Origin of the sequence: Legionella cardiaca (genome assembly GCF_029026145.1) — a bacterium.
Lineage (GTDB): Bacteria > Pseudomonadota > Gammaproteobacteria > Legionellales > Legionellaceae > Tatlockia > Tatlockia cardiaca.
Genome location: NZ_CP119078.1, coordinates 2785001 through 2842671, shown reverse-complemented (window position 1 = coordinate 2842671; position 57671 = coordinate 2785001). Strand labels below are relative to the sequence as shown.

Below are 57671 nucleotides of genomic sequence, written 5' to 3'. Positions count from 1 at the left end.
TTTATCATCAACATAATACTTTACAAACGATTTAAAATCTTCAGTCCGAGTTAAGCTGTACACTCTATTACTAAATAAAGCTATTTCAAGTGATTCAGATTCCCTAAAGGCCTGCCTAATGGCTTGAACTAAATTAGGATTATTAACTTTGGCAAGAGCGCGTTCCATCCTTGCTCCAACAAATTCTTTTTTATTAGCTCCCAACAGTTCGGCAATGACTGGTGTCAATGAAAAAACATCCATTTGTGAGTTGGCTGCCGCACCGTTCATGTATTCAGGTGGAATTTCAAATGCAAAAATTGCTGTATCGAAACTTTTGTACTTAAGCATTGTCCCAGCGTTTTCTGCGCAGCCAAAATCAATAATATGCATTTCTTTTGCAACAGGATCATAAAGAATATTCTTTGGTTTTAAATCATTATGAGTGATGCCTGCACTATGTATTTTTTGTAAATCCTGAAGGAGGGAGCAGGCCATTTCTCTGCGTGTTTCCTTACTCAATTCTACATGCTCATACAAATAACTATCAAGTGGAACACCAGAAAATAAGGGCATTGCCAAACAAGCTTGCCCATTTTGAACAAACTGTTCGAAGTGCTCGTGAGGATATACCGCTTTAAACATTTGCATTTCTTTATTCATTACCATTTTACCCGAAGCAGGCATCATTTTTATGGCAAGGGGGGAGCTAATATGCAATCCTTCTTGATCTTGTGAATAGTGTCTAGCGGTATAAACACTACCCCACCCCCCCTTTCCTAAAGGAGTAGAATGGGTTTTATATATACCCGATGAGCCAGTAAGCACATTTTCCCCTCTTTTTTTTGGTTCGGTTTGTAATAAATTTAGAGCTTCACTTTTACTAAGCAGAGGAGGAACTTTGGGGAGATCAATATTGGCTTCTTTACTTAAAGACTGAAGGATATATTCATTTGCTATTAAGTTGGGATTATTTTCTATAACTCGAGCTAGCGCAGTATGATAGCGTTGTTTCTCTTGAGGAGTAATCGTTTTTAAATTTACCCCAAGCTCTTTTAGAGTATCTTCTAAATTGGAGTAAAACTGACTGCCAAAGAACCATCCTTTTCTTGGGGACAGGAAAGAGTATTCCCTGGATATATTTTTCGTTGTTAGTAACATCAGACCAATTAAGGCATCTTCATCATGTTGTCCTAATGCAGAAAAGGTAGAAATTAGCTCTTTATAAGCATTAAACATCGTTTCACGAGTACTACCTGGTTGTGGTTTGTATTTCTCTATATTAAATCTGGCAACGAGATAGCTTGCTTGACTGGTTTCTGCTGCTTCGGGTTTGGCAGTGCGTAGCGCACTTAGTAGTGTATTCCCTTCATGATTTTTACGAGTGAATGTTTCACAAAATTCTCGACGATCATCATTGTTTGAGGTGTGGTGTTCAATTACATAACTAACCGCATCAAAATTGCCTGCCCTTAACGTGTTTTCAAAAGGAGAAAGCAAATCAGTATCGCTAGAGTAAGGCGGAATAGTGCCTCTTGCAATTTGTTGACTTAGCAGCTCAGTTGGCAGCGCTGCAATAGCAGAAAATTTTGCAAGTTCAACAGTATTTCTGAATGAGCTACTTAAGTGTTTTAATTTGGATTTCATAGCTGGCGTTAATAATAATTCCAACCGCCGGTAATCAGATTCAGTTTCAGCATTTTTAAGCAAATCAAGCGCTTGTGCACATTCCGGGTCAAGGTTTTTTAATTGTTGGTAGTATTGATTTCTTAGCAACTGTTTATGACTTAGGCATTCGTAAACTAATATTTTGTCTCCACTCACAGCCTCACCAAACGATTGATCGCCCGTTGCGCCGAGCAAATCTCCGGAAAGGGCCTGGGCAGCAATCATTGAACTATGTGACATCCCAGCAGTATAGACAACGCGATAGTGTCTCCCCTTGGAGTCAGGATTACCATGCAAATATTCTTCTTCTTTAGTATCGGCATTATAAAAACTAATCTTGGTAAAACCATCATCGATAAGCTGTTCCTTAACTTTTTCTAAAGCCTGACGTTTGCTAAGTATTGATTTCCCTACCATCAAAACATCTTGATTTTTATCACTGTCTTTGGCATAGATCCGCTGCATTTTTAAAAAACGCTCTGCTGGTGAAGTTTTGGGAGTGGTTGGAAAAGTATCATGACTATACTGAAAATACATGTCAGTACTCGCTTGATAAGCTTCAATACCTTGTTCACCAGGAAGAGCAGCTTTTATTTTTTCTTCTAGTCTCGTTGCTAATATTGACGGTTCATCAGGATTTATTAGATTATCACTTAGGATAATGCCCTTTTCCTTAGTGCTAGTATTAAATCCAGTATAAACGATGCCTCGATAAGCGATTTTGCTAAGATTTTGACGAAATTGTTGATGAGGAATCATGTTTTCACGGTGAAGGGCGTCGCTGAAGGCATATTCAGGCATCATGACTAAAGGAACCGGATGCTGTTGTTTTTGAATTGCGAGGTTTATATCGTTGATTAAGCGGGACCTAAAAACAGGACCTTCTATTATTGATTCAACTTCTAACTCATCAGCATCAACTTTTTGTTTGAGCTCCCGCGGTGTTAAAACCTCGACACTAAATTCTTCATCTCCCTTTAAATTTCTTATTTTCTGTTGACCACTTGCTTGGGTAACTAATTTAATTTCGGGAGGATTATCAATACCCAAATTGTCTTTATAATATTTTTTTATTTGCTCCGCGAGTTTAAGAGCAAATAAAAAATCCCCATACCCACCAAAACCATCACTAACTGCGATAAGAATAACCTTTGACATAATATTTCTCTGTTAAGGTTCTTATTCATAAAATAGCAAAACAATGTTAAGTAAAGATTAATTAACACTAATGCGCGTTTGAACCTGAAGGATGTCTATCTGCCAATTTCTTGTCTAAACTCACTTGTAGTCAGCCACTTAAAATCATGGCATTAGTAATTTTAATAGCCGGACTTGCTGCTTTAACTATCTGAAGCCAGGGATTGCTGGAATAATTACTGCGTTAACCGGTACTGCAGCGATTACTGTTATAGCAATCGGCGGCGGATGCTCTTTAGGTGCTGGTTTCGCTTTTTTACTTCTGGACCCAAATGAATGAAATCGAGATGGAAAATGATTTTTTGTTAGTGCTAATGTCTCAATGTAACTGCACTGAGCAAGCGAACTGCCAATGGGATTACGCTTGCTGTTAAGCTAAAGAGTCTCCTTATGCACAAGCTGCTGCTCTAATTAACTTTTTTGACTAATTGAATTAGGAAAGTAAAATTTGTGCCATCTCTACAATAGAATTTGCTTCCTTATGGCCTCTTTATCCTGAACATTTTGATTGAATTTCGCGCAAATCCCCTCGTTCTCGTTATAGTCAAGGATTGTTGGATGTTTGATTTGTCTTGACAGTGCTAATTTGCTGATGAAACTCAATTAATTTATCTAATTTATTCTGTGTAAGTCTATTCTCTTGGATGGCTTGACGGGTTTGCGCTAATGCCTGCAAAGATTGTTTATAAAAAATTGCTATATTTTCATCATCAAGATCGCCAGCGTACAATTCATCGAGGAGAGAAGTTGTTTCGCTAATAAGTTCATTTACATAACGGGGAAGTGTGACATTAGCAAAGAATTTTGCATTATAATGACCTGATACAGGGCGTACCTCTAAATCATCTTTTGTTGTCCATCTAACCGGATCCCGTCTAAATGATGGCTTGAACATTTTTAGTGTTTCCCAATCATGATCATCTTTTGTTGCATGAATTATTGGATAATGAATCTGAGTAGGGCTGACCGTCGTTGATTTTGTGTCATAGTTATTACGCCTTATCAAGTGAATGTAGGCTTGCAGAGAAAACTCTTGCAATTGTTTCATCAACTCTGTTGGTTTAGTTAGCAGTAATTTAATATTTTCCAAGTTAAAAATAGCTATTTGGTGGTCTATAAAACCTACCAAGTCTTTTTGTTCACAAAAATTTGCTGCAACATTGTTTTCTTTATACCCGGGAAATTTGTTAAATCCGTTCATCAAGATAGTAAGCATTTCCTCATAAGTAAAAATAAAGCGTTGACTTGATTCGCTTGCTGCTAAAAAAAGGGAACTACCTGTTTCATCCAAACCTAGAAAAATGACATTCCAACCCTGCGCCGCGCCACGTGGATGTTTGTGAAGATATTGCTGATGACCACGAATATAAAAATGTGAGCCAACATATTTATTGGGATGTGTCTCGAGGTCGTTTAAAGTTAGCTTTTCTGTACCAGGATTCATAAAAAAATAAAGAGGATTGAAATCAAACCATTCACCAGACCAAATATTTCCCATGGTACCGATGCATAATCGATTTAAATTATGAATTTCATTAGATTTAGCGCCCAATAATTTATTAAATAACAAGGTGCCTTTTTGTGAGCCATGAAGTAAATTTAACAAATCCAATAGGGTTAGATAATTCGCAATTTGTATCGAGGCGGTGCACTCTAAGCTGGTCCGTGAAAATAACAAATCATATAAAACATTTGCTGCATTGTGTTCCTTATCGTTAATAATGTAGGAGTCTCCCATATGAAACAAGCGATAAGTATGGGAATTAACTTGACCATAATAATCAACAGGGGCAAAGGAAGCTATTGTCGTCATGGTTCGCAATTTGTTTTGTATCGACGTGATAAAATGATGATCATCTAAGCGATAAAAAGCACCTCCCCGATAGTATGAACTACAGGTGTAATACATATTTATTGCATTACGCAGGCGTAACCATTTGTCCAGTGTTGCATCAACGATGGTAGAGCGCTCAGTAAAATCTGCAAACAAGCGTTTACCGAGTTTATCGGCCTCATTTTTGGCGCGTTGCAGAAGATCTTTTATTTTTCCCTGATATTCAATTCGCATATTTCGTTTTGGATAGTGATTATTTGTTTTTACAGATAGATTGAATAATTGACTTTGTGATTTAATTTTACAAAAATAGTATTTTATATCTGCAATTATAAAATGAATATGGGTAAATTTACCTAGTCAGTTGGGGGAGCAGAAGACGATTATTTACTGATAGGCAAAAAAATCCCTTCAATAAATGAGAAACCGAGTAATAGCTCTGATATCATTTAGGATTCAGAGCATGGTTTGTCTAGATGAGTAATAAGGATAGTTGACCAGCTTTATTGATAAGTAAGGTTACTTGTTTGCTGCTGGGGGCAATCCAATAATGAAGGCGATTTCATGAGCCCAGATTTACGAATTAATTGGCTGCAAAAGAGATGATAACCAGCCGATTGCTGAAGTTCTTTTTGAAAATCGGTTAAATCCTCGAGCTTTATATCAACACCCGTTTCAACAAAATCCGTAAATGCTTTATCCTCAGGCTCTGAATATAACCCACCTATTTCCTCCCACAGCATTTTCGCAACCAAAGGTTTAATGGCAGGCCAAATTGGTTTTAGATTGAATTTTAGAGATGAAAATAGCTGAGCCGTCGTAAGATAGTCATCTGCTGTTTTAGGCTGAGTGAGGGGGGAGAGGTAGTCCATGGTAACTTTTTTAATAACAGAGATTTTCCTCTCTTCAACGGAAATATTCAGAGCCTGTTCCAGGTTAACAAATTCTTTCAAACGCTCTTGATAAATAAAAATTTCGCCTGACTTTATATTATAGAACCATCCGTGAAGCGTTAGTTTACCAGAGGCAAGTCTCTCTGCGACTAGTGGATAAGTTTTTAAATGATCAAGCTGTACAAGGATATTTTGTTTAATGACATTCTCTAATGTCGGTTCTGTTTCTTTTGTCGCTAGAGTTTCCAGTACTGAAGAAGAATAGTTTAACCACGTCGCCATTGTAGGTGACTTTTCTGTTGGCTCAAGTAATTTTTCCATTGCTCCGCAGCAAGAATGTCCACAAAGAATAATATTTTTTACACCAAGTCCATTGAGTGCGAATTCTATTGCAACGGCTTCACTGGAAGTGGCTGAGGTAAAGGGAGGAATAATGTTACCAACATTACGATGCACGAACATTTCGCCAGGATTTGAATTAGTTAATAAGCTGGGAACCACCCGTGAATCTGAGCAACTAATAAAAAAAATGTCAGGGTGTTGTCCACCACTGAGCATCTCAAAAATGGGTTGCATTTCTTTAAATTTTTCCTGGTGAAACTTACGGGCTCCAAGGATCAGTTTGATTAGCATTTCGTTTCTCTACATTGAGGAGAAAGAAAAAATATCTTATTATTTCAAAATCATCAAGTAATTTAACAAAAGTGTTAAGTAAAAGGCGACCCTGCACTGTGTATCTGAGTTTTTGGTGAGTTGGCTTGCAATTATGTTTTTCAGTAGCCATAACAATAATAATTTCACTTAGATGATTGTTAATTACGTGATAACTCGTTTAAAATTTAGTCATCAAATACCACCTTCAAGTGATGATATGAAAACTATTCACTATCTAATCTCTTCTCTACTCTTCGGGGTAATGTTTAGCTTAAGTTTTACCTGTCAGGCTAATTGGGGACATCGGCATTATCATGGCCATGGTTATTATGGTTATGGGCCGGGTTATTACGATAGAGGATGGTATCCTGGCTGGGGCGGACCTAATGTGATTATCAATATTCCAGTTCCGCCACCCGTGTATGTTCCGCCGCCAGTTTATGCACCACAATATATCCCTCAATGTGAAGTGGTAGAAGTGTGCAATCCTGATGAGTGTTGGTTACAGCAAGAGTGTCGTTAAAACATTAGTAAGCAAGCCTGCACATAAATAAAAGTACTTTGGCTAATCATTGACAGCCAAGGTACTTGTTTCAACGTTTAGACTGATTGTGTAAGATGTAAAGCTTCTACGGTACCGCTATTACTTGAGCAAATCTCTACAATCTCTGAATAAAGTTGCGCTGTAGATAAATCTCTGCCGCCTAAATTAAAACAAGAGCCTGCCGTTGCTTTTGTTTTTCCCGATAATTCCTTAGCGATATCCTGGAAAAGCTCGTGTATTTCTGCTTTTAAACTTTCAACCGCAGTAGCATCGTTATAATTAATGCGCTTAGCGAATAAATTTTCAATTTTTTCGACGACATTCCCGGCGCTTGTTGTATATTTTTTACCAAAAACGGTTTTACCAAAACCATTGATAACATAGTGGTGATTTTGTAATTTTGAGAGAATTGTTCTTAAGGGAATCTCCTCTAGGATAGAGGGCATAACCTGCTCGGTTATATTTAAAATTTCTTCATAGAGATTAATGGTTGTTTTATCCCTTTGTCCCCACCAGCCAAAAGACCGACCAGTTTGAGATGTTCTTTTATGTTTTAGTTCCTCTCTAATATCCTGAGCTAATGCTTGTGCCTGCCGTTTAAAATCTTCGATGGCACTACTTTCATGTAAATCAATTTTAGTAGCGAGTAATGTTTCAAGCTTTTTCACCAGATTAGCAGCACTCGTTGAGTATTGCTTGCCATTTATGATTTTACCGCCACCATGAACGACATAATCATGTGACTTTAGTTTCCAAAGCATTTCACTTAAGAAAATTTGTTCGGGTATTAAATAAGATTTTGCATCTGCCTTAAGCGCCTCAAATAGTTGAGAAACATGATCTCCGGGGCACTGAATTTGATAGCGAATGGGGAGCACGAATACCTGAGTAAATCGTTTATCCCCTTCGTGGTGATTATAGGAAAACTGCGGAATCTTATAATGCTTCATCCAATTACAAATGCTGATGTTGTTCGCTTGAGATAATTTGTCCAGATAGTTCATGAATCTTGAAAATCTCTCATCATTCAAGTTGAAATTTTCGCGTTCAAGTGGGGTTAGTTCAAATCGTTTATTAGCATTCGCAGCTTCTTCATCAGAAAGTGCATCAATAAATAAATCTCCCACTGAGTAGGCGATAATAGCAGCAGAAAGACGCGCTAAAATATTCTGGATGTTTTCCATGGGGAGAAGAGCTTCACCGGGTTTACTTATAAATCGAGCTCGCAATTTTTCTTCGTCAATAAACTCTGGCACGCCTATTTTTACCTGATTTCCTTCTGTAGTAAATTGCAATCCATTAACAAATTGATGAAGGCGCGCATTCAGTTTTTTCATACGCTCCTCGGCAAGTTTCTCATCATAATTTTTCAATTCCTCCTCTGTTAATAATAAAATTTCCAGAGGTTTACCAAGCTGCATATTTTTTAGTGAATGAATGATTAAATTATCAATTTGGATGAGATCATCACTAGATAATTCTACAGGTGCGAAAGGATTAAATTGTTCAAAAGAAAAAGGCATAGTCATCTCTATTTGGTATTTATTAAAGAATTGCTGCGGAGAAAGTGGAGCAACATTCTGGTTGCCAATTGTACACAAAGTGGTCTAATTTGGCAATTTTGGTGATGCGCCAGTTGGTTTTTTAAAGATGTCCTTGAATAATATAGTTCCCTCGTACCGCAAGGTATTATAAATGGTGTTTAGGATTAAATATTGAGCATTAAAGATAATTGTGAGACAATTTTGCCATTTTTAGATTTAATATCGAGGTAATTGTGTTGTTGCTCCCGATTCATTTTGAAGAAGCAAAAGATGTTATCACTTTTTTGGAAACGCTGGAAAAATCTGGTGCGATTGAAATAAGAAAGCAGGACCTTAAACCGCAAATTATTGTAAAAGAAAAACATCATCTTCTAAAGGGAAATGACGGTAATATCTATTTTTTAAAAGATATCCTGAATTATCTTGAACAAGCCTCTAGTGAGGATCTTGCAACGTCAAAAATTACCTTTCCATCAGCGAAAGGTCCTATTAGTTTGAAGCAACTTAAAGATGATTTTAGCATTGCCGAGCATTTAATGGGTTTCCAGGAGGGCTGGAGTTATATAGAAAAATGGAATCTTAATATATATTCCGAACTACAATTACCTTCTTTAACCACAACTGAAGAAATTAAACGTGCGAGAAGTATTTATGATAACAGCAAATTATATGCACTCATCAATACGACCATGTTTGGTTTAACCGTCCAGGAAACCATTCTTTCTTCCGCACAAGCATTGCTATTGTTAGTTAACCAAACGCCATTACAAGTCCCCTTGCCCAACAGTGCGGCTGATTTTATTAGCACCCTGAGCAAGGATTTTTTAAAAGCGACTGCAATACAAGAAAATAAAATCAAACACCATCTATTAAACGAAATTAAGAAAACTACAAATCAGGATGATGTAGAAGAGTTAACCAAATGGGTAAAAGCCATTGATGATAATAACGCAAAAATCCAGGAGGTATTGAAAAAATTAAAACAATTACTCAAAAATCACCGCGATGTAATTGATAAAGCTAAGGCGCATTACACGCAGTTGATGGAAGAGGGTGTGACCGTAGAGGAAAGAACAAAAAAATTAGAAATGTTGAATACAGAAAGCGCAGCCCTTCGTGAGTCAATTATCCAACAAGAAAATATGCTTAACTGGCTAAAACCTGTTGCTGTATATGGTATATTTACCCTCGTTCCTTTCTTGGTTGCTTTCATTATCACTTTTGTCACGATCTCACTTGCAACACCCTTTGTTGCACTTTTTATATTGAGTACTGTTCTTTTTAGTATGACCGCAGCTAGTTTACTTCTGCTGACACCTTGGGGTGACAAAATAGCAGATGGTATTGTCTCGGTAAAAAGAAGCATTGAAGATAAAGTTGACTCCTTTGCGGATGGAAAAAGAGCAGAACTTAGAGCAGTAGCGACCCAAATAGCTGAGGTTGGTGCAGACCTCTACTTTTTACAAACCTATGTAGATGAAAATTTTAGAGGGGTAGATAGAGGGCATAATGCGTTGATTAATGCACTTGAAGCGGATCTCCAGGAAATGGACACATTTGAGAAATCCCTAAAGAAAATGAGGCAAGAGCCAGTATTGTCTTCTCATCCAGTTTCTCCCATTAGTATGTTCAATCGCACAAGAGAACAACCTGCATCGTCACCAGTATCTACTGCGCCTGAATATTCGCCAATGTAGTTCTGCGTGATTTTATACCCCGCATTAAAATGATACATAGAGAATAGAAGCATGCCCTCATAAAATGAAGTCAGTTGTGGGCATACTTGCTAAAGCCTGGATGCGTCAATAAGATATGGTTTAAAAAGGGAAGTTTAATGAAACTGAAATCCTATAATCTCTTAACGTGGGTACCTCATCTTTTTTTATTCTATAAGGACAAGGTATTTCGCAAGCTATTACCTATAACAGTGGTTATTGTTCTTTATGCATTATTAATTGCCTATTTTTTTGAAAATACGCACGGCTATCATTTAGGACAATTTCATTTGATATTTAGTTTTATTTTAACTGTGATTATTAGTTTCAGAGTAAACAGTAGTTACTCACGATGGTGGGAGGGGCGTATTCTATGGGGCTCGATTGTTAATAATTGCCGTAATCTTGGTCAAAAATTTGATATCTTTGTTGGCTTAAAACAATACCCTGAATTTTATAACCTCTTAATTAAACTTCCTGTACTCATTACCGCTCATCTACGAAAAAATAGTCAACAACTAGAAAGAGAATTGCATTCTTTGGGTATTCATGAATTCAATTCACAGAACCCTGTGCTGTTAGTTACAAAGCGCATGTATTTTATAATTAATGAATTACGTCAAAAGGGTGTCTTGCAGCTAGAACAATATTTGGCATTGGATACTCATTTAGTCAATTTGATTGATGTAGTCGGCGGCTGTGAAAGAATTGCCAATACACCAGTTCCTCCCGCCTTTTCTTATTTCGTTAAACAAGCCTTGTTATTTTATATAATAATGTTTCCTTTCGGTTGGGCGGATACCTTTGGTTATTTAGTCATCGTTGTAATGATTATGATTGTTTATATTTGGTTAGGGCTGGAAATTTTAGCGGAAGAGTTGGAGCAGCCATTTGGCAAGGGAGAAAATAATCTGCCGTTGAATCTTATCACCAAAAATATTATACGAAATATTGAACAAATCGCTGAGTTCCCCTAACGATGAAACAAATATAGACAGCCAGCTAAGGAAAATGTATTAAACTACATTTCCTTAAATCCAAGCTATATCCAGCTCGCACTGAGCATCAATAAAAACAGGTGAGTAAAAATGATAACTTAACCATTAGGAGTCAATGTGGACGGTGGTATCTTTTTATCTTTATCTGATTCTTGTATCTTGGGTTGCTCACCAATTGGAAAAAAGCCATTATCAAAAAGTAAAGCCTGCCCTATTATACCACTCATAGATGTTAGCTTGCTCCCCGGGTTTTTCTCATCCTTACGCGTTTTTTCTACTTTTGTAAACATAACACACTCCTTTGCATCATAAAGGCACTTAATATTTACTTAAGGTTATTTCCTTATCATGCGTACCAAATATTCACGTAGTTTTATTAATATGCATGAGAAAAAAGAGATAGTAACATCTGAGTCCAAGTCATTCAATGTGGCAGAGTTTATTGATAATGTCAAAAAAGGTGCAGTAATAGGTGGTGTTAGTACAGCCGCAACTTTTATGCTGATAGACAAGCCTTTAGGTTATGCCACTAAAGCAGTGGTACAAAAGACGCAAACCTCAACATTCGGATTCTTTCAACATATGATGCATGGAAATTTGTCTGTATGGTGGAAAAATAGTCCATATGTGCAAGCGTATTATACTACATTGAAGCACCCTGTCTCGGGGTTTCCTGTCGCTCTTCTAAATTCCGGCGCTAAAAATGCCGTATTTTTTCCCATGAAATATTTCACTGAAGAAATGCTGAGAGTGGTTTGGCCTAATGATGAAATGGCACGATACTCTGGATTTTTTACTGGTGTTGAAACGGTTTATCTCACAGCACCAATTTCCGTATTGAAAGCAAGAATGATGACGAATGTTCCACTTGATACTCTTACTCCAAAGCGCTTGATGTCGGGAGTGAACGCCATTGCTTTGCGCGATGGAATTCAATTCGGAATTTATTTTAATACAGTCAAGTATCTTCAAGAGCAATATGGTGATAGTTTTTTTTCAGCGGGTATTGCTGGAATCCTAGGATATATCTTTAGTAATCCTTTCAGTGTGATTGGTATGAATCAAAAAATATCGGAAAAGCCTGTTAATCTATTGAAAATGGCCAAAACTATTTACAAATCAAGTGGTCCAAAAGGTTTTTATCCATTGTTAGGCTTATCGGCTTTCGGAATGTTTGCTCGTGGTGTGGCAATTGACCAGGGCATCAAATTATATAAATTGTTAACTAACGATCAAAAAATTGAAGTCAAAGAGCCTTCTGAAAATGATGAAGCTGAGCAATCGTCTTTGCCAAACCCATAATCTTATTCTTGCGTAACTTGGATTAGACAAATGTCATAATCCAGGTTACGTCTTATCAAGGCTAGATTTAAAATTTAATCACTGCTCGTCCAACAATGTCTCCAGTTCTTAACAGATCAAGATACTCATTGATTTGTTCTAGTTGAATAATGTTGATTGTATGTAGAATTTTTCCTTGCGAAGCAAGAGCCATAATTTCACTTAGGTCGTTATAATTCCCCCAGAAGGAACCATGGTAGGTGTATTCACGAGCGACAAAGGGGAAAAGTGGAATATTAATCGAGTCACCTACTAAACCTACAGATGCATAGTGACCACCGACTGCAAGCAGCCCAAACCCCATCTGCAGTACTTCCTCAGCTCCAGCACAGTCAATGACCGCATCAAGATCGCTTTGACCAGTGGCTTTTTGGAGTTCTTTACGAATGTCCTCTAATGATTTTCCTCTGGTGTTAATAACATGATCAGCCCCATATTTTTGGGCAATAGCTATTTTGTCAGGGTGTCGAGCAAAAGCTACGATTGTTGCCCCTCCTCCCAATAGTTTCGCATACTGCACGGCATAAGTTCCCAGACCTCCAACTCCCAATACTCCAAGTACACGGTTGGGTCCTAAAGCACCAGCATCTCGAAGCTTTTTGATACCCCGATAGGGCGTTAAACCAGCGTCGGTAAGTGGTGCAATTTCTTCGGCTTTGAGAGATTTATTAACTTTAATTAGATACTGAGCTGGAACTGGCACAAACTCGGAGTAGCCACCATAAGGTCCAAAACCAGGCCATCGACCGTGACTACAGATCTGTGTATTGCCTTCATGGCAATGACGGCAAGTCTCGTCCCCCCAGCCGCCGACCACAACTACTTGATCACCTTCTTCAAATCCTGCGGACTTCGAAACCAGGTTACCTACCTTATGAACGACTCCTGCAATTTCATGTCCAGGTGTAAGGGGTAAGGGTAGATTCGCGTATTTTCGAAAATAACCATCCAGTAATTGTACATCAGTGCGGCACATTCCAGCCGCGGTCACTTTTATGAGGATTTCATCAGGCTTTATATCGGGTACAGGGACATCTTCGAGTACTAAGGGTTTATGATATTCGTGCATACGTGCAGCTAACATGAATGTCTCCTTCCTGGTTTAGACAAGCTTAATTATAGCAATCATTTATTAAATTAAAGGAAAAGTCGTAAGGGGTAAAAAGTTGCGAACTTCCTTTTAAGCTAACAAGAAATTGCAGTAAGCATTCGGTAACTGCTTTGTTCTATAGAGTAAGTGAATCGTTCAATAATTCCTCATGAATTTTTTGGACTCCTTCTTCTAATCGAACTTTTGATTCCACTTCTTTTACAAAAAAGATAGGTTTGTTTTTTACAGCGTTATAAATATACGCAGTACCAAGGGATAAAATACCGAAAACTAAATTTTTTATAAGGGTGATACACGCATCCAATTTGGGGTTTAATCGCTCGCTGATTTTATTGTCATTTATAAAATTACTGTTAATTTGTAACAACCTTTCGCGTATTAATCGTTTATCTTTCTCTGTAGGTTCAGAAATAGTTAAAAATTCATAAGATAACTTGAACATATTCCAAAGATAGGTATCTTTATTTTCCATCAGACACTTTCGTTTGTTATCTGAGCGATGGCTTAAATGTTCTAATGCCTGAGCAATAACCAGGCTAGTCGAATTAATGATTTTTATTAACTTTTCTCCCTGTGGGGTTTTATTTAGAATCATTGAAATCATTGGTTCAAGGCTCTCTTTATCAGGACATCTTCTAGCCAAAGAACAAATTGCTTTTTTCTGTTCATTGCTTAATTCAGCGGCCCACACTAAAGAATTCAGTAAGGAAACATCATCGACAAATTTTGTAATGTTTGCATCAAGTCGTTGCAGGAGGATATCATCAGTAAGTTCATCAAGCGCTTCTTGATAAAGTGGATCTAACTTAATACGATTGATATCGCCAAAAGGGAGATGCTTTTCGTCAATATGCAAAAAAAGTGGTTCGTAATCAAGATAGCGCGTTTTATAGACAGTTTCCTTAATGTTAAATTCTGGATCACGAGTACGGCAGTAACCATACTGTTGTAATTCATTTATCATATATTCGTAACCAAGACGCACGCCTAGAGAAGAAAAATGTGAGTTAATTGGACATTCGATAATATTTGCTTTTACTGTCTTTGAAAAAAAAGGAACAACCTGTCTAAAAAAAATTCTGTGGAAAAAACTGGATATCTGGTTAGCCCCGCTAAATCCAACTTGTTTTGTATAACTACCAACAATTACGGATGCGGTTTTTATGTTGGTGCACATACTTAAGTCTTCAACTTCAGAAACGACCGTTCCTGCCCCATTATAGTAATTACCGGGCACCGGCTGATTAGCAATAATTCTTACTGGTGTTTGTTTTTTACAATGATTTAATTCTTTTGCAACAGCAAAGGCTGTTACACCGCCACGACTATAGCCAGCCAGTAAGATTTCATCTATCTCAGAAACCTTGCCATAATGCTTAGGACTGGTTCCTGCTGAATCAAAAGGTTCAATAACCACATCAGTGTCAAATTTTCTTTTTAATGCATCAAGATCAAGTGTGTCATTCGTAAAGGTACTCACCAGACGTTTTGCAGCCCCTGCAATATCTGGGAACCAACCATTCCCACCTGTTTTTCTGCCGTGACAACCCTTAAAATAAATTCTTATTGTATCTTCATGGGGAATTGTATCTTTCTCAAGAATTGATCTGCCTTGTCCTTCTAAATGAGTGCCATCAAAAAAGAATAGAATTTTGGTCATGTTGTTGTTTAAAAATAACAATAGTGCAAATTATATCGTGTAAGAATTAAGAGAAACTTAAATGAAGCGATGCATTGGAATAGATGTCATTCATCTGGGGGGATAGCCTGGATGTTGCTACAGCAACTATCCGGGCTGGTTTGATTACATAACAATTATCTAAATTGCGGACCACTTAGCATGGTCTTCTGGAATGTTTCAACAGCTCCTTGATATCTTTCATATCTTAGGCGCTTGGATAGGCTAGATAGAAAATCTGAACATGCTTCTCGTGCCCCAGGGTCTTTAGAGATAATTACATTGATAGAACCTAAAACCTTGTTATTGAAATCTGAATCAATCGTTTCAGGTTTTTTATCCATAAATCTAAATGGATTCATGCCTTCGCGCTTGTAAAGTGTAGGGTTGCGAAGTGCGTGAAGTTCCTGTTCTCTTTCAAGAATTCTTAATTGCATATCAGTTTTACCATTGAGCGAAGCATACATACATTTAAGAACTTCATCTTCTTTTTCAGTATACCCAACAAGATTAGGATCATTGGTTTTATAGGCCTCCATGATTTTTTGCAATAACTCCTCTTTAGAAAAAGGGGTATCTTGTCCGAGATCATCTATCAACAAATAGGCCGTTTTATAACAATCTACGGCAAAATAGGATTTGTGTGACTTGAGTGCCAAATCGCCTTCCCTACAGAGTAACTGCATATAATGTTTAGAATGTTGCTTGCGAAATTGCTCAAGAGGGATATGTGCTCCTTGGCAATTAAATTCAGTTATGTCGCCTTGTATGGGGGGAGAGATAGTATCAAGAGAAAGCTCAAAATTCCCCAGACTTGCATGAGCTTTACGGACAGAGTCTTGCTCTCTATTACTATCATCGATAAAAAGCACCGTATCGCCTGTTTGATAAACATCTTTACCAACATATTGAACATAAATGTTACCTTTGCTGTCGTGCTCATTCGTTGATGAACTATTTCTTTGACACAGTAAAGAAGCGATATAGCGAAGATTGCCGTAGTGGGCAAATTCTAATAGATAGTTATCAATGAGTTGTTGTTCTGCTACAGTGTTATCCTCTGGAGCTTGATAATTACTGCATGCTTTAACTAATTTTTCATAAAAATCGTTAATAGTCATTAAATTAGCTGATTCCGGATGATGTTTACAGTAATCTCTAAATTCATTAAAGAGATATTGAATGTCATTAAAAGCGGGATCTTGTCCTTTAATTGTTGAATGGTTGATAAGTAGTTGATTAATGGAGTGGGTACATGTATCTCTTTTATTGCGAACATCCTCGATGGAATCCTTAGGCAACAATACCTGATTTTTTATTAGAAAATCTAAAATGCGAATTTTCTTTTCATTATTTTTATGTTCCAGGTATTGCGCGTAACGTTTTGAATAGTTTTTGATTTGTGCAAGAGAGTTGACAGCTACTTCGACAGGTTTCATCAATACCGGATAAACATCGCCTAGTTTTAATCCAGAAAAATAGCCTGAGTTTAAAAACATATTCTCCAGTGTTGTGAGGACGTTTCCAACTTGAATACCGTTTTCTTCTAAATGTTTAATTAGCGAAACTCTAAGTGCTTTACCGGGCGAACATTCGATGCTATCCATTTTGGTTAAAAGATCAATACGATCAACACCAAGGCGCTTAAGTTCATCAATAAGCTTCTCATTAAAAACGGTTCCCTTTTCACCATGAGTCACCATCAGGGTGTCATCTACATCTATCAGGTATCGAATTGCCATGTTAACCTCGCATATAAATATTAAATCTCTTACTCATGGGTTCATTTGAATATCATGAATATATGTTTAATAATTGTACTGTTTGCGTCTATTGTGGTCTATGGGTAATTTTACCCATCCCCCCGTCATTCCTGACTGAGCGAGGAAACTCCCCCCTGTAATTGGCAAGACTTGGTTATAATGTATTGATTAAGTTAACCGCTTATTTTTACATGGAATATTTGATGCGAGGAGAAGTGGGAGGGTTAATGGTTTGATTTTTGAAGTACTACGTGCCAATTGCAGGAGATTCCTCGCTATGCTCGGAATGACGGGAAATGGCGAAAAAAGCAATTGTATTATCCATCTTTTAGTTATTGCCAAGAGGATGTCAGCTCGAATAAAGTCATCTACTATGATAAAAAACACGAGGGAGCTGACGAGTGCAAAATAAAAAATTAGGAATTTTACTTTATCCTCATGTTCAGCCTATGGATGTAATTGGCCCTTGGGAAGTGTTTGCTACCTGGAAAAATATACTAGGTGCAGTATTGGAAATGTATCTAGTCGCAGAGACTTCGGAACTTCTCCTCGGGGAAAATAATATCACGCTAAAACCCCATTGCGATTTTTCTAGTGCGCCACAATTTGATTTTTTGTTGATCCCGGGTGGGCCTGGTCGTCGAGATCAAATATTTAATAAGAAGCTTATCGCATTTATTAGTCAACAGGCAGTGCACTGTGAATATATTTTATCGGTATGTACAGGGGCTTTTCTGCTGGAAGCAGCAGGATTATTGCAAGGTAAACAAGCGACGACTTATTGGCGTGCTATTAATGAGTTAAAACCAACGGTGGAGATTATTGAAAAACGATTGGTTAAATCGGGAAAAATTTGGACTTCAGGCGGTGTTTCCAGCGGGATCGATTTGGCTTTAGCGTTCATTGAAGAGATTGCAGGTTCTGAGACAGCAGGGAAAGTGCAATTGTTATTTGAGTATTTCCCTAGTCACAAGATTTACTGTCGAGACGACACGGCAGCAAAACTCCCGCCATATGCACCTCATCTTCAGGAAGAACCGGCCGAACTACCGGATTATATAAAAAACCTAATTCCGTGAATAACACCCATTAGGTTTTTTAATAAGAGATGGTAAATACTGCATCGGGATTGCGTGGTGAATATTCGTGCTTCAGGGTTTCACTATTAGCCAAATCCTGGCCTATTTTTACTATCGACTCTACAGTAATTTTAGTCGTATTCAAGTTTTCTCCTGGGTGACTTTGTTGCAGATAATTTGTCCAAAATGATTTCACCGCTGGGTATCGATTGAATGCTTCAACAAAATAATTCTTATAATCTTCACTTTGGCCAAGGTCATTGTCAGTAATATTGTCGTGTTTTGTCCAGGAAAACCCTTCATGCGTATTCCCGTCAACATGACCTGCGAAAAAAACATCCGTCGCTAATTTCATCGCTTTAGCAGGAGAAATTTCTTCAAAGCTTAAATCTTTGAGAATTTCTTTGATTAATTCTTCTTTTGTTTGATCCGGGATAAGGTTTTGTACGCCGCCGTATAAATATTCAATAAATTGTTTGGCTTGGATGGCATCGACACTTTCTTCCTTTTCAATGGGAATATTGGACATATAGCTTTGGTATTCTTCTGAATTAATAATGATGTTATACCTTCTATTTAAATGCTCTACATCTTCTGTCGAGTTATAACAACATAGTAGATTGGTGGTCATGTTAGGATAAGGATAATTATCAAGAGTAAAAATACCTTGAGTATCGGTATAACCCATAACGTAAGCCCATGGATCAACGATTAAGCAATTCGAGAGATCATTAAGGTCTTCATTGTAATGATTCACAAGAAGAAAGGTGTGGGAACCACGACCGTCTTTATGACTAACTATTTTTATATCAATAGGCAGTTTTTGTTCCTCGGCCACTTTGAGTAAGTGCTCAGCCGCTAATTGAGCAAAAGTATGACACTCACCCATTTTTGTTTCTGTTACGACATTGGCTGTGTTACTAATCATTTTACGGGTGTAATGATCTGATGCTCCAGATAATCCTATAAATGTTTTTCCTCCCATATAAGAACGGTTGGATTTTTCAAGCACTTGATCTACCACATTTGGATGGATACAGGGGAGGAAATTTGGGGCATCGCGACACCCATAACGTTGTAAGTTAAGCATTTTCATTGCTGTTGTAAGTTCTGATTCATAGGTTTCGTTAATGTGTTCGCCTATTTTGAAGTATTTGGTAACAGGGTCATTAACAATAAAGTCGAGAAGCTGTTTTTGGTAAGGGGTTAATTGATTATTTTGATTTATAAATTGCTGAGGGGCACGCAGAAAATTAAAAAGTTCTTGATCATTAGAAAATAATTTTAAAAATGAGGGCATAAGCTTAACACAGCCAACATCATAATAGCCGGCGCGAGCGGCAAGCTTAATGATCGCATTGGCTTTCTGATCCACTGTCGTATTTTTGTCATGCCATATATCTCTTAGTTCCTCTTGCTGTCTAAGGGATAGAAAAGGAGAACGCAGCAATCCAATAGTAAATTTTACAAATCGCTCCTGATTTAAAACATCTTCATCGTACAGATTAGAGAGTGCCTGCTGTTTTACTAATTTGCGCCAGTTTAATTTATTGTCTTTAAGTTCTTTCTTGGTAAGAACCAGCCAGGCATCTGGTGGCAATGTATTTTTAGATTTCTGAAGTAACGTTCCGATGTTGCTATAACTCATGATGCTCGTCCGCTGAGAATTATATGGAAAAGTATAGCAATTCGCAGCAATTTCTGTGCAAATAATGGTCATTTCGCGTGTGCGGACAAGTCAAGTTTCATAGGAGTTTTCTATTTGAAAAGGAAGGGCCTGGATACCCATTAAGACGACCAGCCAGGCCAAATAAACTAGATTTCCTGCTTTGACTCGTTAAATGGTGCAAGATTATTGCCTGAAGTTTGTTCCGTCATGGCAGGAAAGATGGAAAAATTAGTCACAGAACTCTTGCCCATAAAATACTGCGCTATTAAATCAATATCTTTATCATAAATTAATTCAATCATGGCACAATAAAGATCATGTCTAATTACTTCCGAAGCAGAATGATAATCTTCGCCCATCGTATCCAGTATGGGGTCACCATGCTCAATGTAATTTCTTATTTTCCGCAAGCGCTCTCTCTGCTTGGTTAAATCAATGATGTTTTCCAAATGATTATTATCAAACAGTTGCTCTAAATGTTGCAATAATTGCCCAACGTTGTATTCAAGCGCATCGTTTAATTCGTGATTATTCGATAAAATTTCTTTAAGAGAAGGACTGCCATTTTTTTGATGGAAATTTTCCAATTCGACAAAGGTATATTTAGTGTTTCCTACTAAATAATTACATTCTCTTAAATAATCGCTTATATACTGTAATGCTTGTTTTGCAGCGGTAACCCGTTTAAGTGGATTTAATAAATTTTCTTTTGCAGGATTAGCCAGGAATTCTTTTGCTAACCCCCTTATTTGCTCCAACCCCGTTAATTGCGAATTTTTATTTTTTTCGCGCTCCTCTTTTGCATTTTTTTCCTCTTCACGTTTTTTATTACGGTCAGCTTCAGTTGTTATGGGTTTAAAAGTGATTTTCTCCATAATCTTTCGACAGGCTGTTTTTTCGTCTTTACTTAAACTTAGATACGCTTTTCCGCATAACTCACCCAACTCTTTTTTGTTTGGTAAAATGGTACATGTGCCATCAAAAATAGCCTGGAACTGTTTTTGAATCTCAGCAGATACTTTGTTATCTGCTAATATTTTTAAAAATTGTTTTTCATCGGAAATATCAATACGTCTAACAGGAGCAGAAACCTCAGCAATAATAACTTGTTCAGGGCAATTTTTTTTCTCTATTTGTGATTTTACTAAATGTGCCCAGAGTTTCTGAGGCTCTTCATATGGACCCAAGATTTTGTCTCTTTTTTGTAGAAGATCAAAGACCCTGCATTTTAAATCTTCTAATTCTTGCAATATTTTTTGTAAGCGCTTTTCATTTTGGAGTAAGGTATTAACAATGACTAAATTATTTCTTTCATCCTGATGGCAGATACCATCTCTTACAGTCACCAAAGCACGCCAGTCAACAGTGGGATCCAAATCAAATAATTCACTTGGAAAATTTCTACCTACGAATAATTCACCAATTTTTTGTAATCTTCTTAACAGTGCTTGCTTGCTTCTCATAGATGCCAATGACTTTGGTTCATCCTTGGTTTTTGAGTTTTTGCCACTAGCATCAGGGGCGATGAAATAAAAACTTTGCTCTGGGTAAGGAATCCCCTGTAATGATTCCTGTTCTGTGAAATGAAATAGATTAAATAATTTTAAAAAACTTAAATTATTAACAATTCGTCCTGTCACTGTCTTTATAAAAGGTAAGGCTACCGGTTTCACAACGGCATTAGGTGTTTGCGATTCAGCATCTGTAATTTCTTTAAAAAAGACACGAAGCCTTGGAATGTCATGTTTTAAAATATCTGGAATAGCTTCTTCAACCAATAACTCAGTATCAGCTAACTCATGATGCAATCGTTCAATGAACGCTGGAATAGTCACAGACACTTCACGCTTTAAGCTAAAAGGAAGAAAAAATCGTCTGCATGCTTTTTCACGTAGCATGCTACTCCCGAGTTGCTCAAAAGTCATCCAGGAAAACCCTGGTAATTCAAAATTATCGTATTTTTTGCGCAAAGGACCTGATAAATCATGGATAACATGACAGAGTTCTTCCACACGATTTCTTGCGCAGGAAAGCATATACTCAGCAAAAATTTTCTTTTGATTATCAGTAAATCCTTTTTGTAACGGCGATAAAATGTTATCCGTAAACTCTTTAAAGTAAGTCTCCAAATGATGTAGTGTGTAATTAATAAATTGTAATCTTTTTTGGTCTGCTTTCTTCACTTCCTCAGTAGCAACTAAACTGCCTTTGCAAGGAAGATTGGATACTTCTTCAAAAAATGCTTCTAATTTTTTCTTCTCATTAGCGAAGCGAGCATCCATCCGGGAAGTCATTAGAACGTTTAATTGCAACGAATAATAAGCCGTATGTAATAGAGCGACACTCCCGTTAGGTCCTTCAAAGCCTATATCTGCTCCATGTCTCTCAAGTAAATCATAAAGCCACAGGTTTTCATTCTCCGTCGCTAAATAAATAGCATTTTTGCCATCAGAAGTAGCCTGGTTAATATTGAGATTTAATTGTTGTTTGTGAGATAAGAGTATCTCTACAATTCGGTAAAAAACATCTTTTCCTTGACTTCTTTGACATGCAAAATGTAAGGCCTGAATATATTTTTCCTTTTTAATTTTTTTTAAAAATTCCCTTTTATCACCGCCTCCAATGCTATTTTGTGGGTCTAAAAAAAAATTATTTAATTTAATTAACAACCAATTATCGTCTCTTTTATGCATTATTTGTTCTCGATTAAGTCATTTATGGGGTGGCATTTTGCATTTTGATCATAAAAAAATCAATAACTTGCAATAAATAAACTCGAATTTAGAAGATAAGCTTGGCTGTTCGTGTAACAGAGGCATTTAGATAAGAGCCAGATTCCGTAAATTAAAAGCGCGAAATCTAAACATTTGGATATCTCACATTAGATGAATTGACCCCGCATGAGCATACGAGGTCTATGGATCTAGATAATTGCTTAAATTAAGCTTTAGAGAATCGGGTTACGTCAAAGGCGAGTAATTTAAAGTAGTCGTAGGACATATAAAAATCACCATCATCCCCTACAGAATCGCCCCAAGAATTACGCAAGAACAATAATCCTTTGTGCTTTTTACCATGATTATCAACAGCAACGGCATTATCATCGTAGCCTGTAATAATCATTTCGTGCGCAGCTTCTACATCCTCTATAGCATCAACTATTTCTGGCGTCAGTACCCAGCTATCTTTATAAAACCATGTTTTATATTTACCAACTGCGCCGACGGTTCCTAAGTCAGTTCGTGGAAGCAGCACGGCAAAGACTAGGCGATCACCGGAGTTTAAAGCTTCTTTCACCTCATTTAAAGTTTTCTCAGGAGCTTTTTGCTGAAAGACATCAGACCAATTTACAATATTGCCAAAAATCAATTCACTCATTGCACGATATTTCTCGGGCTCAATAAATGAATTTGGATTATGCGAAGAGTAAGTTGGGTATTCTTTCAAGCCACCACAGCCTTTGGAACGTTGGTTTTTCATATTTACGATTCCAAACTGCTCCATCTGATTAATTACAGACGTAGCATAGGTGCCATCCCAGCCGCTTAAGCCATAACCGTGTTTTTCTAAATAAGTACCTAGCTGGAGACTACAAACTTGGCTGATGTAATCGCCTTTACTCATCGATGCATCCAAAGCAGCGGTCACAGCAAAAGTAACACAAGTTCCATGAATCCCTTGATCAAGTACTGGCACCTTGTTCATGCCGAGTTGTACTTTGCTCGGTAGATTTTCAGAGGTTGGTGCTGCAAGTGAAAACTGCTTGCTGTGTGTTAAAGCGTCTTTAGCCTGTTTAACAAGATAAGCTTTTGCTTCATCAGATAATTCCACCTGTAATAATTGAATCACTTTATTACCATTGCTATCAATTGATGAAGATGATGATGTTACAGAGGATGGCTTTAAAGTGTGCTTCATTGAGCCGACAACCGTAACATCCTCTGCAAAAGCACCTTTTAACATCAATGCAGTTAAAGCAAATACCTGCATGAATAGAGTTATCATTTTTGTTAACTTCACAGTACATCCTATGCTTAAGAATTGGGTGGAAAATTATTAAACATCTGGGTGAGTCTGTCAACAACTGTTGTCTTATTGATGCCTCCATAAATTATCGATAAATTATTTGATTACAAAGATTTATTAAATGATTTTGACATTTCCTTCTTTGCTTCATTACTATGTGTTCAAATAAATTTCAATGAGGTAATAGAATGTATGTAATTGCCATTTGTGGTCCATTAGAGTCCAAGGTAAGAGAGTTTGCAAAAAAATTCAAACAACAAGCTCATTATCCAGTAACAATTATTGATGAATCTGACTATCAAAAAACTGGTGTCATGGACTATGAAAGGCTAAAAGTAGACCTTGAAAAAGAAAAAAAATGTGTATTATTAGTGGGGCATCACTTTTATACCGGCAATGCATTAAAAAAATTGCTAGGTGAAAAGTTAAAAATACAATTGTTTCTGGAGACTGCTCCTGACAGCTGCCTGGCTAATTTTCTCCATGGAAAATCAATTGAAAATCTTCAAAAAAACCTTGATGAATATGATAAAAAAATTAAGCCAGTAAATGACTGCATTAATAGAACGATTAGATATGCTGATGTAGTGATTCCTGAAAGGGGGGATCATTCGGTGACATTTGCCTTGTTAAATTCCACTTTAGCAGCAACCTACTCGCAAGAGACAACTAAAAAAATCATGGCGAGTATGGCTAAAAAAAGTCATATGATCTTGTTTAGTTCTGTTTTGGGCGAGCATAAACTTACATTTACTAAGCTTTCAAAATGCCTCAACCATTTGACTGTCGCAGCGATTTGGGCGGAAACTGAGTGGGGTTATATACGTAATAAAGGCATCGAGTCGCGTAAAAAAATACTGTTAGATATGAGTGAGAGTGTGTATGTAGGCACATTGGCTGACAAGCCTGTAGCCATGTTTGCCTTAGTGGAACAGGAGAGTTTGCCAATAAAGGAAGAATGGGAAAAACTCCCTGCCGTGCGACAACTCATGTATGTTTATGTCGAAAAAAATTACCGAGGTTTGGGTTTTGGTCAGCAGATTCTTAAGGAAGCTAAAAAACAAGCGACCTTGTTAGGTGCTGATTTAATATTGTTAGATACGTTAAAACCTGGTTTAAATAGAATGTACATGAAAGAGGGGGCTGAATTTGTTTGTGAAAATCAATTATTTTCACATCCGACAGATGTCTTAAAAATGACTCTCTAAAAAATCGTCATTAGGTGATTTCTGGTCATTTATTTGACAGTTTGGCATTTGCTTCCTATATTTAAAGTATCAGCAAATGTTAAGAAACACCTTAACTCGCTGATTAAACAAAGCCACCCGCTGGGTGGTTTTTGTTTATCTGACTCAAATTCTTATGTGCAAAGTTACCTTAGGTGTGAATAAATCAAAAAAATAAGCCCTATTTGGTTACTAAAAAATGCTAATTGTTAGCTAATTTTTATAGGGATTAATAAAATGGCAAAATCAATTTGGAAAGGAGAAATTTCATTTGGGTTAGTTTCTATTCCTGTCTCATTAATATCCACTGAAGAAAACAATGATCTTCATTTTCACCTTCTTGATTCCAAAACTAAATCGCGGGTGCGTTATCAGCGAGTTAGTGAGGAAACAGGCAAAGAAGTCGCATGGTCAGATGTTGTCAAAGGCTATGAATATGATAAAGATAGCTACATTATTGTTGATGAAAAAGCATTTGAAAAAGCGAGTCCTGATTTATTTAAAACTATTGATATTGAGGAGTTCGTTGACTTAGATGAAATTGATACACTTTATTTTACGAAGCCTTATTATTTGGTTCCTGAAAGTAAGAATAAAAAGGCTTATGTACTCCTACGAGAAGTCTTAAAAAAAACGAATAAAGTTGGCGTGGCTAAAGCTATTATTCGCACCAAAGAATCATTAAGTTTAATTTTACCTCATGAAAATGCCTTATTACTTTATTTAATCCATTTTAGTGACGAAATTCGTCAGGAAGATGAGTTAAATGTACCTAGAGAAGACCTTAAAACTTATAAGGTCTCTGAGAAAGAATTAAAAATGGCTACGGAATTGGTTAATGACATGACGAATAAGTGGAAACCTGAAAAATACCACAATGAATACCGTGAAACCCTACAAAAATGGTTGGATCAACAAACAGCTAAAGAAAGTAAAGCCAGTAAAAAAGCTAAGCATGTTGTTAAAGCGGAAGATTCTGTCATTGATTTTATTTCTTTACTCAAAGAAAGTATGAATAAAAAAGAATTAAAAAAATCCACAACTGAAAAAGCCAAAACGATTGCCAAACGGAGAAAATCTTAACTGATAATGGCCTCAAAAATCGGAGGCCACAGCAATGAAATTCTTTTAAAGAATCTTGCTACCCCACATAGCTAATATTAAACATCACCCCATTCGTATAGAGATGATTAAGCCTTAAACCCGTATTGAGTGTTTGCCCCATAGCACGACCAAGCTCACTCTTCCCCCAATCAGCAAATTCATAGCCCACACCGATTTGAAAATTAGAGCCTAATGCTTTTTGAATACCTGCCCCTAGAGTATAGCTAAAGGCTGTTTTAGTATGTGAAATGAAATCAGGTACTGGTAGTGCTTCAAAAATGGTTGGCGTGCTGTGGAAATCATACGCTTTGTTAAAGCCGACACCAACACTGCCACTAATCCAGGGAATTACCCAAAAACCTCTATCGGCCAATAGCTTGCCTTTCAGGGCAATATGGCTGTGCTTTATTTTATAACTGTACACAAAATTATTGAATTGTGGATCAGCATCATCCCAAACGTCGCCAGATAATTCCGCATTTCCTGCAGCAGCCAGTGCAAGACCAAGTTGGCCCTGAAATTGATAAGGGAGTCCTTTCTGCAAGCCGAGAAATAATTCACCTGCTGCTAAAGTCTCAGTGGATTTTCTGGCAGCGTAAGTTTTTATGATTTCTGGGGTTAATTCAATTGTTTGACTCTTGGCATTATCAGCCCATGCTGGTCCGGCACTCACACTTCCCACCCACCGGATGGTTTTAATTTCAGGTCCCATTGTACCCGCCATGGCGGAAGGTACACAAAATCCTACCAAAAATAACCCGAAGCTTTTCCGGCGTAATTCCTTTTGAATCATCGTTTCTCCTTATTAATGCCGTGAATCTTATTAAAAATGAGGGTAAAAAGGCAAGGTAACTGTTTGTAAATAAATTATATTTGTATAGGATTGCAGCAAAATGGAATTCTTGGGATCTTTGTGATTAAATTTTGTCGTTAATTATGTTAATATTTTCTTTTAAGCTGTGCTCATCGCTTAGTGGTTACAAAAGCATGACTAAGTCAAAATCAAGCGTATGATGATGTTAATAAAATTTCTTTTCTTCCTTTGTTGTTTATTCATTTCCTCATTTACTCAGCTCGCCGCAAGAGAAAGTGACCCTGACTCTTATTTTTCTGCGCTCGCTTTAATTAAAAAGCCACCTGCGGATTCTATAGCCATTTTAGCTTGTGATCATGATGAAAAAATTAAAATTATTAACATGATTAAAAAAAGTGGCAGTAAATTAGATTTGGATGAAAATGGATTGCGGCAAATTACTATTTACAAAGGAGATTTTAGTAATGAAGGATTTGTCGAATACGCTGTTGTTATCTCGGAAGGGTCTATTCATTGGGAAGAAGTATTTGTCTACAGGATGGAGAACAATAAAATTGTCGACATCAAGTTAAATAAAATTATCGCTAACAATTTTTATCATGGTAATAGCGAGATGATGACCGATTACTCTATGCGTGAATTTAATCATCATACGGCTAATCCTTTTGCCGTTAGTCTAAAAGGTAAAACTTATTTACGTTTCATGGAGTATCCCGCCAGAAGTGACTACGACAAAACCAAGTTGTTACTTTGTACTTATTTATGGCAGGGTAAGCAGTTTACTCTCGCGGGGCCAAATTGGACCTTTTTACCTAACAGCGACCAATTGGTTGCCGCTAAGAATTGCCCGGATAAAAAATAGTCGCTGTAATATCCCTGCTTAAGGATAGTGAGTATGTCTAAATTGGATAACAATGCAGTGATTGATAATAAAATTTGTAAGTCAGGAGATAGAGACCAGGGGACATGAGTAAAAAAATCCCCGTGGTCTTGATATGCCTACAATGAATTTATCTTGTCAGGAAATTAAGGCGTCTTTGGCTTATCTTCTAAAATAGTTTCAAGGCTTTGATTAAAATGGTCGCCTCGTGAATTCCAAAAACCACTATATCCCTCAGTTAGATAATAGGTTACAGCGTTTTTTATACCAACAGACAGGATAGAAAATAAAACATTTAGTAATCTTATTCCCATGTTATCACGATGTTCGGCTATTGTGGCCTGTCGCTCTGGATCCTCATAGAGTATTTTAAAAGCAGCGATGCATTGCTCGTCTGTTTGGCCTGCATACCTTTGTTGCAACGAGGAATACATTTCATGTACTGCATGATATTTTTTCAATAGAATAGGATCAGCATTGTCTATTTCCTGCGGATAGGGATAAGAAATACCCAGTTTGCCCACGAGGTGGTCCATGTACTTGGTGCAGGCCTGCTCTAATTTTAAAACCATTGGATCGCATGCCGCATCAATTGCTTTTCTGTAGGCTGCTAATCCTTGTTCAGGATTTAATGTGACGGCTGGCTCAAGTCGCTCTCGCAGCGTTTTCTCCATATAGAATCCACTTTCATTCTCTTCAAGCGTAAAGAGTGTAAAAGGAAGATTTTTTCCCATATGGTATTCCAACAACAAATGAAAAATATCCAACCCCCAAGAGTGGAGACATGCTGATTCTGGATCAGTAATTAAATCTGCAACTAAAACATTTCGGTGAGGGAACGGTGTATATAAACCTTTTTCAGTTAAATAGTGATAAGCTTGCTCTTCTTGCCAATCCGCATTGTTTTCATCTATTTCCCATTTTGCAGGAAGATTCCAAATTTGCCCATGTACAAAGGACCTACGATTTGTAATGATTAATGAAAAAAAGTCATTTTTCTCTTGTTCAGAGAAGTTGGCAATTTGCCCATAAAACTTTGCTAACTCTTCACTATGGTTTGCACGAATTTCATCTTTCTTCGTATCAAGGAAAGCTTCTGCATCATCCTTATGCAATATTTCTTTAACATAGGTTGCCAGTAAGGGAATAAAATGTGGATGTTTGTCTAGAATATAGGCATTATAATGAGCTGCTTGTTCTTCCAGCTCGATGGCGGCTTTAAAATCAGGAACCTGGTCAAGAATATCTTTTCTTGTTAACGGATCTTCTAATCGACAATAATGGTTTGCTTTTAAAATTTGTCTAAGTTCAGCAAGCAAAAAAAGTCTATCGCCATTGTGTGGATCTTTGATTAGAACAACGGAGCGGCGAATTTCTTCATCGGAAAACGCATCCAGGGATTTTGGGTCAATAAGACCAATGTCATCTTTATTCTTGATATCATTTTTATTAAATTCTCTACCGTAATAATCTTTCATAAGAAATCGCCCGAGCAATAGGAAGATCTTTATTATACAATAAGCATTATTTTTGCGCAATATAGTGTGTAAATAAAGAGAGAGGTCCTGGTTTCTGGGACTCTCGTTAACGTTGCGCAATTCTGCTGTCTAAATGATTGCCAACAGCAAGGTCACGCTGCTAAAACTGAGGTATCGTCTTGAACTAAAGTTATGTCATTCCCGCTTGCGCGGAAATGAGATAACGTTAGATCCATTTAAAAAATCCATAATCGCCCAGAAAAGGTGACCAGCCCATACTTATGCTTTATCCATTAGCCGCTAAAATAGTCATTTAATAGTTTTAGAGTGATAGGTTTCAATAATGCGCTACCATAAGATTTATCATTGGGTGCAGGAGGATTTTTATCACTCAAATTACTTACAAAAATATATTGCTGTGTCCCTTTTTCAATGAAACCTACAAACCAGCCTTCACGTAATTTGCTAGGGTTCGCTTCTCTTTCATTGTGACCGTGTCTACCACTGCCTGTTTTGCCATAATAATCTGCGCCATTCGCCAGTTTGCCTTGATACAAATTTTTCTTGGTATCGGCGACGGCTTTATTATTGATTGCTAACTCATTAGTTAACATGGCCTTTAAGAAATTTAGTTGTTCAACCGCAGATATTTTTAAGCTACTACTTAACCATGCAAAAGTAAGGCCGTTGTTTTTACCGGGATCGCCACTAAAATCCTGATTGCCATAATCAAAACTTGCTAAATAATGCTTGATACGTGCATAACCCAACCGAGGTGTAAGCTGTTGCGATACCCAAACAACGGAATATTTGAGCCAGCTATTGGCTGTCTGATCCTGTTCATGCTCAGGGATTACGCCTTTTTCACCATGCCATTTAAATACGGTTTTTTGATTAATAATACCTTGGTTAAATGCCATCAAGGACAAAGGGATTTTAAAAGTAGAATTAGGTGAAATACGTTCGCTGCAGCGATTTTCCGGATTATATTCACTAATTATTTTATGTTCATTAACGCTATAAAGAATGAAACATGCATTATAGTTTTTAAATTGTTGAGCATATTCTTGGGAGGATATTCCTTTAGCAAAGGCACTTAACGACACAGTTGCCAGTAGGAATGATAGTAATTTCTTCATTAGAGTCTCTTTATAATTAAAAATAAGGAACAACCTAAACATCAAGCGACATAAAGCATGAGAATAGAAGTGGTTGACCACATCCATTTCTGTAAAACGGCGAAAAGTTTAATATAAATTGAGTCATGATTAAACAATCATAAATAAATTTGCAACTTGTCGAAAATTTTTTAGGGTCTTTGTTTTGTTTCAAGTTCGCGCTGTCGCTCAACTACATCAGCAACATTTCCTAACATTTCAGCCAACAGATCGGTAATGTCATCAAGAGTAATGATACCAATGAGTACTTCATCTGCATCGATAACAGGTAAACGGCGAATAGCTTTTTCGCGCATAAGATCAAGCGCATCAAAAAGGCTATCGTCTTCATGAACGACAAAAAGGGAATGAGTAATAATGTCACTGGCTGCTAATTCTTCGGGTTTGAGGCCGGGAACCATCACTTCAACAACAAGATCACGATCAGATATAATGCCAATAGGGAATTTTTTACCCTCTTTTTCTTCCACCAAAACTACATCCCCAACATGATGTGAACGCATCAGTGCCGCGGCTACCTTTACAGACTCATCGCCATGCATCATAACTACTTCGCGATTACAGAATTGACCAACACGCATAACTCCTCCCCTGGATGCTACTAATCACCAAATGGGTGTTATAGTAGCCACTCGCCAATAATAGCGAAGCTAACTGTGCGTTAAACTCTCGATGTAAACAGTGCTGGCAACGAGTTCGCCAGCATTTTCAACCACAGCAAAGCGAACACGGTCTCCTATTTCAAGTTTTTCGAAGTCATAATCAATCATACTTTGGCTGCTGAAGCGGACTTGGCGACCTTCCGGCGTTTCAATGTAACCATAATCAGCTGGCGGACAGACTTCCAGAACGCGTCCATAAAAATGATTCTCATGATGTTTCACATGCCCACGCCTTTGCTCAACATAGGTCATTAATTGCTTTTTAATGGCATTAAATGCATCGCGAATGGCCACATAGACGTCCTCATGTTCATGATGTTCTGATGGTTCGCGACTAACTACCAGTTCGGCATCTGGGACGGTTAAATCAATACGAACGTGATAAAGTTTGCCTTTATGATGATGACGATGAGGTGATTCAATGACGACGCGACAACTCATTATTTTATCAAAATAACGTTCCAGTTTTTCGGCGAGTGTACGTGCTTTCTCTTCAGCTGCAGCGGAATGGTCCATATTGCGAAATATTACTTGAATAGGAAGCTTCATTTCCTACCTCCTTGTGGTTTGCTGAATTTTCAGCCAGCCTTTTTGATCTATAGTCAAAAAACTTTAGACTTTCAATATGTTTGCGTGAGGTATCCCTTCACTTAAAAGCTAAGTGAAGGGATTTTAAATCAAATTTTTTTTATTTAAGTTATAAGAATAATTGCTGGTATTGAAGGCAAAGTGAAGTCACTGTGTTAGCATTTTAAAGATGGGTTGGAAAGCCTTAGTAAAACGAAAGGCTAAGACAAATAATCATTTTATTGAGCAAGTAATGCAAAAGTCAGTGTTAATTTTAGGTGGCTATGGCAATTTCGGTCGACGTATTGCCCAATCTCTATGCCTAGCGGAAGTTGCTGTCATTATTGCCGGTCGCGATCCTCTTAAAGCGAAGCAATTTTGTGATGAACTACGTCTGCAATATCACGATGCCGCCATTAATGCGATATCCATGGATGTTACAAAAGATATAGGAATGATATTAAAAGAATGGCAACCGACGGTTGTAATTAATACCTGTGGTCCTTTTCAAATGACTGACTACCATATTGCAATAAACTGCATTGAGAATGGAGTCAATTATATCGATTTGGCTGATGGCCGTGATTTTGTTTGTGGTATCAGCAAACTAGACAACATTGCTAAAGCCCATAACGTTTTGGTTGTTAGTGGTGCGAGTAGTGTTCCTGGTTTATCTTCAGCCATTGTTAAACATTTTCAACCTGAATTTACCCAAATAAATTCTCTGCAATATGGCATTGCAACCGTGCAAAAATTCTCACGGGGTTATGCAACAGCAAAAGCAATCCTGACTTATCTGGGTAAACCGTGTCGACCTCCTGGGGGAGAGAGTAAAGGCTTTTACGGTTGGCAAGGCTTGCATCGCATCAAGTATCCTGAAATGGGCACACGGTGGATGGGATTGTGTGATGTTCCTGATCTTGATCTATTACCACAGCATTTTGGAATTAAAAAAATAAGTTTTTCGGCAGGAATGGAAAGTAGTTTTTTGCATTTGGGAATGTGGCTGGTTTCCTGGCTAGTTAGATTTGGTCTACCCATTTCTCTACCCAGGCATACGCAATTTTTAATTAATGTCGGACATTGTTTTGATTGGCAAAGTAGTGATGATAGTGGCATGCATCTATTTATGAAAGGCTTGGATTTGCAAGGTAATGAACTGGAAATTAAATGTTTTATTTTGGCAAAGGAAGCTGCAGGTCCCCATATTCCTACAGTACCTGCAATCATTTTGGCTAAGCAATTAGTCTACAACCAATTAAGTTTAAAGGGGGCGTTACCTTGTATCGCTTTGGTAAGTCTAAAGGATTACCTGGCTGAGTTAAGCGATCTGCCAATTAAAATGCAAATTTGGAGAAATGATGACTTATCTATGGCTTAAGTTAATTCATATTATTAGTTCGACTTTTCTGTTTGGTACGGGTTTAGGGTCCGCATTTTATATGTTTATGGCAAATCAAAAACGTGATGACTTAACGCATTTATTACGGACAACCAGGAATGTAGTGATAGCCGATTTTATTTTTACAACTCCAGCGGTATTGATCCAACCGTTGACCGGTTTTGCAATGATTTATTTAGCAGGCTTTCCTTTACAGAGTTTCTGGATTATTGTGTCTATATTGCTATACATTATCATTGGCCTATGCTGGATTCCTGTGGTTTTTATTCAAATAAGGTTACAGAAAATAATTGAAAGGACGATTGTCCATCAACAAAGTCTGCCTGACGCTTATCATCGTTTATACCGAATTTGGTTTCTCTTGGGATGGCCTGCATTTATTGGTGTACTGATGATTTTTTATTTAATGGTTATTAAAATTACCTAAGAGTGAGGATAAATAATGACAGTCACCAATATCCTTCATGATTCGTTAATATTGCCCTGCGTGCGCAAAGTATTCATTGTTTTAATAAAAAAAGATATTCCACATAAAATAATTGAGAACCAATTTTTCTTGGCAGATCTTAGCTTATAACCACGTGCCTCAATTTTGAGCTTGCAGGATATGTCCTTGAAACCAAACCATAGAAAAATCTTGCTCGTTACATCGTGCTGTCTCTCAGGAAAAATCAGTCAACAAAGCTTTCAAAGGCGCGAAAAAGATTTGCAAGGATAAAAAAGGAGTTATAACGTTTAATGATGAGGGAAATAGTTATATCTTAAACTAATTTGTCGTATTTTTATGCAAGATTTGCATGCTTATGGTACCATAGGCAAACTTCAATGGGCGTTCCAAGGTTTAGGGCATGAATTGTTTTTTCAAAACGAAGAAAATTCGCTTTCGAAATGCGATAACAGTCAGAGTTCCAATGAATGAAAAATTAGAGCAGAGAAAACTAGCTCAAGAAGCAATGGAGTCGCTATATGCATTTGAGATATTTGATCATGCGATCACTATTTTAAGTCTGAGAGATAGCCTAACCCTTAATGAAAACTTAGACTATCGCAAAATCTTAGCTAATTTGCATGGATGTCTGGGTAGAAATCAATGGGGGGCGGAGTGTGAGCAACTTGATTTTAAAATTATTTACTTAGCCGATGGCGAGTTACTATCTAACAATTTTACTTATTTCACATTAAAAGACTTAAATAGTTTAAAGAAGCTTTTAAGTACGGCATTGTCCCATTATCAGGAAACTACGCATCTGCCACTATCTTCAAAGGATGCGTATTCTTACAAGACTTTTCTTGCGCAACTGAAAGCACTGATAACTTCTGCAAAGTCGATTTCAGGTGTGGTCGCAAGTTTTGGAATCGCAGCGGAATTGATTCGCAATGATGCTGCTCTAGCCGCAAGGATGCCATACTGTTTTATGGAATGTATTTCCAGCATGGAAAAATATATTAATGAGAAACGGATAGAATTCTTACCAAATTTTAAAGGTGCAGCTTTTCAACTTGAGAAAGCGAGGGAATCATTAATTTTTAAATTGGAAAAATATTTAGAAAGTCGTGCGGTTTTAAAGCTAACGCAACGTTCGGAACATTATCTCACCAGAATTTATGAACCAATTGATAGAGGATTTTTTTATAACACTCGCTTGCAAGATGCCCGCATTGAAGTTGCTAATTATTTATTAATTCAAATGCAATGGATGATTGTTCGTGAGGAGGATATTAGTACCCCAGAGCAATTTCTTGATGTTATAGATAAGGCGATAGCAGAGAATGAGCGAGTCTATCGTTTTTATGGACGAATGATTGATGAGCAGGGAGAGCTGGCAAGAATTTTGGAAAATGTACGTCAAGAATTCTATCAAAATTTCTTTGCAAGCAATGCTACCAATGATGAAAGCATAGAGAATTATTGGGAAATCGGTGAAGTTGTATCACCATAATGAACCTATACCTAATAGTGGTTTTTTAGTTACAATAGTTTTTTACAATTTCATCCCAATGAGGGGTTTATGCCTTCTTTTGATATCGTTTCAGAAATTAATAAAGTTGAATTACGTCATGCAGTAGATAACGCTGCGAGAGAAATGGGCACGCGGTTCGATTTTCGCGGAGTAGATTCGAGCATAGAACTTAACGAGCTGGTTGTCACACTTAAGTCAGAATCGGATTTTCAGGTTCGTCAATTAGAGGATTTATTTCGTAATCACTGTACAAAGCGCGGAGTAGATACCGGCGGCGTTGAAATTGAGGATGAACCTGTACATAGTGGCAAAACTTATTCGCTCACAATGACATTTAAACAAGGTATTGACCAACCCACAGCGAAGGATATTGTAAAACTAATTAAGGATAGTAAATTAAAAGTCCAAAGCTCTATTCAGGGAGAAAAAGTCCGGGTGACAGGTAAAAAGCGCGATGATTTACAAGATGTTATGGCGTTATTGAAGAAATCTGACATTAAATTGCCGTTGCAGTTTGAAAACTTTCGCGATTAAATTTATCGCAGGCCATTTTATCTTGGGGTACATTGTATGCCTCAAGTGCAATTTTTGGTCTAATATAAACATATAGGTGATGACTGATCCTGGCTGAACCAGTTATTGGCTTTTCAGATTAGGAGATTGTTTTTGAGGCGTGGTGTGTATACCTGCCTGTAGAGCAGGAAACCTAAAGCGCGTCATAGATCGCCACCATCACATTATCAGCGGCTCAGATGCTCAGGTGGTCGTTACCTGCTCCAACCCTCTTGTAGTATAATTGTCTTGTTTGTTCGCTGTTGCTAATCATGAATGTTATCCAGTTTTCAGAATCGTAAATTTAAATTGTCATTTTGTATAATTTGAATTCGTGTCGTATAATTAATGCACAAATACATAGCAAGGATGTTCTTATGAAAAAGTTGATTGTAGCTTTTTTGGTATTTGTGCCAACCCTGTTTCTCAGTGGTTGTTATGTAACGAGTAGTACGAATTATTATCCCGGATATACCAACGATTATGTATATTCTGTAGGCTACTACGGATATCGTCCGTATTGGGGTAGTCGTTATTTAACAGGTTATGGCTGGAATAATGGCTATTGGAGTGGTTATCGAGGGGTCTATAGTTATCCGCGTTCTTGGTATGGCTATGTCCGCAGATGGTAAAATCTGCGGACCTGGCGGTAAATTCTAGGAATAAGTCGGATTATCTAAATTAGAGTTATTTACCGGCTCAGATAAAGCTGACTTAAAAGCGCTAAAGAGCGCTTTTTTTAAATCGGAACGCTGTGAACCTGTAATGGTACCCTCTTCTAGATTTTTTCCAAGGTAAGATACTAATGCTTTTATAGAAGCGATTAGTTTTTTATCATCTGTTAATAGTAGTGTCTCTAACTGTGTCGTCATCTCTTCTATTCCCTCAGAAAAAAGAGATTGCGAGAGCTTTTCTAATCTCGGATCCCTGTTATTTACTTGTGGTTTGGAACCAAAACGATGATAAGGCTTAAGAATGGTCAGGTGTGCTGTTACTAATTCCTGATATCTTTCCTGGGCGGTTCTGTGGCCAGGATAAATTTTTAACGCGTTCTGATATAAATCATAGGCAATCAATATAGCATCTTGTTTTGGAATAGCTTTAGCGCGGTATTTGCCAAAAAAATCAGCCACCAAACATAATAAATTGGCGAGATATTTGGGATTCACGGGGGGACAAGTAATATTATTTAATCCTAGCTTCAATGCTTGGCAGTGTTCGGATCCTGTTTTAGATGGCACAACAATTGGTGATACCGGTGCAAAAAAACGATGTTGTAAACCATCAACGTGTTGTTCTGTTGCCTGTTTTGAAAAAACTTCTGTAGCCATTGGACTCTCCTGGCTTACACAATTATCAATGGCTGACAAAAAGGGGAAAGAGGACGGTATCTCGCTAGCATGTGTTGCTAACAACATAGGTGCTACTACATCAGGAATTTGTTCAAAACAGGGGATATTATCTTCCATGGCAGTAGAAGCACTCACTATCTCAGATAACTGAGTATAAACAATCTCCATGCTATTGTTGGTTGCGGGAGGATCGTTTGTCTCATCGGTATGAGAGGGCAAATTATGTGAGAAGAAGTCCAATTCCAATTCAATGAGCGTTTGCAAATCAGCGATTATATCGTTTTCTTTATCTTCAACAGATAAATTTAGATAAAGAGCCGGGCATGCTGATTTAAAGTTCTGGATGTCGGCAGTAGCGTTTTTTACAACAGCTACGCGAATGGCATAGCTGAGTAATTCAAGCTTTTGTAAAGGTTCCGCTATCGGTTGTTCAAGCAAACGGTGATTATTAATATAGTTAGCAATTACGTTGAGCGCGCTCTCATTTTGAGTTGTTTTGTATTGTTGCTCTAGTAAATGCAGATAGCCTAGATGAGATGCAAGAGGAATTGTTTCATTGGCCTTTTGACGATAAGTTATTGCTCGTTGCATCCACTCTGTTGCCTCAGCAAGCGTCGGAGAAGGAATTGCATGTATATTTTCCAAAGACTCTAAAGCATCTACTATTTCATCACTTATTTCTTCACACGCGTTTGCAAGCATGGAGTAAACTTTTTGGATTACTTCTTCAGTCGTTTCAATGTTATGTTTGCCACGAAGTTTCTCAGAAAAAACCACGTCAAGTTCTTGTATTAAGCTGTTAGCAGATTGCCAGTGGGTCTGGGCTTTTGCAAAATCGTCAATTGAATCCGAAATAAATTGGGCTTCGACAGTAAGAATATCGACTAAAACATAAGCCAAACCATCGTAAAAATCTGTATGTTTAGGCAACGTAGTCGCTGCATAACGCTGTAGATCGGTCAATCCTTTGTGGTAGTAGTCTATCGCTTCTTCAAAATTTCCTTCATTATAAGCTGTATCCCCATTTATCTGGTTAGGGGTGTTAAAGTAGAATTTCATTAGAGTACCATGCAAAAAGTGGATACTTATTCTATCGTAAGGATTATTTTTGATCAATAAGCAAAATTTAAAATTCAAATGCATATTTTTAAGGCTGTCTAATGAAAGGTTGGATTCTATATAAACGTAGTCAACAAGAATTGTCTGAAGTCGATCATGGTGTTAATCGCCTGTTATCGGCGGCAGCTAATCTGCAAATTGAGTTAAAAGTTTATAAGCCTGAACAATTTGAACTTGTGGTTACCCGAGAAGATAAAAAAAGTATCTTGCTTGACGGAGAGCGAGTTTCTTTACCTGATTTCATAATACCTCGTTTAGGAGCTGAGGCTAGCTATTTTGCTCTTGCCGTTGTTCGGCAATTGGAAAAATCAGGTGTCTATACCTGTAATGATACCAATGCAATTGAAACCGTAGGGGATAAGATGTTGCTCAGTCAATTATTTGCCCAAAGTGATCTCCCCTTTCCAAAGACTATGCTTGTGAAGTTTCCTGTACCAGTTTCGGTGGTTGAACGCGAGATAGGCTTTCCTTTAGTAATTAAAAATATTTCTGGTGCAAGAGGAGTTGGCATTCATCTTTGTGAGTCATCCAGCAGTTTTAGAGACCTAATCGAATTAATTGCAAGTCATGGTGGTAGTCATCAAATGATCTTGCAAGAGTTTATTGCCACCAGTTATGGGCGTGATCTACGAGTTTTCGTGCTCGGAGGAGAGGTGATTGGTTGTATGCAGAGAACTGCCAAAGATAGTTTTAAAGCAAATTATTCCTTAGGCGCAGAGGTTACTCCTTATCCACTCACTCCCGAAATTGAGCAGCTTGCAATGACTTGCGCTCGCTTATTTAATCTGGAAATTGCGGGCATTGATTTATTATTTGCTGAGCAAGGGTTTAAAATTTGTGAAGCAAATTCGTCACCGGGTTTTAAAGGAATGGAGTTAGCCACTGGAAAGGATATCGCGACGCAAATTTTAAATTATGTTATGAATGCTGCTTCAAAGAAAAAACATTAGTTATGTTTTTTTTCCCAAGGATTGGAGACAGTTGTATCGGCAGAATTTTCATCCTCATTTTCATCATAATATTGAGGCTTAGTGCAACTTGGGATGTGATTAAAAAAATTGCTTATAGCAGTGATAGCAGACGAAGCATTTGTTGTACAAAGATAGGCTGCTAATTGAGAATATGATTTACTATCCCAATAGAATTTAAAGCTGTTATGTGGATAAAACCCGAGAATAAGCTGCAGCTTATTCTTAGGTAGGGTATTCAAGGCGTCTAGCAATTCTTGCTGCTCAGAGGGATCTAAATTTTCATATGGTTTTAATAACAGCTGCAGGTGATTATAAGCATCAATAATTTCTTCTTGTGTCGAAGAAATGCTTGTTGAATGACCTGCATGATGTTTAGGAGAGACTAATTCCGAATATTTTTTTTTAACCTCTCCTAAGGTAGCTCCAAGAGAAAGCTGCAATACTTCAAAAGCGTGTTCAAAGTTGATTGCAGGCATCGTTTCTCTCCTTATTCTTTAGCTCGCGATACATATTCTCCTTTGCGAGTATCCACTTTGATTAATTCACCCGTCTGAACGAATAGAGGTACACGAACGACTGCCCCAGTTTCAAGCGTAGCTGGTTTGCCGCCACCACCTGATGTATCGCCTTTCAGTCCAGGATCAGTTTCAGTAATCGCAAGAATTACAAAATTCGGTGGCATGACTTGAATTGCTTCATTATTCCATAAGGTGACGACACAAAGATCTTGTTCTTTGAGCCACTGAGCTGCATCAGCAATAGCCTCTGGTCCTACTGCATATTGTTCAAAAGTATCAGGGACCATAAAATGCCAATGCTCACCATCATTATATAAATATTGCATTTCCACATCGGCTACGTCAGCCGAAGGTAATGTTTCCCCTGATTTATAGGTGCGTTCAACAACTCGCCCTGTTTTCAAGTTGCGAATTTTTACGCGGGTAAATGCTTGTCCTTTTCCCGGTTTAACAAATTCACAATCGACAATGCTACAAGGTGCATTATCAACCATAACTTTTAAACCATTTTTAAATTCATTGGTACTATAGATTGCCATCAGTGCTCCACTGTTGAGATTTTGTTCCAATTTCGCTAGAGTTCATGCAGTTTAGCAATTTTGTACAATTAATGCGAGATACCTCTGTGAGTTGGCAAAAAATTTTGGCTCAAGGCTTTGCCACCGTCAATGAATTACTTGAGTTTTTATCATTACCGTTAACATTAGGCAGTACTGCTGCAGAAAAAACCTTCAAAACACGTGTTCCCCGTGGCTTTGTCGCTCGTATGCAACCGGGAAACCCAAAGGACCCGCTGTTGTTACAAGTACTAGCAACAAATGAAGAGCTTGAGCAAATAGAAGGATTTATTTCCGATCCACTTGCTGAAAATGCTGCAATACTTAAAAGCGGTTTAATGCACAAATACCAAGGACGTGTCCTGTTAACATTAACTGGCGTTTGTGCGATCAATTGTCGTTATTGTTTTAGACGTCATTTTCCTTATCAGGATAACAATCCAGGGCGAGAAGGATGGCGAGCTGTTCTTAACTATATCCGGGAAAATAATTCGATTCGTGAGGTTATTTTAAGTGGTGGTGACCCCTTATTGGCCACAAATTCTGTTATAAAAGAGTTTTTGCAGCAATTGGAAGGGATTACTCATGTACAAACCTTGCGTTTTCATACTCGAGTGCCTGTTGTACTTCCCGAGCGAATTGATGAAGAGTTTTTAGGATTACTAAATATTAGTCGTCTGCGCAAAGTTATCGTCGTCCACAGTAACCATGCGAATGAATTAGACAAGAGTGTAGAACAGGTTTGCGTGGCATTACGACAAGCGGGCTGTCATTTGCTTAATCAATCAGTCTTGCTAAAAGGTGTCAACGATGATGTTGATAGTTTAGTGGCGTTAAGTGAAAAATTATTTAACTGTGGTGTATTACCCTATTATCTTCATCTATTGGATAAAGTCAGTGGTGCTGCTCATTTTGATATTCCCATGGAAACGGCTTTAGCTATCTATCGGCAATTACAAAAAAAACTTCCTGGCTATTTGTTACCGCGTTTAGCACGCGAGGAGCCAGGAAAAGAAAGTAAAACAATTTTAATTTGATATTACTCATTAGTTTTTGGCATAGAGCTCGAGTAGTTTTTCCTGAGCACTGTAGCTGCCGGTTGTCAGCGGTTTATAACTGCCATCAGCCTGCATCTCCCAAGCGCTGGAATTATCTTTTAGATAATTTCTAAAAATCTCATTTTTAATGCGTTTTTGATTATTTTCATCAAAAATTGGGAACAATACTTCAATGCGAGTATATAGGTTACGTTCCATTAGATCAGCACTTGAACAATAAAAGCGCTCATTGTCTTCAATGCGAAAATAATAAACCCGATGATGTTCAAGAAAGCGACCCACAATGGAAAGAACACGAATGTTATCAGAAACTTTAGGAATGCCAGGTTTTAAGCAACAAACACTGCGAACCAATAAATTTATTTTAACACCGGCTTGCGAGGCACGATAAAGTGCTTTGATCATGGTTTTATCGGTTAGTCCATTGACTTTAATATTAATTTCCGCCTCTTTGCCAGCTGATGCAGCTTGAATGGATTCATCAATCAGCTGTAGTAAATTTCTCTGTAAAGTAAAAGGGGAGTGACACAAGGCTTTTAGTTTAACTGTTTTACCAAGACCTGTTAGTTGCTGAAAAATGATCTGAACATCTGACGTGATGGTGGGTTCACAGGTTAATAAGCCAAAATCAGTATAACGTTTTGCTGTTTGTTCATGGTAGTTACCAGTACCAAGATGCGTATAGCGTTTTAATTTTCCGTGTGCCCTACGAACAACCAAGGTCATTTTGGCATGTGTTTTATAACCCATGACGCCATAGAGAACTAACACCCCAGCTTCATGAAGACGATTCGCGAGTTTTAAATTTGATTCTTCATCAAATCGAGCTCTTAACTCTACAACTGCCGTAACCTCTTTGCCCGAACGTGCGGCCTCTACTAATGCTTTGACCATGACTGATTCTGAATGGGTACGGTAGAGTGTTTGTTTAATAGCCAACACATTGGGATCGGCGGCTGCCTGACGGACAAAATCAATGACCACATCATAACTTTGATACGGGTGATGTAATAAAATGTCTTGTTCATCAAGAACATTAAAGAGATTTCGCTTTTGATGAACTACCTCAGGGTATTGCACAATAAGAGGTGGATAATTTAAGTCAGGTCGCTCAATACGGTTAATGACGCTGAGGTAGCGTTGCAAATTAACCGGTCCATCGCAATGATAGGCATCTTCATGATGTAAATGATGTTTTTGCAGTAAGAAATCAACAATATTCGCCGGACAACGTTTATCCACTTCAAGGCGTACCACGTGGCCGTAATGTCGAGAAAATAATTCTCGTTGTACTGCAACGGCCAAATCTTCAATCTCTTCTTCGCGTAAAAATAAATCACTGTTACGGGTTAGACGAAACGCATAACAACCATTGATCTCCATACCAGGAAATAAACTGGAGATATGTGTTTCTATAATAGAAGATAAATAAACAAAGTAAGCACCACCTTCTGCACAAAGTTCAGAAGGCAGATGAATCAGTCGTGGTATAGAGCGAGGTGCATGAACAACGGCATAATCAATATTTCGATCAAAAGCATCCTTACCGCGTAATGAAATAATGAAATTCAAACTTTTGTTAAATAAACGGGGGAACGGATGAGCTAAATCAAGTGCTATGGGACTGACAATAGGGAGAATTTCATTTTTGAAATAATGTTTTGCCCAAAGATGAATATCATCCGTCCATTCTTCCGTAGCAAGGAAATGAATATTTTCTTTTTTCATTGCGGGAAGCAATTGCCTGTTAAAGATATGATATAATTCATCGCTTAGTAAATGTACTTTTTTACTAAGTTGGCTAAAGATTTCATCAGCTTGTAAACCATCGATGTATAGCTTTCTCGAAGAAAGAGCAATTTTTTCTTTTAAACCTGCAACACGAATTTCAAAAAATTCATCAAGATTACCACTACAAATACAAAGAAAACGCATACGCTCCAATAAAGGGACACGCTCGTCTTTTGCCAGTTGTAACACACGCTCATTAAAAGCCAAGGCTGTGAACTCGCGATTAATGTAATATTCTGGATTATCTAAATCATCACTCAAAACCAAACTCCGGCACTAACGGTTATTAGGGCTAGGTTAGTGTACCTTCTTTTTGTATGCAAGAGCTCCAATATCTTAAAATAAGTTGGTCAACGCACCAGGAAAAAACAAACAACTATGAAAGCAAGAAATCCCCAAAAAGGTGAGAGCTGCAGATAGACTAAACCTAAAAAAAAGAGAATACAGGCAAGCGCAATGGGGAGAGAGTAATACATGGAAATAACCCCTTGTGCTACAGAAAAAGAAGCGGCAGCCAAGAGAGCCAAAGCTCCATACTGTACTGCTGTCATAATTTTACGAGCAATGGGGCCATTATGGCTGCTTAATAATTGATAACCCCAAACAGCCAGAACTAATCCTGGAAGATTTAAACAGGCAACCGCTAGAATTAATCCCATCATTCCCGCGGCTTTATAACCGATTAATGCCGATAATTTTACAGCGGTTAATCCCGGGAATAAAAAAGTTGAGCCAACCATCTGAACAAATTCGTCTTCTCTGATCCATTGCCGATAAGTGACAGCTTCATATTCCAACAATTTCAACATGGAATTGCCGCCACCCAGGGAAATGATACCGATTTTTCCAAAGCTTAATATGATAGCAAATAGTGTGTTAATCATGACTTTTGTAGTGGTCTTAGAAAATTGACATAGTCGCAAGAAACATGATTCACCAGCAAGTGTTTTGCGATGTGTGAAACTAACAATTGAGAACGTCCTTCAATACAAACACTAAAGTAGATTTTTTCGTAAACTGTAAGCCTTGCCAGTTCGAGTTTAATGGCGGGGGTGGTTGGAAATTTATAAATTAAAACTATTTTATGAACAGCTACATGAACTGCTTTGTCCTGTACTTGGGTCAATAAATTGGTTAAGGACGCATTCTCAGTGTTGTGTGAATGATTGGGCATCATGGGCTGGTTAAGATCAATTTTTTTTCCATAAGCGCGAATATTATCTATTTTTTGCAGCAGAGGCTTGTACTGTAATTCGTCTCGTCGCTGTTTAATGTTGTAATCGCTATCGGGAAGTAGTAAATAATTGTCATTTCGATGTTTAATCTCATAATTTCCTAAATCTAGAAAACTGTCATTAAGACCAATTAATGTCACAATCGTATTTTCTGGCCAGAAATATCGTGCTTCCCACTTAAGTTTATCCTTTTCGTCTTTAGCTAAAGAAAGCAAATCTAAAGGTGGCGTTGGGTTGATTTCAAAATTCCAAACGAGACGTTGATTCATGGTCAAATAAAGTATTAAAAAGGAATAACGCTAGATGATTCGGCTTGCTAAAGCAAGTTAAAAACGCAAGTTAATGCTATTAAGTTATCAATCCAATTTGTTTCCAAGCGAGAAAAATATGCAACAAGATAATTAATTGTTATTAGCCATATTTTTTCCCGGGAATTAAAGATACATTGCTCGCAAAATTCCATAAGACGGGTATATACTTGATAAATTTGTGGATTAATTCTCAATCAAAGGGAAAGGAAGGTTTGATATGGCTACACTTTTGTTTCTTGTTTATCTCGCATTTACCTTAGTGGTACTCTATCGCGGTTTAAGCGCTCTCGTTTGGGAAATAGGTAGTGCAATTTACCTGTTAGTGGCTACTTTTTATGTAGGGATGCATTGGTTTCCTGGCACTATTATCTGGCTACTTATTATTGCAGCAGCATTAATAATTAATCTTGAACCAGTGCGATTCGCCATAAGTGATTTTTTATTCGCAAGAATTGGTAAATCAATCCCTAAACTATCAAAAACAGAAGAAGAAGCACTCAATGCTGGTGATACCTGGGTAGAGCAAGATATCTTTACCGGTTCGCCTAATTGGGATAGGTTGGCTAATGTATCTACAGAATTGACCGCCGAGGAGCAAGCTTTTCTTGATAATGAAACAACAACCTTGTGTGACATGCTTGATGAATGGGAAATCAGTCAAGCAGGAGATTTACCCGAAAAAGTTTGGAATTATATTAAAGAAAATGGATTTTTTGGTTTAGTTATCCCTAAAGAATATGGTGGTAAAGGCTTCACTGCTCGTGCCCATTCAGATGTCGTGATGAAAATTGCTAGCCGCTCAGGGGTGGCTGCTGTCACAGTGATGGTACCCAATTCATTAGGTCCAGGGGAATTACTCAATTATTATGGTACTGATGAGCAAAAATCTCAGTACCTGCCTAATTTGGCAAAAGGGATTGATATTCCTTGTTTTGCATTAACAGAACCTGGGGCTGGTAGTGATGCTACTTCTTTACAATCTGAAGCTATTGTTGTTAAAAAGAAAATAGCTGATGAAACAATTTTAGGTTTGGATATAACCTTAAACAAACGTTGGATAACATTAGCCCCTGTCGCCACTTTAATTGGTTTAGCTGTTAATCTTAAAGATCCTGATGGGCTCTTAAATGGTGTTGGTGAAGAGGGAATTACCTGTCTATTAATTCCACGTGATACAGAAAATCTTGAAATTGGTAATCGTCATTTACCTGCGATGCAACCGTTTATGAATGGTACTATTCGTGGTAAAAATATTTTTGTGCCAATTACAACCATTATTGGTGGACAAAAAAATGCAGGACACGGTTGGCAGATGCTAGTGGAATGTTTGTCAATCGGACGCTCAATCTCTTTACCCGCATTAGGGGCTGCCTCTTCAACAATCACCTATTTAACGACAGGTGCTTTTTCAAGAATACGTCGACAATTTAATGTCGAAATAGGTCAGTTTGAAGGTATAGAAGAAAAACTTGCGGAAATTGCTGGCATAAATTACCTGGCAAATGCTACCCGGTTATTAACTGTGGCGGCTGTTAATGAGCATAAAAAACCATCTGTAGCCTCAGCAATTACCAAGTACTTTAATACGGAATTCGGGCGAATCACAGTGAATAATGCCATGGATATTCATGCTGGTCGCGCCGTGGTTGTTGGCCCGCGCAATTATCTATCCAGTTATTACTTAGGAGTGCCTGTTTCAATTACTGTTGAAGGGGCAAATATTATGTCTCGCAACCTGTTAATTTTTGGCCAAGGTTCAATGGCATGTCACCCCTTTGTTCGTGATGAATTCTACGCAGTTTCTCGCGATGATAAAGGAGGATTTAGACAATTAATTTGGCAGCACATTTATTATTTCATGCGCAATTTCGCCAAAACAATTTGCTCTGCCTGGACGGCAGGGCTATTTATAGCTGCACCTGATAATGGTTTAAAAAGAGAATATCAGCGTCTAGCTCGGTTGAGTCATGCTTATGCATGGTTGGCTGATTTGTCATTAATTTATTTGGGGGGCGACCTTAAGCGTAAAGAGCGCTTATCAGCCAGATTAGCCGATGGTATGTCCTATCTTTATATGGCCATGGCAGCGCTTCGTTATTATCAAAAGAATGAAGCAGATGCGGATCAAAAAGTACATGCAAAGTGGGCGGTAAGTTATTGTTTCTACCATGCACAAAAGGCAATGATTGCTTTTTGCCAAAATTTTCCATCCAGAGCCCTTGGTTTGTTAGTGCGTTTGCTAGCCTTCCCGTTTGGGCAAACCATGCGTTACCCTAGTGATCAGCTGGATCATCAATTAGCGCGGTTAATGATGTCTAATAACCATTACCGTGAAGGTATAAAGAAATTAATTTATTTAAGTGGGGATGCAAATCAGCCAGTGGATAGAATGGAAGAAGCATTCCAACTTCTGATTAAGAATGAAGGATTATACAAGAAAATTAGTGATTTAAAACGAGTGAAATTCAGCGTCTTGAAAGAGCAATTGGCCTCAAAAGTTAATAAAGGGGAATTAACTCAACAGGAAATGGATGCCTTGGTCGCTGTGGAACGGGCTCGCTGGGATGCTATCCAAGTCGATGAGTTTTCTTTTGAATCAATGAAGAAAAAGTCGTTTGCCTCAGTGACAGATACATTCCCTAATCCTTTGGATTTATAAAGTGTAAATACACAATACTCTTTGCATCAGGGTATTGTGTATTATTACCTGTTAAATTTTTACTCTCTCTTAACGATTCATTGGGCTTGTGTCTATCTGGCAACTGTGGCAATTTTGCTATAATCATTAAAACTGTTTTCTTTTCATCCAGGTATGCCATTTTAATGTGGTGCTAATAAACTAAGAGTAGAAAGCTTATGGAATTAAATACCCGCAATACAGATGTTCGCCTTCCCGACGAATCAGCGCTTGTTAAAGCGAAGGAAGTAGCAACCACTGAGGAGGCTGCTTTTTATCTTGTTGATCAATTAGAAGATAAATTAATTGCCGCCAGAAAACTTGACGAGGGTAGGCCAGCACTTACAAATGTTCGTGAATTTGCTGAAATGGTTAGCATGCAACAAGCAAGTAATAGTGATCTTTTTTGGTCAGGCAAAGCAGGTCCACTCTCCGATTTCCAAAACTTCCAACAGCATATAGCAGAGAAGGCTGCGGCTACTGTTGCTGCAAATGTTGATGGTCCTCTTCATATGGATTTCGCAATTCGCAATCCAGGTGCAGATCTTTTAAGAGGGTATGGGGAGCATGAACCGGAAACAATTCAGGCTCTCGATAAATTACTGAATGCCCATTTGGCAGAAAATCAAATTATCAGCAAGGGAGGCAAGCTCTATGCTGGGGATGAAAATGGACAAATTCGCCGCGACTCAAAGGGAGAGCCTATTCTTGCTGATGTAGAAAAGGCTGTACAAGCAGTAAAAGATGCAGGGAAAAAAATATCAGAATTAGTAAAAGAAGCCGGCAAAGAAATTCCTGTCACAACAAAACAACACGAGTATCCAAAAGAGGCTCCACAGAAAGCTCCCGCTGCTGCTCAAGCAGTCGAAAGTACTCCTTCTGCTACTGCGGAAACCACACCGGAAAATCAAGGACCTACAGCTCCTTCGGCTTAAATATCTAAAGTATTGGCTACTCTGAGACGTTCAGGGGAGCCAATATCCATCCATAGACCTTGATACAGCTCGCCCATTACCAGATTGTCTTCGACTAAACGACGTATCAAGGGAATAACGGAATACCTTCCAGGTTGACAAGTGCGAAATGCCTCTGGGCGATAACAGGCAATTCCGGGAAAAGTATACGTTCTTTCATTGGTCAAAAAATTTTGCTCAGTTAAACCAAAATCACCCTGTGTGTTATGTTGAGGATTAGTAACCAAAACCAATTTAATTAAAGCATGTTCTGGCAATTGCAAGGTATTAAAATCATAGTCAGTTAAAATATCAGCGTTGACAGTTATAAAAGGAGCTGGCCCTAAAAGAGGTAAGGCATTATAAATTCCTCCTCCTGTTTCAAGCCCTCCAGGGGGTTCAGGAGTATAGCAAATCTCGACATTCCATTTTCTACCATCGCCAAGGTAACGGCGAATCTGACCGCCCAAATGAGCATGATTGACAACAATACGATCAAAGCCCGAATTCGCTAATTTTTCCACATGATATTCGATGAGAGGTTTGTCATGGACTCTGCATAATGCTTTAGGTAATTTATCTGTGAGAGGTCTTAAGCGTTCTCCTCTGCCTGCTGCTAAAATCATCGCTGTTCTCATGGTAAACGAATCCTTTTTTGCATAAACTGATAAAACGGCTCTAGTTCTTTATAACTTTCCAGGCAGGCCATTACATAATGAAGTGTCAACGGTAAGTCCTGCAAATAATTAGGCTTGCTATCGCGTAAATATAATCTTGAAAAAACGCCTAGTACTTTCAGGTGCCTTTGTAGACCACATAAATCAAAAGCGCGGATGAAATCTTCTTGAAACCAATGTTTGGCTAATGGAGATTCTTGCTGGAACGAAGATAGCCACTCCATCACTTTTTCACGTGGCCATTGAATGTAACAATCTTTTAAGAGCGATACTAAATCGTAAGTAAAAGGACCAACCATTGCGTCTTGGAAATCAATAACCCCTAGTTGGAAGTTTTTTGACTCATCCATAAGCATAATATTGCGAGAATGGTAATCACGATGAATTAAAACCTGTGGCTGACTGGAAATTTCATTAGTAAGCCAATCAAAAGTACTCATTAAAAGCCCTTCTTCCTCATGGCTAAGCTGTATTTTCAAGTAAGCATGAAGAAACCATTCCCTAAAAATAGCTAGCTCTTGTAGCATAAATTTTTTATCAAAAAGTGGTAATTGCGCTGTATTTGTAGAGGGATAACTTTGCATAAGAAGAATAATAGCCATTGCAGCGGTATATAAAATGTCTGCTGTCTTGGCTGATAAATGTTTAAGCAGGAGTTCATCACCAAAATCATCCAAAATGGCAAAGCCTTGCGTTTTATCCAGCGCGTAGACTTTAGGGGCCTGTATTCCCAGGCTGATTAATAATTCACTCACGGTTAGAAAGGGCTGCATGGCTTCTCTATCAGGTGGCGCATCCATGATGATTCTTGTCATACCATTCATATGCAGACGAAAATATTGTCTAAAGCTGGCATCACCGGTTAGGGCGCTGATAGAAAATGAGGCAGGTGTGAGTATTCGTTCCAACCATTTGTTAAGTGCGTTTTGCCGATTTTGCATGTTATACTCCCAAGCCATGTTCTTGCTTACACAATTTTGTAATTTTTGTAAAACGGTGTAGGTAATTAATTATCGTGTACTTTGTGCATGTGCATCATAAGGTATTTTGGTGGCGCTGAACATTAGGTTTGATTTAATACCTCAAATAATTAATAAAATGATTTGCCATCGCTATATGCTTACCAGCAGTGTTGCTGGTATCAGTATAGCTGCCGGTATGTATCATATCGTAAGTCATGCGGCAAATAGTATGGTTGTTGAGCCTGTTCAAGCTTGTGTTATTGCCCGTGATGTCGATTTAAATGATGCGATTCGCTCGCGGTTTGCTCAGTGTTTGGGATGGGAAGCTCAGCCTGCACAGACGTCGGTATGTCGCGGCTCTTATCAATCTTTGCAAATTACACCGCTGGCTGATGCAGACGCAGTCCATATTAGTGCGGATGAAGTTTCTTTTTATAATGAAGGCCGCTCTATACTTAAAGGTAATGTAGAGGTTCAACAGGCTGAACGTGTTGTAAATGCGCAAACTGCTTACGTCTATCGTGATGCTAAGTCAAATCAAGTGTCAAAGATTGAATTACTTGGGGAGGTTCGTTACCTGGAGGCTGATCGTTTGATGATAGCGAGAAAAGCGACGATCAATCCTCAGGATAAATCTGGAAAGGTAGAAGATGTTTTATATCGTTTCGATTCTAAACGTCCAGGGGCTATTTTACCTGCATGGGGAAGGGCAAGTTTTATCGAGCGTTTTGCCAACCAGGATTATCTTTTAAAAAAAGCAACGTATAGTAACTGTGCTCCTCAAGATAGAACGTGGGAAATCGAAGCAGACAGCATAACATTGGATGATTCTGAATCTACAGGAGTAGCGCGTCATGCCAAATTACGAATTTATGATTGGCCGGTATTGTATACTCCCTATTTGAGTTTCCCTACCTCAAAAGAACGTAAATCTGGTTTTTTGATGCCCATAATTGGTACATCAAACGTGGGTGGTTTTGATTATGCGCAACCCTATTATTGGAATATCGCTCCTAACTATGATGCAACAATTATCCCCCATTTCTATGCACTGCGCGGATTAATGCTAGGTGGGCAATTTAGATATCTGACTTCAAAATCGTCAGGCACATTTAATGGGCGTTTTTTACCTGGTGACAGGGCATTTAAAGATTTTATCAACGATAACCAATTGCAATACCCTATATTACATGGTGTATCAAACGATAGATGGTCTGTTCAGGTTTTAAATAGTACGTGGATAACACCCAATTTGCATATGGGAATTAATTTCCAGAATGTCTCTGATGATTATTTTCTGCAAGATTTTAGCAGTAATCTTGCTGTCCTTACGGAGCGGCAAATATTACGTGAGGGTGATTTAAGCTATACAACGGATCATTGGTTGTTTCGCGGTATGTTGCAAAGTTATCAAACCTTACACCCCGTTAACGAAACGCCAATTGCAAATGTGTATCAGCGTCTGCCGCAGCTTTTGGCTCAGGGGAATTATGAGGATTTACTCTTTAATGGAAACTTATCCATACTTGGACAGTTTGATCAATTTAAATGGCCCGATGATCCATCTCTTAAATCATTAAGTGTTGTTCAAAGGCAGGGATTGGTTAAACCAGAAGGTCCGCGTTATCATTTAAATCCAGTCCTTTCTTTCCCTCAAATGAAGCCTTGGGGCTTTTTTACACCTTCTGTTGAAGTGGTAGAAAATTATTATGATGTTAATGGAAATAATTATGCTTCCTTAAATGACAGTAACCCGTTAAATTCTTACGGTGTTCCAGTAATAGCCAAAACAGTAAACCAATATAATCGAACCATCCCGCGTTATAACCTTGATAGCGGATTATTTTTTGAGCGGCAAACTTCCTTTTTTAGTCACTCGTTAACGCAGACCCTAGAGCCACGTCTTTACTATTTATACGTTCCTTATTCCGATCAAACCCCCATCCCTGTATATGATTCTGGTTATATGATTTTTAATTTTGATCAACTGTTTCGCAAAAATCGATTTTCAGGATTTGATAGGATTGGTGATGCGAATCAACTGTCTTATGCTGTAACTTCACGTTGGCTATCTGATGAGACAGGTGCAGAGAGAGCCAGTGTTTCGATTGGTCAAAGTCGCTATTTTGCAGATAGGCGAGTTCAGCTCTGCCAAAATGCGGCGGGAAGCTGTATTGATAACCCACTGACCTTAGGATATTTATCTCCTACTGCAGATTACTCGCCTGTAGCCACTAGAGGCGTATACCATTTCAATTCTGCCTGGATTTTAACTGGCGAATATATTTACGATACCTATACTCGCTCCACCAATAATGGTTATCTAAATTTGCACTACCAGCCGGGTGCTAACCGTATTATTAATTTTGGCTACTCCTATCTTGTAAGTGGTGATATTACGCAAGTTGCTCGCAGTCGCGTAAATATTGATCCTCTGCATCAATTAACGTTTTCTTATGCCTGGCCGTTGACAGAAAGATGGAGTAGCTTGGGTGGGTATAATTACAATATCAGTAAAGATTATGCGATGATGACATTTTTAGGTATTCAATATGATAGCTGTTGTTGGGCTGCACGTTTGATTGGTGGTCGCAGTTTCCAGAGTTTAACCACTACCTCTGAGCGACCCTCGTATAATAATAACATCTATTTACAAATCTTATTAAAAGGACTTGGCTCCGTGGGTAATAGTGATCCAGCAAGCACCATACATACTTATTTGCCTACCTATTTTGATAGTTTTCGTAATAGCTAACTTTTTTTGACTTAAAATTCATCAAAGCTGCTTGTTTTTTGCTGAAGAATGGCCTAAATTGCCGTAAAAAATGAATAGGGGAATAATTACATGCTAAAGCGTATTGCTCTTTTAATGCTATTATTACCAACGCTTACTGTTGCAAAGCCACAACCTTTAGATAAAGTGGTTGCTATCGTTAATGATGGTGTGATTACTGAAAGTGAATTGAATGCCCAAGTTGATATTCTGCGCCAGCAAATTGAAGCAAAGCATATGCAATTGCCTTCTGAAACAGTTTTGCGTAAGCAGGTTTTGCAACATCTAATTGATGTGGATTTACAGTTACAGCTTGCAAAGCAGCATGATATTACTGTTGATAGTACTGAGCTTAATGATGCGATTGAAAAAATTGCGACCACTAATAATTTATCGCTCACTCAATTGCGTGAAGAAATTACTCGCCAAGGCTTAACCTGGCAAGCCTATAGAGAAAACATCCGCAAAGAAATATTAATTAGCAGATTACAGCAAAAAGCTGTAGGCAAAGACGTCAATGTAACTTTGGCGCAAGTTGAGGATTATTTGAAAACTGCGCAAGATGATAAGAGTCAATATACTTATCATCTACAAAATATTGTTATTCCTGTGCCAGAAGAGCCCACAACAGAGCAATTAAATAAAGCGCGTGAGAAAGCAAAAGAGTTGCTCACCAAGATTAAAAAGGGTGATGATTTTAATCGCTTGGCCATTGCTGAATCGAGCGGGGAATTTGCATTGGAAGGAGGCGATTTAGGTGATCGCCATCTAGCTGAATTACCTGAAATCTTTGCCAAAGAAGTTGTACATATGAAGCCAGGTCAAGTAGCAGGGCCTTTGCGAACTGGAAATGGTTTTCAGCTAATCAAATTGATTGCTGTTGGCGGTAGTCAACAACATCATGAAGTAACAAAAACTCATGTACGCCATATTTTGTTAAAGCCTGATGCCAGCATGACTTCTGAAGAAGCGAGCCGACAAGCGAATAATTTATATCAACAATTAAAATCTGGGAAAGATTTTGCATTAATGGCTAAACAATATTCTTTAGATGCGGCAAGTGCTGTTAAAGGCGGTGATCTCGGTTGGGTGAACCCGGGTGAACTCGTACCTGAATTTGAGAAAGTAATGGATTCATTACCTTTGCATAAAGTCAGTAAACCTGTGAAATCGGTGTTTGGTTGGCATTTAATCGAAGTATTGGAACGTAAAAAAATAGATGATTCAGATTCATTTAAGCGTCAACAAGTCCGTCAATTTTTACAACAGCGTAAATTTACTGAAGCCGTGCAAAATTGGCAGCAGCATTTACGTGCTGGTGCTTACATTAATGTCATGGACAAGGAATTGGCATGAAGCCACTACTTGTTAGTAGTGGTGAACCAGCGGGAGTCGGACCCGATTTATGTCTTGCTCTCGCTGAATATGAATTACCTATTGTCGTTTTGGGTGATATAAATCTACTCAAACAAAGAGCGCAAGAATTACAGCTGCAACTTATTTTTTCCGATTATCAACCCAATTTGCCTTTAACAGTCCGCCGCGGTCATTTGTCAGTGCTCTCTATTCCTTGTCTTGCTAAAGTTGAGACAGGCCAGTTGAATCCGCAAAATTCTCCTTATGTTATTGAAATGCTAACAATGGCAGCTGATAAATGTTTGGAGGGGGAATTTTCCGGTCTCGTCACAGCACCCGTCCATAAAGCGGTAATCAATCAAGCTGGAATTGCGTTTACTGGTCATACGGAATTCCTGGCACAGCATTGTAAAACAGATGTGGTTGTGATGATGTTGGCTTGTGATGTAATGAAAGTTGCTTTAGTTACTACACATCTTCCTTTACGAGCCGTAGCTGATGCACTTTCCATTGCGACAATTACGCAAGTGATTAAACAAGTTAATAAAACACTCCAGGATGACTTTGCAATTGCTAAGCCTTGTCTCTACATTGCCGGTTTAAATCCGCATGCCGGTGAAGGAGGTTATTTAGGTCGCGAAGAAATTGAAGTCATTGCTCCTGCATTAGCCTCTTTAAAAAAAGAGGGAATTAATGTGCATGGCCCATTCCCTGCAGATACTTTATTTACCCCACGTAACTTAAATCAGTGTGATGCTTTTGTGGCAATGTATCATGATCAAGGATTACCCGTTTTAAAATATGCTGGTTTTGGTTCTGCCGTTAATGTGACATTGGGATTGCCCATTATAAGAACATCAGTTGATCACGGTACGGCTCTAGATTTGGCTGGTACTGGTTTGGCCGAAGTAGGCAGTCTTGTCGCCGCAGTCAAGATGGCGCAATCTATGGCAGCAGTAAAGGAAAGAAAGCATGGCAGTCGTTAGCCTGGTTGCAGCAATTGATGAAAATTATGGCTTAGGTAAAGACAATCAACTCTTATGTCATCTGCCGGCTGATCTTAAACATTTCAAAGCAATTACCATGGGCAAACCAATTATCATGGGGAAGAACACTTTTGATTCTATTGGCAAGCCTCTTCCTGGGCGACGAAATATTGTTTTAAGTCGACAGGTAAAAACAATTGAAGGAGTTGAGGTCACTGATTCTCTAGATAAAGCTTTGGCAATCACCTCAGGCGTGCCTGAAGTTATGATTATCGGTGGTGCAAGTATCTATGAGCAAGCTATTTCCATTGCCTCACAACTTTACTTGACGGTGATTCATCATCATTTCGCTGCAGATGTTTTTTTCCCTAGATTTGATCCAAAAGAATGGGAGTTGAGGGAAAAAAATTTTTATTCGCAAGATGAAAAAAATAATTATGATATGACTTTTTATTGTTACGAACGCAAGCATTAAGTGGTTTAGAAGGACTCAATAAGTATCCAGATACTTATTGAGTCAAAGAAAAATAAACACAGAGATTACAATGTTGAGGTGAAAGTCGTTTCCTCTTTGTTAGCTTCATAAGGGGTAAGGTTTGGTTGCTCATAGGCAAAGAGTGAACTTATACTTGCTAATGAGGGGATTGGGCGTTGTAAATTCTGAGTGGTGGGAACTACTCCCATGATGTCCTTGAGACTTCCCTTGCCCACCACCGTCAAAATTTTTTCCCTCTAGCAAGCTGCCATCTTTTCTTGATACTGCTTCAACTTCCTTACCAATAAGTTTCTTAAGTTTTTCAGGATCTTTTTCCGTCATAAGAGACCACCCTTTGTCTGTGACGTAACCAAATCGTTGGCCTTGAATCAATTTACCTGTTGCAACCTGGACTTCAAGTGGCAGCAAACAAATCGCTGTTAAAAGTCCGGGTACAGAAGCGCTTTCTCTTAATAGCCACTCACCTTCCTTAAGATGCTCTGTTTCATCAATCTCTGATTTGAAAATTACAGAAGACGGGGAATACACTCTAGTACGTAACACAATGACATCTCCTTATTTTTAATATGTGCCAGTTACCCTGGCACGTAGTCATTTTTCTTAATCACATTGCATATGGTTAAATCTATCGACACGGCAATTTCTACCACAAGCTATCTCATTGAAACTATTAATTACACAGTTTTCTCCACGTTGATGCGCGCAAGCTATCTTTAATGGTGTTTTAACACAGCCATAACCACAGGCAATATGACCAAAATTATCCGATACGCATTGTTGGTCGGGAGTAGACGCGCAAGCCACATTGTTAATGGATTTCACACAGTTATAGCCACAAGCACTATTACCAAAAGGTCCCTGTAAACATTGCTGATTACCTTGACCAGGATGACCATGGTATTGTGAATTATGGAATGGTTCATTAATAGGTTGCCCTTGATGCCCATGATGTCGGCCATTTCTTTCATATTCAGCTAGAATACGATAGTTGTCTGTAATGATTTCTTGGCCGCCGTAGGAAATATTACAATGATTATATCCAGGCCAGGTTTTACCGGGTTGTTTGCTTCCTCTAAAATAGGCTTGGCATAAAAATAAAGGATTGCCATTAGTGTCGCGTCCTACAGTGACTGCTAATCCTCCTCTATCTGACCAATAGTTTCGACGAAAAATGTCCTGAGTAGGAACCTCAAATTGATCAAGAATATATTCTTTACCACCGTAGGGTACATTACAATGATTGTATCCTGGCCAAGTTTTCCCTGGTTGTGTACTGTTAGCTAGCCTGGCAAGACACAAGAATAAAGGTTTGCCATCTGTATCTAAACCAACTTGAAAGGCATTGGCTAAGGGATAGTTGCCGCGACCGTGGAAATGAACATTAGGGTTTGACCAAGATGTTTGTAAGAAAAGCGTAAGTGCAAGGAAAAAAATAACACGCATTTGACAATCCTCGAATAGAATGTTGATAATTTGCCCACATAGAATATCTTATGGCTTAACCAGAATTCAATGCACTAGCAGTTAGTAAACCCATTCGTTACTATAAGTATTCATTTTTAAAAGAGAAAATAAATGAGTGATTTATCGCGAGGAACAATAAAAATCAGAGGATTCAACGATTCTGAATTGGAATTTCAGCTACTACGCCAATTAGGATCAAGCGCTTATGGCGGCGCCTCCGTCGGCGAATGTTTTGCTCTTAGAGATGAAATAACTAATGAAAATCCTGAGTTATGGGTAAAGACTTTTGAAAAATGGGGGCATTTACAGCGGCAAGATGCAAATAACAGAGCCGAAAAAAAGCATTATGTCAGCGCCTACGAACAATATTTGAAGGCGAGTAATAGTTTTCGAGCCGCAGAGTACTATAGTCCTAGTCGCTCCGAAGAGCACCGCAAATTAGGTTTGCTTTCTCGCGATTGTTTTCAGCAAGCAATGAAAAATAGTGAATACCATTTCGAATCTTTCATTTTCACACTTGATGATGAAAAGATCCCAGCTTACTTCATTTGCTCTAAGCAAGAAAAAACCTTACAGAAAACAATTATCATTGTTAGTGGTTTTGATGGCACTCTTGAAGAAGAGTTTTGCATGCGAGGAATTGCTGGCTTACAACGGGGTTACAATATAATTTTAATGGCAGGTCCTGGCCAGATGGATACTCTAAGGTTGAATAGTAATACTTATTTTAAACCTGATTATGAAAAGGCTTTATCTATCGTTCTTGATAAGCTAATTCATCGCAAAGAGGTCGATCCTGAGAAACTGGCTCTTTGTGGGATTAGTTTTGGAGGTTATTTTGCCACAAGAGCGGCATGTTATGAGTCACGAATTAAAGCATTAATTGCAAATTCGCCTA

At 38.1% G+C, this 57671-nt stretch carries 48 protein-coding genes (2 of these 48 running past the window's edge); 22 read left to right on the top strand and 26 right to left on the bottom strand.

What is annotated here, in order from left to right; translation table 11 throughout:
* The 3 genes from PXX05_RS12405 to PXX05_RS12395 all read right to left on the bottom strand — a co-directional run.
* Window positions 1-2805: the 5' portion of a protein kinase domain-containing protein gene (locus tag PXX05_RS12405; protein WP_275088507.1), read on the bottom strand. It extends 159 nt beyond the left edge of the window; only the first 2805 of its 2964 coding nucleotides appear in the window; its start codon is at window positions 2803-2805; its stop codon lies beyond the left edge, outside the window.
* A 583-nt stretch (window positions 2806-3388) separates the two neighbouring features.
* On the bottom strand, window positions 3389-4912 hold the full coding sequence (locus tag PXX05_RS12400) for a hypothetical protein (RefSeq protein ID WP_275088506.1): 1524 nt from the start codon (window positions 4910-4912) through the stop codon (window positions 3389-3391).
* A gap of 269 nt (window positions 4913-5181) precedes the next feature.
* Window positions 5182-6204, bottom strand: a complete 1023-nt coding sequence (locus PXX05_RS12395) for a carbonic anhydrase (protein ID WP_275088505.1) — start codon at window positions 6202-6204, stop codon at window positions 5182-5184.
* A gap of 187 nt (window positions 6205-6391) precedes the next feature.
* Here PXX05_RS12395 and PXX05_RS12390 point away from each other — a divergent pair, with 187 nt between their 5' ends.
* Window positions 6392-6748, top strand: coding sequence for a hypothetical protein (locus PXX05_RS12390; protein WP_275088504.1), 357 nt, complete (start codon window positions 6392-6394; stop codon window positions 6746-6748).
* 77 nt (window positions 6749-6825) lie between these two features.
* Here PXX05_RS12390 and PXX05_RS12385 read toward each other — a convergent pair whose 3' ends face one another.
* Window positions 6826-8292 (bottom strand): hypothetical protein, encoded by a 1467-nt coding sequence (locus tag PXX05_RS12385; RefSeq protein WP_275088503.1) that lies wholly within the window; start codon window positions 8290-8292, stop codon window positions 6826-6828.
* A 254-nt stretch (window positions 8293-8546) separates the two neighbouring features.
* Between PXX05_RS12385 and PXX05_RS12380 the strand changes: the two genes are divergently transcribed.
* Window positions 8547-10010, top strand: a complete 1464-nt coding sequence (locus PXX05_RS12380) for a hypothetical protein (RefSeq protein WP_275088502.1) — start codon at window positions 8547-8549, stop codon at window positions 10008-10010.
* Window positions 10011-10147: 137 nt separating this feature from the next.
* Window positions 10148-11005 (top strand): bestrophin family protein, encoded by an 858-nt coding sequence (locus tag PXX05_RS12375; protein ID WP_275088501.1) that lies wholly within the window; start codon window positions 10148-10150, stop codon window positions 11003-11005.
* Between the two features lie 119 nt (window positions 11006-11124).
* On the opposite strand, the gene PXX05_RS12370 is transcribed toward PXX05_RS12375, so the two are convergent.
* On the bottom strand, window positions 11125-11316 hold the full coding sequence (locus PXX05_RS12370; protein WP_275088500.1) for a hypothetical protein: 192 nt from the start codon (window positions 11314-11316) through the stop codon (window positions 11125-11127).
* 91 nt (window positions 11317-11407) lie between these two features.
* Here PXX05_RS12370 and PXX05_RS12365 point away from each other — a divergent pair, with 91 nt between their 5' ends.
* The gene (locus PXX05_RS12365; RefSeq protein WP_275088499.1) at window positions 11408-12328 is read left to right on the top strand and encodes a hypothetical protein; all 921 of its coding nucleotides are present in this window, start codon (window positions 11408-11410) and stop codon (window positions 12326-12328) included.
* Between the two features lie 67 nt (window positions 12329-12395).
* Here the strand turns inward: PXX05_RS12365 and PXX05_RS12360 are convergent, their stop codons facing one another.
* From PXX05_RS12360 to PXX05_RS12350, 3 genes are all read right to left on the bottom strand, one after another.
* On the bottom strand, window positions 12396-13451 hold the full coding sequence (locus PXX05_RS12360) for an NAD(P)-dependent alcohol dehydrogenase (protein ID WP_275088498.1): 1056 nt from the start codon (window positions 13449-13451) through the stop codon (window positions 12396-12398).
* Between the two features lie 142 nt (window positions 13452-13593).
* Window positions 13594-15138 carry a hypothetical protein gene (locus PXX05_RS12355; protein WP_275088497.1) on the bottom strand — a complete coding sequence of 515 codons (1545 nt, stop codon included), beginning with the start codon at window positions 15136-15138 and terminating at the stop codon, window positions 13594-13596.
* Window positions 15139-15293: 155 nt separating this feature from the next.
* Window positions 15294-16898 carry a hypothetical protein gene (locus tag PXX05_RS12350; RefSeq protein WP_275088496.1) on the bottom strand — a complete coding sequence of 535 codons (1605 nt, stop codon included), beginning with the start codon at window positions 16896-16898 and terminating at the stop codon, window positions 15294-15296.
* 422 nt (window positions 16899-17320) lie between these two features.
* Here PXX05_RS12350 and PXX05_RS12345 point away from each other — a divergent pair, with 422 nt between their 5' ends.
* Window positions 17321-17998 carry a DJ-1/PfpI family protein gene (locus tag PXX05_RS12345; protein ID WP_275088495.1) on the top strand — a complete coding sequence of 226 codons (678 nt, stop codon included), beginning with the start codon at window positions 17321-17323 and terminating at the stop codon, window positions 17996-17998.
* Window positions 17999-18017: 19 nt separating this feature from the next.
* On the opposite strand, the gene PXX05_RS12340 is transcribed toward PXX05_RS12345, so the two are convergent.
* The 3 genes from PXX05_RS12340 to PXX05_RS12330 form a co-directional block, all read right to left on the bottom strand.
* Window positions 18018-19646 carry a hypothetical protein gene (locus PXX05_RS12340; protein WP_275088494.1) on the bottom strand — a complete coding sequence of 543 codons (1629 nt, stop codon included), beginning with the start codon at window positions 19644-19646 and terminating at the stop codon, window positions 18018-18020.
* Window positions 19647-19813: 167 nt separating this feature from the next.
* Window positions 19814-22360 (bottom strand): hypothetical protein, encoded by a 2547-nt coding sequence (locus tag PXX05_RS12335; protein ID WP_275088493.1) that lies wholly within the window; start codon window positions 22358-22360, stop codon window positions 19814-19816.
* 247 nt (window positions 22361-22607) lie between these two features.
* Window positions 22608-23687, bottom strand: a complete 1080-nt coding sequence (locus PXX05_RS12330) for a C1 family peptidase (RefSeq protein ID WP_275088492.1) — start codon at window positions 23685-23687, stop codon at window positions 22608-22610.
* A gap of 713 nt (window positions 23688-24400) precedes the next feature.
* Between PXX05_RS12330 and PXX05_RS12325 the strand changes: the two genes are divergently transcribed.
* Together PXX05_RS12325 and ku are read left to right on the top strand one after the other, a co-directional pair.
* Window positions 24401-24901: a GNAT family N-acetyltransferase gene (locus tag PXX05_RS12325; RefSeq protein ID WP_275090515.1), complete on the top strand. Its 501-nt coding sequence runs from the start codon at window positions 24401-24403 to the stop codon at window positions 24899-24901.
* Window positions 24902-25156: 255 nt separating this feature from the next.
* Window positions 25157-26002: a non-homologous end joining protein Ku gene (gene ku / locus PXX05_RS12320; RefSeq protein ID WP_275088491.1), complete on the top strand. Its 846-nt coding sequence runs from the start codon at window positions 25157-25159 to the stop codon at window positions 26000-26002.
* A gap of 58 nt (window positions 26003-26060) precedes the next feature.
* On the opposite strand, the gene PXX05_RS12315 is transcribed toward ku, so the two are convergent.
* Window positions 26061-26747 carry an outer membrane protein gene (locus PXX05_RS12315; protein ID WP_275090514.1) on the bottom strand — a complete coding sequence of 229 codons (687 nt, stop codon included), beginning with the start codon at window positions 26745-26747 and terminating at the stop codon, window positions 26061-26063.
* Between the two features lie 286 nt (window positions 26748-27033).
* Here PXX05_RS12315 and PXX05_RS12310 point away from each other — a divergent pair, with 286 nt between their 5' ends.
* Window positions 27034-27699 (top strand): hypothetical protein, encoded by a 666-nt coding sequence (locus PXX05_RS12310; protein WP_275088490.1) that lies wholly within the window; start codon window positions 27034-27036, stop codon window positions 27697-27699.
* A 164-nt stretch (window positions 27700-27863) separates the two neighbouring features.
* Here PXX05_RS12310 and PXX05_RS12305 read toward each other — a convergent pair whose 3' ends face one another.
* The 4 genes from PXX05_RS12305 to PXX05_RS12290 all read right to left on the bottom strand — a co-directional run bounded on the left by PXX05_RS12305 (window position 27864) and on the right by PXX05_RS12290 (window position 31584).
* Window positions 27864-29195 carry a hypothetical protein gene (locus PXX05_RS12305; RefSeq protein ID WP_275088489.1) on the bottom strand — a complete coding sequence of 444 codons (1332 nt, stop codon included), beginning with the start codon at window positions 29193-29195 and terminating at the stop codon, window positions 27864-27866.
* A 293-nt stretch (window positions 29196-29488) separates the two neighbouring features.
* Window positions 29489-30334, bottom strand: coding sequence for a penicillin-binding transpeptidase domain-containing protein (locus PXX05_RS12300; RefSeq protein WP_275088488.1), 846 nt, complete (start codon window positions 30332-30334; stop codon window positions 29489-29491).
* A 170-nt stretch (window positions 30335-30504) separates the two neighbouring features.
* A complete protein-coding gene (locus PXX05_RS12295) occupies window positions 30505-30954 on the bottom strand; it encodes a CBS domain-containing protein (RefSeq protein WP_275088487.1) in 450 nt (149 codons plus the stop codon).
* Window positions 30955-31023: 69 nt separating this feature from the next.
* Window positions 31024-31584, bottom strand: coding sequence for an HPF/RaiA family ribosome-associated protein (locus PXX05_RS12290; RefSeq protein ID WP_275088486.1), 561 nt, complete (start codon window positions 31582-31584; stop codon window positions 31024-31026).
* Between the two features lie 208 nt (window positions 31585-31792).
* On the opposite strand from PXX05_RS12290, the gene PXX05_RS12285 reads away from it, so the two are divergent.
* The 5 genes from PXX05_RS12285 (at window position 31793) to PXX05_RS12265 (ending at window position 36149) form a co-directional block, all read left to right on the top strand.
* A complete protein-coding gene (locus tag PXX05_RS12285) occupies window positions 31793-32983 on the top strand; it encodes a saccharopine dehydrogenase family protein (protein WP_275088485.1) in 1191 nt (396 codons plus the stop codon).
* Window positions 32961-33431 (top strand): DUF2269 family protein, encoded by a 471-nt coding sequence (locus PXX05_RS12280; RefSeq protein ID WP_275088484.1) that lies wholly within the window; start codon window positions 32961-32963, stop codon window positions 33429-33431. The genes PXX05_RS12285 and PXX05_RS12280 overlap by 23 nt, the downstream gene beginning before the upstream one ends.
* Window positions 33432-33915: 484 nt before the next feature.
* Window positions 33916-34944, top strand: a complete 1029-nt coding sequence (locus PXX05_RS12275; protein WP_275088483.1) for a hypothetical protein — start codon at window positions 33916-33918, stop codon at window positions 34942-34944.
* 69 nt (window positions 34945-35013) lie between these two features.
* Window positions 35014-35499 (top strand): YajQ family cyclic di-GMP-binding protein, encoded by a 486-nt coding sequence (locus PXX05_RS12270; protein WP_275088482.1) that lies wholly within the window; start codon window positions 35014-35016, stop codon window positions 35497-35499.
* Between the two features lie 428 nt (window positions 35500-35927).
* Window positions 35928-36149 carry a hypothetical protein gene (locus PXX05_RS12265; protein ID WP_275088481.1) on the top strand — a complete coding sequence of 74 codons (222 nt, stop codon included), beginning with the start codon at window positions 35928-35930 and terminating at the stop codon, window positions 36147-36149.
* Window positions 36150-36173: 24 nt separating this feature from the next.
* On the opposite strand, the gene PXX05_RS12260 is transcribed toward PXX05_RS12265, so the two are convergent.
* Window positions 36174-37928, bottom strand: a complete 1755-nt coding sequence (locus tag PXX05_RS12260; RefSeq protein ID WP_275088480.1) for a hypothetical protein — start codon at window positions 37926-37928, stop codon at window positions 36174-36176.
* Window positions 37929-38029: 101 nt separating this feature from the next.
* Between PXX05_RS12260 and PXX05_RS12255 the strand changes: the two genes are divergently transcribed.
* The gene (locus PXX05_RS12255) at window positions 38030-38938 is read left to right on the top strand and encodes an ATP-grasp domain-containing protein (RefSeq protein ID WP_275088479.1); all 909 of its coding nucleotides are present in this window, start codon (window positions 38030-38032) and stop codon (window positions 38936-38938) included.
* Here PXX05_RS12255 and PXX05_RS12250 read toward each other — a convergent pair.
* Both PXX05_RS12250 and efp read right to left on the bottom strand, forming a co-directional pair.
* Window positions 38935-39435 (bottom strand): hypothetical protein, encoded by a 501-nt coding sequence (locus PXX05_RS12250; RefSeq protein ID WP_275088478.1) that lies wholly within the window; start codon window positions 39433-39435, stop codon window positions 38935-38937. The genes PXX05_RS12255 and PXX05_RS12250 overlap by 4 nt on opposite strands.
* Window positions 39436-39446: 11 nt before the next feature.
* Complete coding sequence (gene efp / locus PXX05_RS12245) at window positions 39447-40016, bottom strand: elongation factor P (protein ID WP_275088477.1); 570 nt, start codon at window positions 40014-40016, stop codon at window positions 39447-39449.
* A 71-nt stretch (window positions 40017-40087) separates the two neighbouring features.
* On the opposite strand from efp, the gene epmB reads away from it, so the two are divergent.
* Window positions 40088-41071: an EF-P beta-lysylation protein EpmB gene (epmB, locus tag PXX05_RS12240; protein ID WP_275090513.1), complete on the top strand. Its 984-nt coding sequence runs from the start codon at window positions 40088-40090 to the stop codon at window positions 41069-41071.
* A 9-nt stretch (window positions 41072-41080) separates the two neighbouring features.
* On the opposite strand, the gene ppk1 is transcribed toward epmB, so the two are convergent.
* From ppk1 to PXX05_RS12225, 3 genes are all read right to left on the bottom strand, one after another.
* Window positions 41081-43144, bottom strand: coding sequence for a polyphosphate kinase 1 (ppk1, locus tag PXX05_RS12235; protein WP_275088476.1), 2064 nt, complete (start codon window positions 43142-43144; stop codon window positions 41081-41083).
* An 89-nt stretch (window positions 43145-43233) separates the two neighbouring features.
* Window positions 43234-43767 carry a chromate transporter gene (locus PXX05_RS12230; RefSeq protein ID WP_275088475.1) on the bottom strand — a complete coding sequence of 178 codons (534 nt, stop codon included), beginning with the start codon at window positions 43765-43767 and terminating at the stop codon, window positions 43234-43236.
* Complete coding sequence (locus PXX05_RS12225; RefSeq protein WP_275088474.1) at window positions 43764-44387, bottom strand: hypothetical protein; 624 nt, start codon at window positions 44385-44387, stop codon at window positions 43764-43766. The genes PXX05_RS12230 and PXX05_RS12225 overlap by 4 nt, the downstream gene beginning before the upstream one ends.
* A 259-nt stretch (window positions 44388-44646) precedes the next feature.
* On the opposite strand from PXX05_RS12225, the gene PXX05_RS12220 reads away from it, so the two are divergent.
* Together PXX05_RS12220 and PXX05_RS12215 are read left to right on the top strand one after the other, a co-directional pair.
* Window positions 44647-47088, top strand: a complete 2442-nt coding sequence (locus tag PXX05_RS12220; RefSeq protein WP_275088473.1) for an acyl-CoA dehydrogenase — start codon at window positions 44647-44649, stop codon at window positions 47086-47088.
* Window positions 47089-47285: 197 nt separating this feature from the next.
* Complete coding sequence (locus PXX05_RS12215) at window positions 47286-48041, top strand: hypothetical protein (protein ID WP_275088472.1); 756 nt, start codon at window positions 47286-47288, stop codon at window positions 48039-48041.
* Here the strand turns inward: PXX05_RS12215 and murU are convergent.
* Both murU and PXX05_RS12205 read right to left on the bottom strand, forming a co-directional pair.
* Entirely contained in the window at window positions 48038-48697 is a 660-nt protein-coding gene (gene murU / locus PXX05_RS12210) for an N-acetylmuramate alpha-1-phosphate uridylyltransferase MurU (protein WP_275088471.1), read from the bottom strand. The genes PXX05_RS12215 and murU overlap by 4 nt on opposite strands.
* Window positions 48694-49677, bottom strand: coding sequence for an aminoglycoside phosphotransferase family protein (locus tag PXX05_RS12205; RefSeq protein ID WP_275088470.1), 984 nt, complete (start codon window positions 49675-49677; stop codon window positions 48694-48696). The genes murU and PXX05_RS12205 overlap by 4 nt, the downstream gene beginning before the upstream one ends.
* A 217-nt stretch (window positions 49678-49894) precedes the next feature.
* Between PXX05_RS12205 and PXX05_RS12200 the strand changes: the two genes are divergently transcribed.
* From PXX05_RS12200 to PXX05_RS12185, 4 genes are all read left to right on the top strand, one after another.
* Window positions 49895-52453 carry an LPS-assembly protein LptD gene (locus PXX05_RS12200; RefSeq protein WP_275090512.1) on the top strand — a complete coding sequence of 853 codons (2559 nt, stop codon included), beginning with the start codon at window positions 49895-49897 and terminating at the stop codon, window positions 52451-52453.
* Between the two features lie 90 nt (window positions 52454-52543).
* A complete protein-coding gene (locus PXX05_RS12195; protein ID WP_275088469.1) occupies window positions 52544-53827 on the top strand; it encodes a peptidylprolyl isomerase in 1284 nt (427 codons plus the stop codon).
* On the top strand, window positions 53824-54813 hold the full coding sequence (pdxA, locus tag PXX05_RS12190; protein ID WP_275088468.1) for a 4-hydroxythreonine-4-phosphate dehydrogenase PdxA: 990 nt from the start codon (window positions 53824-53826) through the stop codon (window positions 54811-54813). The genes PXX05_RS12195 and pdxA overlap by 4 nt, the downstream gene beginning before the upstream one ends.
* Complete coding sequence (locus PXX05_RS12185; protein ID WP_275088467.1) at window positions 54800-55288, top strand: dihydrofolate reductase; 489 nt, start codon at window positions 54800-54802, stop codon at window positions 55286-55288. Before pdxA ends, PXX05_RS12185 begins: the two co-directional genes overlap by 14 nt.
* Before the next feature lie 129 nt (window positions 55289-55417).
* On the opposite strand, the gene PXX05_RS12180 is transcribed toward PXX05_RS12185, so the two are convergent.
* Complete coding sequence (locus PXX05_RS12180; protein ID WP_275088466.1) at window positions 55418-55852, bottom strand: hypothetical protein; 435 nt, start codon at window positions 55850-55852, stop codon at window positions 55418-55420.
* Between the two features lie 57 nt (window positions 55853-55909).
* Complete coding sequence (locus tag PXX05_RS12175; RefSeq protein ID WP_275088465.1) at window positions 55910-56752, bottom strand: DUF3421 domain-containing protein; 843 nt, start codon at window positions 56750-56752, stop codon at window positions 55910-55912.
* A gap of 132 nt (window positions 56753-56884) precedes the next feature.
* Between PXX05_RS12175 and PXX05_RS12170 the strand changes: the two genes are divergently transcribed.
* Window positions 56885-57671, top strand: the 5' portion of a protein-coding gene (locus PXX05_RS12170; protein ID WP_275088464.1) for an alpha/beta hydrolase family protein. Its footprint extends 431 nt past the window's final position; the window shows 787 of its 1218 coding nt (coding positions 1-787); it begins with the start codon at window positions 56885-56887; its stop codon lies beyond the right edge, outside the window.

Excerpts from the sequence above, each read along its gene's own strand:
- PXX05_RS12200 (WP_275090512.1), top strand. The coding sequence starts at position 49,895 with ATGTATCATATCGTAAGTCATGCGGCAAATAGTATGGTTGTTGAGCCT.
- PXX05_RS12215 (WP_275088472.1), top strand. The coding sequence starts at position 47,286 with ATGGAATTAAATACCCGCAATACAGATGTTCGCCTTCCCGACGAATCA.
- PXX05_RS12355 (WP_275088497.1), bottom strand. The coding sequence starts at position 15,138 with ATGACCAAAATTCTATTCTTTTTTGATGGCACTCATTTAGAAGGACAA.
- PXX05_RS12225 (WP_275088474.1), bottom strand. The coding sequence starts at position 44,387 with ATGAATCAACGTCTCGTTTGGAATTTTGAAATCAACCCAACGCCACCT.
- PXX05_RS12270 (WP_275088482.1), top strand. The coding sequence starts at position 35,014 with ATGCCTTCTTTTGATATCGTTTCAGAAATTAATAAAGTTGAATTACGT.
- PXX05_RS12255 (WP_275088479.1), top strand. The coding sequence starts at position 38,030 with ATGAAAGGTTGGATTCTATATAAACGTAGTCAACAAGAATTGTCTGAA.
- PXX05_RS12325 (WP_275090515.1), top strand. The coding sequence starts at position 24,401 with ATGATCTTGTTTAGTTCTGTTTTGGGCGAGCATAAACTTACATTTACT.
- pdxA (WP_275088468.1), top strand. The coding sequence starts at position 53,824 with ATGAAGCCACTACTTGTTAGTAGTGGTGAACCAGCGGGAGTCGGACCC.
- PXX05_RS12365 (WP_275088499.1), top strand. The coding sequence starts at position 11,408 with ATGCATGAGAAAAAAGAGATAGTAACATCTGAGTCCAAGTCATTCAAT.
- PXX05_RS12340 (WP_275088494.1), bottom strand. The coding sequence starts at position 19,646 with ATGAGTTATAGCAACATCGGAACGTTACTTCAGAAATCTAAAAATACA.
- PXX05_RS12250 (WP_275088478.1), bottom strand. The coding sequence starts at position 39,435 with ATGCCTGCAATCAACTTTGAACACGCTTTTGAAGTATTGCAGCTTTCT.
- ku (WP_275088491.1), top strand. The coding sequence starts at position 25,157 with ATGGCAAAATCAATTTGGAAAGGAGAAATTTCATTTGGGTTAGTTTCT.
- PXX05_RS12315 (WP_275090514.1), bottom strand. The coding sequence starts at position 26,747 with ATGGCGGGTACAATGGGACCTGAAATTAAAACCATCCGGTGGGTGGGA.
- PXX05_RS12285 (WP_275088485.1), top strand. The coding sequence starts at position 31,793 with ATGGGTTGGAAAGCCTTAGTAAAACGAAAGGCTAAGACAAATAATCAT.
- PXX05_RS12230 (WP_275088475.1), bottom strand. The coding sequence starts at position 43,767 with ATGATTAACACACTATTTGCTATCATATTAAGCTTTGGAAAAATCGGT.
- PXX05_RS12205 (WP_275088470.1), bottom strand. The coding sequence starts at position 49,677 with ATGCAAAATCGGCAAAACGCACTTAACAAATGGTTGGAACGAATACTC.
- PXX05_RS12280 (WP_275088484.1), top strand. The coding sequence starts at position 32,961 with ATGATGACTTATCTATGGCTTAAGTTAATTCATATTATTAGTTCGACT.
- PXX05_RS12300 (WP_275088488.1), bottom strand. The coding sequence starts at position 30,334 with ATGAAGAAATTACTATCATTCCTACTGGCAACTGTGTCGTTAAGTGCC.
- PXX05_RS12305 (WP_275088489.1), bottom strand. The coding sequence starts at position 29,195 with ATGAAAGATTATTACGGTAGAGAATTTAATAAAAATGATATCAAGAAT.
- murU (WP_275088471.1), bottom strand. The coding sequence starts at position 48,697 with ATGAGAACAGCGATGATTTTAGCAGCAGGCAGAGGAGAACGCTTAAGA.
- PXX05_RS12360 (WP_275088498.1), bottom strand. The coding sequence starts at position 13,451 with ATGTTAGCTGCACGTATGCACGAATATCATAAACCCTTAGTACTCGAA.
- PXX05_RS12290 (WP_275088486.1), bottom strand. The coding sequence starts at position 31,584 with ATGAAGCTTCCTATTCAAGTAATATTTCGCAATATGGACCATTCCGCT.
- PXX05_RS12385 (WP_275088503.1), bottom strand. The coding sequence starts at position 8,292 with ATGCCTTTTTCTTTTGAACAATTTAATCCTTTCGCACCTGTAGAATTA.
- PXX05_RS12295 (WP_275088487.1), bottom strand. The coding sequence starts at position 30,954 with ATGCGTGTTGGTCAATTCTGTAATCGCGAAGTAGTTATGATGCATGGC.
- epmB (WP_275090513.1), top strand. The coding sequence starts at position 40,088 with ATGCGAGATACCTCTGTGAGTTGGCAAAAAATTTTGGCTCAAGGCTTT.
- PXX05_RS12175 (WP_275088465.1), bottom strand. The coding sequence starts at position 56,752 with ATGCGTGTTATTTTTTTCCTTGCACTTACGCTTTTCTTACAAACATCT.
- PXX05_RS12395 (WP_275088505.1), bottom strand. The coding sequence starts at position 6,204 with ATGCTAATCAAACTGATCCTTGGAGCCCGTAAGTTTCACCAGGAAAAA.
- PXX05_RS12195 (WP_275088469.1), top strand. The coding sequence starts at position 52,544 with ATGCTAAAGCGTATTGCTCTTTTAATGCTATTATTACCAACGCTTACT.
- PXX05_RS12275 (WP_275088483.1), top strand. The coding sequence starts at position 33,916 with ATGAATGAAAAATTAGAGCAGAGAAAACTAGCTCAAGAAGCAATGGAG.
- PXX05_RS12350 (WP_275088496.1), bottom strand. The coding sequence starts at position 16,898 with ATGGCAATTCGATACCTGATAGATGTAGATGACACCCTGATGGTGACT.
- PXX05_RS12185 (WP_275088467.1), top strand. The coding sequence starts at position 54,800 with ATGGCAGTCGTTAGCCTGGTTGCAGCAATTGATGAAAATTATGGCTTA.
- PXX05_RS12220 (WP_275088473.1), top strand. The coding sequence starts at position 44,647 with ATGGCTACACTTTTGTTTCTTGTTTATCTCGCATTTACCTTAGTGGTA.
- PXX05_RS12310 (WP_275088490.1), top strand. The coding sequence starts at position 27,034 with ATGATGATGTTAATAAAATTTCTTTTCTTCCTTTGTTGTTTATTCATT.
- PXX05_RS12400 (WP_275088506.1), bottom strand. The coding sequence starts at position 4,912 with ATGCGAATTGAATATCAGGGAAAAATAAAAGATCTTCTGCAACGCGCC.
- efp (WP_275088477.1), bottom strand. The coding sequence starts at position 40,016 with ATGGCAATCTATAGTACCAATGAATTTAAAAATGGTTTAAAAGTTATG.
- PXX05_RS12375 (WP_275088501.1), top strand. The coding sequence starts at position 10,148 with ATGAAACTGAAATCCTATAATCTCTTAACGTGGGTACCTCATCTTTTT.
- PXX05_RS12335 (WP_275088493.1), bottom strand. The coding sequence starts at position 22,360 with ATGCATAAAAGAGACGATAATTGGTTGTTAATTAAATTAAATAATTTT.
- PXX05_RS12370 (WP_275088500.1), bottom strand. The coding sequence starts at position 11,316 with ATGTTTACAAAAGTAGAAAAAACGCGTAAGGATGAGAAAAACCCGGGG.
- PXX05_RS12260 (WP_275088480.1), bottom strand. The coding sequence starts at position 37,928 with ATGAAATTCTACTTTAACACCCCTAACCAGATAAATGGGGATACAGCT.